This window comes from Actibacterium naphthalenivorans, from assembly GCF_014196965.1.
Taxonomy (GTDB): domain Bacteria; phylum Pseudomonadota; class Alphaproteobacteria; order Rhodobacterales; family Rhodobacteraceae; genus Actibacterium_A; species Actibacterium_A naphthalenivorans.
Genome location: NZ_JACIEQ010000005.1, coordinates 55,058 through 108,506, shown reverse-complemented (window position 1 = coordinate 108,506; position 53,449 = coordinate 55,058). Strand labels below are relative to the sequence as shown.

The 53,449-nt window shown below is 65.9% G+C and carries 58 protein-coding genes and 1 tRNA gene (2 of these 59 cut by a window edge); 34 read left to right on the top strand and 25 right to left on the bottom strand.

Annotated features, from left to right (window positions below):
• The 3 genes from GGR17_RS15940 to ribD all read left to right on the top strand — a co-directional run.
• Positions 1–229, top strand: partial view of a secondary thiamine-phosphate synthase enzyme YjbQ gene (locus tag GGR17_RS15940; protein WP_054539571.1) — the 3' portion only. The gene continues 185 nt to the left of window position 1, outside the view; 229 of the gene's 414 nt are visible here — the last part of the coding sequence; its start codon lies off the left edge, out of view; it ends in the stop codon at positions 227–229.
• A gap of 137 nt (positions 230–366) precedes the next feature.
• Complete coding sequence (gene nrdR / locus GGR17_RS15935; RefSeq protein ID WP_037207336.1) at positions 367–834, top strand: transcriptional regulator NrdR; 468 nt, start codon at positions 367–369, stop codon at positions 832–834.
• On the top strand, positions 831–1,934 hold the full coding sequence (gene ribD / locus GGR17_RS15930; RefSeq protein WP_328705651.1) for a bifunctional diaminohydroxyphosphoribosylaminopyrimidine deaminase/5-amino-6-(5-phosphoribosylamino)uracil reductase RibD: 1,104 nt from the start codon (positions 831–833) through the stop codon (positions 1,932–1,934). Before nrdR ends, ribD begins: the two co-directional genes overlap by 4 nt.
• A 6-nt stretch (positions 1,935–1,940) precedes the next feature.
• Here the strand turns inward: ribD and GGR17_RS15925 are convergent, their stop codons facing one another.
• The 3 genes from GGR17_RS15925 to GGR17_RS15915 form a co-directional block, all read right to left on the bottom strand.
• Positions 1,941–3,995, bottom strand: coding sequence for a capsular polysaccharide biosynthesis protein (locus tag GGR17_RS15925; RefSeq protein WP_054539569.1), 2,055 nt, complete (start codon positions 3,993–3,995; stop codon positions 1,941–1,943).
• A gap of 8 nt (positions 3,996–4,003) precedes the next feature.
• Positions 4,004–5,125, bottom strand: coding sequence for a polysaccharide biosynthesis/export family protein (locus tag GGR17_RS15920; protein ID WP_054539568.1), 1,122 nt, complete (start codon positions 5,123–5,125; stop codon positions 4,004–4,006).
• A gap of 217 nt (positions 5,126–5,342) precedes the next feature.
• Positions 5,343–6,635, bottom strand: a complete 1,293-nt coding sequence (locus GGR17_RS15915; protein ID WP_054540441.1) for a capsule biosynthesis protein — start codon at positions 6,633–6,635, stop codon at positions 5,343–5,345.
• Between the two features lie 200 nt (positions 6,636–6,835).
• Here GGR17_RS15915 and GGR17_RS15910 point away from each other — a divergent pair, with 200 nt between their 5' ends.
• The 7 genes from GGR17_RS15910 to GGR17_RS15880 all read left to right on the top strand — a co-directional run bounded on the left by GGR17_RS15910 (position 6,836) and on the right by GGR17_RS15880 (position 11,405).
• The gene (locus tag GGR17_RS15910) at positions 6,836–7,441 is read left to right on the top strand and encodes a riboflavin synthase (protein WP_054539567.1); all 606 of its coding nucleotides are present in this window, start codon (positions 6,836–6,838) and stop codon (positions 7,439–7,441) included.
• The gene (locus GGR17_RS15905; RefSeq protein WP_054539566.1) at positions 7,426–8,010 is read left to right on the top strand and encodes a hypothetical protein; all 585 of its coding nucleotides are present in this window, start codon (positions 7,426–7,428) and stop codon (positions 8,008–8,010) included. Before GGR17_RS15910 ends, GGR17_RS15905 begins: the two co-directional genes overlap by 16 nt.
• A gap of 69 nt (positions 8,011–8,079) precedes the next feature.
• A complete protein-coding gene (ribB, locus tag GGR17_RS15900; protein ID WP_054539565.1) occupies positions 8,080–9,186 on the top strand; it encodes a 3,4-dihydroxy-2-butanone-4-phosphate synthase in 1,107 nt (368 codons plus the stop codon).
• Positions 9,187–9,189: 3 nt separating this feature from the next.
• Positions 9,190–9,738 (top strand): 6,7-dimethyl-8-ribityllumazine synthase, encoded by a 549-nt coding sequence (locus GGR17_RS15895; RefSeq protein WP_037207314.1) that lies wholly within the window; start codon positions 9,190–9,192, stop codon positions 9,736–9,738.
• Positions 9,735–10,199: a transcription antitermination factor NusB gene (gene nusB / locus GGR17_RS15890; protein ID WP_054539564.1), complete on the top strand. Its 465-nt coding sequence runs from the start codon at positions 9,735–9,737 to the stop codon at positions 10,197–10,199. Before GGR17_RS15895 ends, nusB begins: the two co-directional genes overlap by 4 nt.
• 92 nt (positions 10,200–10,291) lie before the next feature.
• Positions 10,292–10,612: a hypothetical protein gene (locus tag GGR17_RS15885; protein ID WP_054539563.1), complete on the top strand. Its 321-nt coding sequence runs from the start codon at positions 10,292–10,294 to the stop codon at positions 10,610–10,612.
• A 343-nt stretch (positions 10,613–10,955) separates the two neighbouring features.
• Positions 10,956–11,405 carry an MmcB family DNA repair protein gene (locus GGR17_RS15880; protein ID WP_054539562.1) on the top strand — a complete coding sequence of 150 codons (450 nt, stop codon included), beginning with the start codon at positions 10,956–10,958 and terminating at the stop codon, positions 11,403–11,405.
• Here GGR17_RS15880 and GGR17_RS15875 read toward each other — a convergent pair.
• Positions 11,389–11,589: a DUF6324 family protein gene (locus GGR17_RS15875; RefSeq protein WP_037207307.1), complete on the bottom strand. Its 201-nt coding sequence runs from the start codon at positions 11,587–11,589 to the stop codon at positions 11,389–11,391. The two genes, GGR17_RS15880 and GGR17_RS15875, sit on opposite strands and share 17 nt — an antisense overlap.
• A gap of 207 nt (positions 11,590–11,796) precedes the next feature.
• Between GGR17_RS15875 and GGR17_RS15870 the strand changes: the two genes are divergently transcribed.
• Together GGR17_RS15870 and GGR17_RS15865 are read left to right on the top strand one after the other, a co-directional pair.
• Positions 11,797–11,873, top strand: a tRNA-His gene (locus GGR17_RS15870).
• Positions 11,874–11,958: 85 nt separating this feature from the next.
• A complete protein-coding gene (locus tag GGR17_RS15865; RefSeq protein WP_054539561.1) occupies positions 11,959–12,573 on the top strand; it encodes a CDP-alcohol phosphatidyltransferase family protein in 615 nt (204 codons plus the stop codon).
• A gap of 50 nt (positions 12,574–12,623) precedes the next feature.
• Here the strand turns inward: GGR17_RS15865 and GGR17_RS15860 are convergent, their stop codons facing one another.
• Complete coding sequence (locus tag GGR17_RS15860; protein ID WP_082386757.1) at positions 12,624–12,941, bottom strand: DUF6476 family protein; 318 nt, start codon at positions 12,939–12,941, stop codon at positions 12,624–12,626.
• Here GGR17_RS15860 and GGR17_RS15855 point away from each other — a divergent pair.
• From GGR17_RS15855 to GGR17_RS15835, 5 genes are all read left to right on the top strand, one after another.
• On the top strand, positions 12,934–13,962 hold the full coding sequence (locus GGR17_RS15855; protein ID WP_054539559.1) for an RluA family pseudouridine synthase: 1,029 nt from the start codon (positions 12,934–12,936) through the stop codon (positions 13,960–13,962). The genes GGR17_RS15860 and GGR17_RS15855 overlap by 8 nt on opposite strands.
• Positions 13,963–14,117: 155 nt before the next feature.
• A complete protein-coding gene (gene rpoH / locus GGR17_RS15850) occupies positions 14,118–15,014 on the top strand; it encodes an RNA polymerase sigma factor RpoH (protein ID WP_054539558.1) in 897 nt (298 codons plus the stop codon).
• A 152-nt stretch (positions 15,015–15,166) separates the two neighbouring features.
• Positions 15,167–16,135: an endonuclease/exonuclease/phosphatase family protein gene (locus GGR17_RS15845; protein WP_054539557.1), complete on the top strand. Its 969-nt coding sequence runs from the start codon at positions 15,167–15,169 to the stop codon at positions 16,133–16,135.
• Between the two features lie 81 nt (positions 16,136–16,216).
• Positions 16,217–16,651: a baeRF12 domain-containing protein gene (locus tag GGR17_RS15840; protein ID WP_054539556.1), complete on the top strand. Its 435-nt coding sequence runs from the start codon at positions 16,217–16,219 to the stop codon at positions 16,649–16,651.
• A gap of 10 nt (positions 16,652–16,661) precedes the next feature.
• Positions 16,662–16,937, top strand: a complete 276-nt coding sequence (locus GGR17_RS15835) for a DUF4389 domain-containing protein (RefSeq protein ID WP_054539555.1) — start codon at positions 16,662–16,664, stop codon at positions 16,935–16,937.
• Positions 16,938–16,962: 25 nt separating this feature from the next.
• Here GGR17_RS15835 and GGR17_RS15830 read toward each other — a convergent pair whose 3' ends face one another.
• Positions 16,963–18,786 carry a M3 family oligoendopeptidase gene (locus tag GGR17_RS15830; protein ID WP_054539554.1) on the bottom strand — a complete coding sequence of 608 codons (1,824 nt, stop codon included), beginning with the start codon at positions 18,784–18,786 and terminating at the stop codon, positions 16,963–16,965.
• Positions 18,787–18,904: 118 nt separating this feature from the next.
• On the opposite strand from GGR17_RS15830, the gene GGR17_RS15825 reads away from it, so the two are divergent.
• Positions 18,905–19,831, top strand: coding sequence for an NAD(P)-dependent oxidoreductase (locus tag GGR17_RS15825; protein ID WP_054539553.1), 927 nt, complete (start codon positions 18,905–18,907; stop codon positions 19,829–19,831).
• Between the two features lie 52 nt (positions 19,832–19,883).
• Positions 19,884–20,711 (top strand): fumarylacetoacetate hydrolase family protein, encoded by an 828-nt coding sequence (locus tag GGR17_RS15820; protein WP_054539552.1) that lies wholly within the window; start codon positions 19,884–19,886, stop codon positions 20,709–20,711.
• 11 nt (positions 20,712–20,722) lie between these two features.
• On the opposite strand, the gene GGR17_RS15815 is transcribed toward GGR17_RS15820, so the two are convergent.
• Together GGR17_RS15815 and GGR17_RS15810 are read right to left on the bottom strand one after the other, a co-directional pair.
• The gene (locus GGR17_RS15815) at positions 20,723–21,685 is read right to left on the bottom strand and encodes an alpha/beta hydrolase (protein ID WP_054539551.1); all 963 of its coding nucleotides are present in this window, start codon (positions 21,683–21,685) and stop codon (positions 20,723–20,725) included.
• Positions 21,686–21,688: 3 nt separating this feature from the next.
• Complete coding sequence (locus GGR17_RS15810; protein WP_054539550.1) at positions 21,689–21,976, bottom strand: SCP2 sterol-binding domain-containing protein; 288 nt, start codon at positions 21,974–21,976, stop codon at positions 21,689–21,691.
• A gap of 68 nt (positions 21,977–22,044) precedes the next feature.
• Here GGR17_RS15810 and GGR17_RS15805 point away from each other — a divergent pair, with 68 nt between their 5' ends.
• The 5 genes from GGR17_RS15805 (at position 22,045) to GGR17_RS15785 (ending at position 26,931) form a co-directional block, all read left to right on the top strand.
• Complete coding sequence (locus GGR17_RS15805) at positions 22,045–22,605, top strand: tetratricopeptide repeat protein (RefSeq protein ID WP_082386642.1); 561 nt, start codon at positions 22,045–22,047, stop codon at positions 22,603–22,605.
• Positions 22,606–22,618: 13 nt separating this feature from the next.
• Positions 22,619–25,363: a helicase-related protein gene (locus GGR17_RS15800; RefSeq protein ID WP_054539549.1), complete on the top strand. Its 2,745-nt coding sequence runs from the start codon at positions 22,619–22,621 to the stop codon at positions 25,361–25,363.
• 1 nt (position 25,364) lies between these two features.
• Positions 25,365–25,739, top strand: a complete 375-nt coding sequence (locus GGR17_RS15795) for an RNA-binding S4 domain-containing protein (RefSeq protein WP_037207274.1) — start codon at positions 25,365–25,367, stop codon at positions 25,737–25,739.
• Positions 25,740–25,790: 51 nt separating this feature from the next.
• Positions 25,791–26,129 (top strand): ferredoxin FdxA, encoded by a 339-nt coding sequence (fdxA, locus tag GGR17_RS15790; protein WP_054539548.1) that lies wholly within the window; start codon positions 25,791–25,793, stop codon positions 26,127–26,129.
• Between the two features lie 292 nt (positions 26,130–26,421).
• The gene (locus GGR17_RS15785; protein ID WP_037207268.1) at positions 26,422–26,931 is read left to right on the top strand and encodes a CarD family transcriptional regulator; all 510 of its coding nucleotides are present in this window, start codon (positions 26,422–26,424) and stop codon (positions 26,929–26,931) included.
• A gap of 54 nt (positions 26,932–26,985) precedes the next feature.
• Here GGR17_RS15785 and GGR17_RS15780 read toward each other — a convergent pair whose 3' ends face one another.
• The 3 genes from GGR17_RS15780 to GGR17_RS15770 all read right to left on the bottom strand — a co-directional run bounded on the left by GGR17_RS15780 (position 26,986) and on the right by GGR17_RS15770 (position 31,075).
• Complete coding sequence (locus GGR17_RS15780; protein ID WP_054539547.1) at positions 26,986–28,884, bottom strand: monovalent cation:proton antiporter-2 (CPA2) family protein; 1,899 nt, start codon at positions 28,882–28,884, stop codon at positions 26,986–26,988.
• 10 nt (positions 28,885–28,894) lie between these two features.
• Positions 28,895–29,071: a hypothetical protein gene (locus tag GGR17_RS15775; protein ID WP_157445588.1), complete on the bottom strand. Its 177-nt coding sequence runs from the start codon at positions 29,069–29,071 to the stop codon at positions 28,895–28,897.
• Positions 29,072–29,218: 147 nt separating this feature from the next.
• Positions 29,219–31,075 carry a hypothetical protein gene (locus GGR17_RS15770; protein WP_054539546.1) on the bottom strand — a complete coding sequence of 619 codons (1,857 nt, stop codon included), beginning with the start codon at positions 31,073–31,075 and terminating at the stop codon, positions 29,219–29,221.
• 158 nt (positions 31,076–31,233) lie between these two features.
• Between GGR17_RS15770 and GGR17_RS15765 the strand changes: the two genes are divergently transcribed.
• Positions 31,234–31,923, top strand: a complete 690-nt coding sequence (locus GGR17_RS15765; RefSeq protein ID WP_054539545.1) for an SIMPL domain-containing protein — start codon at positions 31,234–31,236, stop codon at positions 31,921–31,923.
• On the opposite strand, the gene GGR17_RS15760 is transcribed toward GGR17_RS15765, so the two are convergent.
• From GGR17_RS15760 to GGR17_RS15745, 4 genes are all read right to left on the bottom strand, one after another.
• Positions 31,920–33,212 (bottom strand): O-acetylhomoserine aminocarboxypropyltransferase/cysteine synthase family protein, encoded by a 1,293-nt coding sequence (locus tag GGR17_RS15760; RefSeq protein ID WP_054539544.1) that lies wholly within the window; start codon positions 33,210–33,212, stop codon positions 31,920–31,922. The genes GGR17_RS15765 and GGR17_RS15760 overlap by 4 nt on opposite strands.
• 101 nt (positions 33,213–33,313) lie before the next feature.
• Positions 33,314–33,619: a hypothetical protein gene (locus GGR17_RS15755; protein ID WP_054539543.1), complete on the bottom strand. Its 306-nt coding sequence runs from the start codon at positions 33,617–33,619 to the stop codon at positions 33,314–33,316.
• A 94-nt stretch (positions 33,620–33,713) separates the two neighbouring features.
• A complete protein-coding gene (locus GGR17_RS15750) occupies positions 33,714–34,718 on the bottom strand; it encodes a hypothetical protein (protein WP_054539542.1) in 1,005 nt (334 codons plus the stop codon).
• Positions 34,719–34,828: 110 nt separating this feature from the next.
• Positions 34,829–36,373, bottom strand: coding sequence for a bifunctional aminoglycoside phosphotransferase/ATP-binding protein (locus tag GGR17_RS15745; RefSeq protein WP_054539541.1), 1,545 nt, complete (start codon positions 36,371–36,373; stop codon positions 34,829–34,831).
• A 211-nt stretch (positions 36,374–36,584) separates the two neighbouring features.
• Between GGR17_RS15745 and GGR17_RS15740 the strand changes: the two genes are divergently transcribed.
• Both GGR17_RS15740 and GGR17_RS15735 read left to right on the top strand, forming a co-directional pair.
• Positions 36,585–39,512: a cation-translocating P-type ATPase gene (locus GGR17_RS15740; protein ID WP_054539540.1), complete on the top strand. Its 2,928-nt coding sequence runs from the start codon at positions 36,585–36,587 to the stop codon at positions 39,510–39,512.
• A complete protein-coding gene (locus GGR17_RS15735) occupies positions 39,497–40,636 on the top strand; it encodes a methionine adenosyltransferase domain-containing protein (RefSeq protein WP_054539539.1) in 1,140 nt (379 codons plus the stop codon). Before GGR17_RS15740 ends, GGR17_RS15735 begins: the two co-directional genes overlap by 16 nt.
• A gap of 20 nt (positions 40,637–40,656) precedes the next feature.
• Here GGR17_RS15735 and GGR17_RS15730 read toward each other — a convergent pair whose 3' ends face one another.
• A complete protein-coding gene (locus GGR17_RS15730) occupies positions 40,657–41,130 on the bottom strand; it encodes a hypothetical protein (RefSeq protein WP_054539538.1) in 474 nt (157 codons plus the stop codon).
• Positions 41,120–41,401 carry a DUF5132 domain-containing protein gene (locus GGR17_RS15725; protein WP_054539537.1) on the bottom strand — a complete coding sequence of 94 codons (282 nt, stop codon included), beginning with the start codon at positions 41,399–41,401 and terminating at the stop codon, positions 41,120–41,122. The genes GGR17_RS15730 and GGR17_RS15725 overlap by 11 nt, the downstream gene beginning before the upstream one ends.
• Before the next feature lie 216 nt (positions 41,402–41,617).
• Between GGR17_RS15725 and GGR17_RS15720 the strand changes: the two genes are divergently transcribed.
• On the top strand, positions 41,618–42,391 hold the full coding sequence (locus tag GGR17_RS15720) for a TIGR01458 family HAD-type hydrolase (protein WP_054540439.1): 774 nt from the start codon (positions 41,618–41,620) through the stop codon (positions 42,389–42,391).
• Here GGR17_RS15720 and GGR17_RS15715 read toward each other — a convergent pair.
• The gene (locus tag GGR17_RS15715; RefSeq protein WP_054539536.1) at positions 42,380–42,745 is read right to left on the bottom strand and encodes a hypothetical protein; all 366 of its coding nucleotides are present in this window, start codon (positions 42,743–42,745) and stop codon (positions 42,380–42,382) included. The genes GGR17_RS15720 and GGR17_RS15715 overlap by 12 nt on opposite strands.
• An 8-nt stretch (positions 42,746–42,753) precedes the next feature.
• Positions 42,754–43,083 carry a DUF883 family protein gene (locus tag GGR17_RS15710; protein WP_054539535.1) on the bottom strand — a complete coding sequence of 110 codons (330 nt, stop codon included), beginning with the start codon at positions 43,081–43,083 and terminating at the stop codon, positions 42,754–42,756.
• Positions 43,084–43,244: 161 nt separating this feature from the next.
• On the opposite strand from GGR17_RS15710, the gene GGR17_RS15705 reads away from it, so the two are divergent.
• Together GGR17_RS15705 and GGR17_RS15700 are read left to right on the top strand one after the other, a co-directional pair.
• Positions 43,245–43,418 (top strand): DUF1328 domain-containing protein, encoded by a 174-nt coding sequence (locus GGR17_RS15705; protein ID WP_037210650.1) that lies wholly within the window; start codon positions 43,245–43,247, stop codon positions 43,416–43,418.
• A gap of 137 nt (positions 43,419–43,555) precedes the next feature.
• A complete protein-coding gene (locus tag GGR17_RS15700; RefSeq protein WP_054539533.1) occupies positions 43,556–44,053 on the top strand; it encodes a Dps family protein in 498 nt (165 codons plus the stop codon).
• Positions 44,054–44,129: 76 nt separating this feature from the next.
• Here the strand turns inward: GGR17_RS15700 and GGR17_RS15695 are convergent, their stop codons facing one another.
• Entirely contained in the window at positions 44,130–44,942 is an 813-nt protein-coding gene (locus tag GGR17_RS15695; protein ID WP_054540438.1) for a response regulator, read from the bottom strand.
• Positions 44,943–45,052: 110 nt separating this feature from the next.
• Here GGR17_RS15695 and GGR17_RS15690 point away from each other — a divergent pair, with 110 nt between their 5' ends.
• Genes GGR17_RS15690 through GGR17_RS15680 form a run of 3 tightly spaced genes read left to right on the top strand, consistent with a single transcriptional unit; the run spans position 45,053 to position 47,521 of the window.
• Positions 45,053–45,208, top strand: coding sequence for a NepR family anti-sigma factor (locus GGR17_RS15690; RefSeq protein ID WP_054540437.1), 156 nt, complete (start codon positions 45,053–45,055; stop codon positions 45,206–45,208).
• A complete protein-coding gene (locus tag GGR17_RS15685) occupies positions 45,195–45,773 on the top strand; it encodes an RNA polymerase sigma factor (protein ID WP_054539532.1) in 579 nt (192 codons plus the stop codon). The genes GGR17_RS15690 and GGR17_RS15685 overlap by 14 nt, the downstream gene beginning before the upstream one ends.
• A 5-nt stretch (positions 45,774–45,778) precedes the next feature.
• Complete coding sequence (locus tag GGR17_RS15680; RefSeq protein WP_054539531.1) at positions 45,779–47,521, top strand: sensor histidine kinase; 1,743 nt, start codon at positions 45,779–45,781, stop codon at positions 47,519–47,521.
• 18 nt (positions 47,522–47,539) lie between these two features.
• Here the strand turns inward: GGR17_RS15680 and GGR17_RS15675 are convergent, their stop codons facing one another.
• Positions 47,540–48,592 carry an AI-2E family transporter gene (locus GGR17_RS15675; protein WP_082386640.1) on the bottom strand — a complete coding sequence of 351 codons (1,053 nt, stop codon included), beginning with the start codon at positions 48,590–48,592 and terminating at the stop codon, positions 47,540–47,542.
• A gap of 135 nt (positions 48,593–48,727) precedes the next feature.
• Positions 48,728–49,594, bottom strand: coding sequence for a PRC-barrel domain-containing protein (locus tag GGR17_RS15670; RefSeq protein WP_054539529.1), 867 nt, complete (start codon positions 49,592–49,594; stop codon positions 48,728–48,730).
• A 336-nt stretch (positions 49,595–49,930) separates the two neighbouring features.
• On the opposite strand from GGR17_RS15670, the gene GGR17_RS15665 reads away from it, so the two are divergent.
• Positions 49,931–50,374, top strand: coding sequence for an ion channel (locus GGR17_RS15665; protein WP_054539528.1), 444 nt, complete (start codon positions 49,931–49,933; stop codon positions 50,372–50,374).
• Between the two features lie 15 nt (positions 50,375–50,389).
• On the opposite strand, the gene GGR17_RS15660 is transcribed toward GGR17_RS15665, so the two are convergent.
• The 3 genes in view from GGR17_RS15660 to GGR17_RS15650 are tightly spaced (at most 3 nt apart) and all read right to left on the bottom strand, a layout consistent with a single transcriptional unit that may run on beyond the window.
• Positions 50,390–51,034: an ATP-binding cassette domain-containing protein gene (locus tag GGR17_RS15660; protein WP_054539527.1), complete on the bottom strand. Its 645-nt coding sequence runs from the start codon at positions 51,032–51,034 to the stop codon at positions 50,390–50,392.
• Complete coding sequence (locus GGR17_RS15655; protein ID WP_054539526.1) at positions 51,031–52,710, bottom strand: ABC transporter permease; 1,680 nt, start codon at positions 52,708–52,710, stop codon at positions 51,031–51,033. Before GGR17_RS15655 ends, GGR17_RS15660 begins: the two co-directional genes overlap by 4 nt.
• 3 nt (positions 52,711–52,713) lie before the next feature.
• Positions 52,714–53,449, bottom strand: the 3' portion of a protein-coding gene (locus GGR17_RS15650; protein ID WP_054539525.1) for an ABC transporter substrate-binding protein. 470 nt of this gene lie beyond the right edge of the window; 736 of the gene's 1,206 nt are visible here — the last part of the coding sequence; the start codon falls outside the window, past its right edge — the gene reads right to left on this strand; the stop codon is at positions 52,714–52,716.

Below are 53,449 nucleotides of genomic sequence, written 5' to 3'. Positions count from 1 at the left end.
CGGCCGGCTCGTGCCGCCGTCGGACGATCCGTCGATGTCTTATCTGGTGCATACGCTGGAAGGGCCCGATGACATGCCGGCCCATATCAAGGCGGCGATGATGCCGGTTTCGCTGTCGATTCCGGTGTCGGGTGGCAGGCCGGTGCTGGGCACCTGGCAGGGCATCTACCTGTTCGAACATCGCCGCGCGCCGCATCAAAGGCAGGTGGCGGCGCATTTTTCGCGCTGAGCGGCATCCCCCTGATTTCACGCCGAAACGCCGCTCCGGCCACATATACTGGTGGCAGCATTTCCCCCCTACCCAAACTCTTGAGGCTCACCTATAGTGCCTGTGGATAACAAGCGACCAGCACCGAGGGAGAGGCGATGCGCTGCCCGTTTTGCGGAAATATCGACACCCAGGTGAAGGATTCACGCCCCGCCGAAGATCATGTGGCCATTCGCCGGCGGCGTTTCTGCCCGGCCTGCGGCGGGCGCTTTACCACCTATGAGCGCGTGCAGCTGCGCGACTTGATCGTGATAAAATCAAACGGCCGGCGCGAGGATTTTGACCGCGACAAGCTGGAACGCTCGGTGCGGATTTCTCTGCAGAAACGCCCGGTGGAACCCGAGCGGATGGATCAGATGATTTCCGGCATCGTGCGGCGGCTGGAAAGCATGGGCGAGACGGACATTCCCTCCAAGACCATCGGCGAGATCGTGATGGAATCGCTGGCCCGGATCGACACCGTGGCCTATGTGCGCTTTGCCAGCGTCTACAAGAATTTCCAGGAAGCGGGCGACTTTGACAGGTTCGTAAGCGAACTGCGCCCGCCAACCCCGAAAGAAGAGTGACCCAGCCCCCTGACGACCGGCGCTTCATGGCGCTGGCCCTTTCGCTGGGCGCGCGGGGGCAGGGCCGCTGCTGGCCCAATCCCGCCGTCGGCTGCGTGATCGTCAACAACGGGCGCATCGTCGGCCGTGGCTGGACCCAGCCGGGCGGCCGCCCCCATGCCGAGGTTGTGGCGCTGGCCCAGGCGGGCGCGCAGGCGCGGGGGGCAAGCGCCTATGTCTCGCTCGAACCCTGCGCGCATATCGGCCAGACGCCGCCCTGCGCCACCGCACTCGTACAGGCCGGGGTGGCGCGGGTTGTTACCGCGCTGGAAGATCCCGATCCGCGTGTCGCGGGCGGTGGCCATGCCATGCTGCGGCAGGCCGGGATCGCGGTGCAGACCGGCGTGATGGCGGCGGAGGCCCGGCGCGCCCATCGCGGTTTCCTGCTGAACCGGACAGAGGGGCGCCCGGCCCTGACCCTGAAGCTTGCGTCGTCCTTTGACGGGCGGATCGCGACCGCAACCGGCGAAAGCCAGTGGATCACCGGCCCCGGCGCACGGCGCATGGTGCACGCACAGCGTGCCCGGCATGACGCGGTGATGGTGGGCGGTGGCACGGCGCGGGCCGATGACCCGATGCTGACGGTGCGCGGCATGGGCGTTGCGGCGCAGCCTTTGCGCATTGTCTGTTCCCGCAGGCTGGATCTTCCGTTGGGTGGCAAGTTGGCGCAAAGCGCGGGCGATGTGCCGCTCTGGCTGTGCCATGGCGACAGCGCGCCCGAACCGGCCCGCGCCGCGTGGGAAAAGCTGGGCGCGCGGCTGATCGAGGTGCCTATCGGCGCCGGCGGGCAGCTTGACCCGCTGGCCCTGTTGCAGGCGCTGGGGCAGGCCGGGCTGACGCGGGTGTTTTGCGAAGGCGGCGGGGCGCTGGCGGCCTCGCTTCTGATGGCGGGGATGGTGGATGAGCTGGTGGGCTTTACCGCCGGTCTGGCGATCGGGGCCGAAGGCTTTCCGGCACTCGGGGCGATGGGGCTGGATGCACTGGCCGAGGCGCCGCGCTTTTCGCTGGTCGAAACACGGGCCGTGGGCGGCGACGTCATGCATTGCTGGGAAAGGGCCTGACGCCTCTCAGCGCCACAGATGCGCAGAGCTTGCCAGCAACCCCTGCAGTTTTGACAGGCTCCGGTTGATTGGCCCCGGTTGGGGCAGATCGCTGGTTTGCAGCCGTTCCACCACCACCTCTGCGGGGCAGGGGCGCCCGGTTTTCGGATCGAAATAGCGCGGATAGCCGATCAGTGCCGCATGGGCCAGACCGGTCAGGCCGGGGCGCGCGCGGCGCCGGGCGGGCACCGGGCCAAGATCGGTGGTCAGGCCCCAGCCCGCATAGAAAGGCGCGCCAAGGCAGGTGACCGGCACTCCCCGGATCAAAGCCTCGAACCCCAGCAGCGATGTCAGGGTCCAGACCGCATCGACCGCGCCGATCAGCGCGACGGGATCGGTCCGTTCCAGCACCAGATCCGCGAGCGCCCGCACATCGCCCGGCGCCACGGCACCGGGGCGCAGCCCGGCCTCTACATCCGGGTGCGGTTTGTACAGGATCACCGCGTCGGGGTTTTCGGCCCGCACCCGGCGCAGCAGGTCGAGATTGCTCCGCTCCGCGCCGCAGCCTTTCACGACAGAGGCGTCATCCTCGACCTGACCGGGCACCAGAATGCGATGGCCTTCGGGCAGGTCGGGCAGGGGCGCGCCGCCGAGGCCGAGGTTGTATTTCGAAACCCCGGCCTTGCGCAGCAGCGCGATCAGCCGCTCGGCGCGGTCCAGCTCTCCCTGCGGCAGGGTGGCGGAGGCGGTGATCAGACGTTCCAGCCGGCTTTCGCGGGACGGGTCGTAATGGATGCCAAGGTCATCGGTCACCAGCGATAGCGGCGGCACAAGCCGCGCGCCCAACCCGCGCGAGCGCAAGAACCCGTCCTCGACTCTGTGGGTTCCGGGCGGGGCGGTTTCGCCCTTGCCCGCCCAGACCATCACCGGCTGGTCGCGGGCCGCGCCGATCCGTGTGGCCCTCTGCAGATCGTCCACGAAGCGAACCGGGCCATGGGCGCCGAAGAACCGCTTCAGCGGTTGCCGTTTCCACAGCCGCATCCCCGAGGCCACCCAGCCGCGCCGATCCGCGCGCCAGGCACGGGCCTCGGACTCCAGCGTGGCGATGGCGTCTTCCAGCGGGCACAGACGGTCGCGACAGGGATCGTACCATGTTGGCGCCAGGATCATCGCGGCGGCGAAAAGTTGGGGCCGGGTCAGGCGGCGTTCGCGCCGGGGCACCGGGTTTTCATCCTGCGTCAGCCCCCAGCCGCCATAGAAGGGCTGGCCGAAGACACGCGGTTTGTGCCCGGCGAGGATCGCCTCGAACCCGAGCTGCGACGAGACGGTGTAAACCGCGATGGCCCCCTCCAGCAGATGCCAGGGCGATACGGGGTCGGTCAGGATGGAAATCCGCCCCTGCGCCTGATCGGGGGTGAAATGGCCCGCGCGGTGCCCGGCGGCGGTCTCGGGGTGGGATTTGATCACGATGCGTGCGCCGGGATGTTCGATCTGGGCAAAGGCCAGCATCTCGCGGAACCGGTCCTTGCCGGCGCCCGAGGCGGTGACCGAAGCATCGCCCGCGGTCTGATCAACGACCAGCACATAGCCCGGATCGGGCACGGGCGCGTCGGGATCGAAGGCGTTGTACTTCGAAAGATGCAGCGCGCGCAGCCGCTCGGCCGCCGCGCGGGCACGGTTCAGCAGGGCGGTGTCGTCCAGCGGGTGGGTGGCCAGAAGCCGCTCCAGATCGCTGGGGCGGGACGGGTCGAAATGCACGCCGGCGCTGTCGAGCAGCAGGCCCAGCGGCGGTTCCCCGTCGCGCCCCGGCAGAACCGAGCGCAGGAAGGCATCCTCGACCCGCAGCACCGGCGCGTTCAGCGCGCGGGCCACCGCCTCGCCGCGCGGCGCGGTGGGCGATTGCCCCCAAACCCCCACCATATCGCCCGGCCCCGGCGCGCCCAGGCGGATGTCATAGCCGGCCAGTTCCAGAATGCGCCGCACCCGGCCCTGGGTCAGAAACCCGCCGTTATAGACGTAAAGCCGCCGGGGGGGATCATCCCGCCCGGCGGCCTGTTCAAAGGAAGGGGCATGTCCCGCCATGGCGGGGCTTACTGGGTCAGGGTCGTGACCGCGCCCGCGGTGCCAAGCGTTCCGGTGATCGCGCCCAGGGTTTTCGACCACTGAACAAACGGCGCTTCGGTCACATAGACGGTATCACCGTCGCGGATTGCGAAATCGCGCGCCAGGAACATGCCATTGGGCTCGGTCAGGTCCAGCACGTAGACGAAACGCTGATCGCCCTGCAGATCGTCGCGGCCGAGAACGGCATTGGAAATTTCGGGCGTTTCGTTGCGGAAGACGAACACGCCGGTCGGATCGGCGAGGCCGGAGCTGAGCCCGCCGACCTGGGCGATCGCCTCGATCGCCGAAAGGGTCTGGCTTTCGAAGGCCACGCGGCGCTGCGATCCGGTGGCGCCCAGGGCGGTGAAATCACGCGTGTCCTGTTCAACCAGAATGCGGTCGCCGCCGCGCAGGGCGATGTCCATTTGCGGATTTTTGTAGAGATCCTGAAACCAGATCTGCCCGCGTTTGCCGCCACGGATCACGGTCACCTGCGCGATCTCGGGCTCGATCACGATACCGCCCGCCGCCGCCAGCATCGCGCTCAGGGTACGCGTCGGCCGTTCGATCGGGTAAACCCCCTGCGCGCCGATGCTGCCCGCGATCGACACGGTCGATCCGTCGCCGGCAAGGCGGCGCACCACGACCTGCGGGTCGGGCGTCTGGGCATCCAGCTTTTCGGTGATGATCTGGCGCAGCCGTTCGGGCGTGTTGCCAGAGGCGCGGACGCGGCCCGCATAGGGAATGAAGATAAAGCCCGAGCCGTCAACCTGAACCTCGTCCAGCACACTGGCGTTGGTGCCTTCGCCGGCCAGCAGCCCGTCGTCGACGTTTTCATAGATCGTCAGGCCAAGCGTGTCGCCGGGCTGGATCGTGTCCGAGCCGACGATCCCGGCATTGCGGAAATCGCTGGAAAACCCGAGCGAGGGCACCACCGATGTGGCCCGCGTAACCCTGTCGTTGACTGTCACCACGAAGGCGTCGCCGCTTTTCTGGATGGATCCTTCGAAGATCTCGCGCTTGTTGGGGCCGGAACGGGGAAGGGCGCAGCCGGCCACTGTGGCCACAAGCGTCAACAGGGTCAGCGCCCTGGCCGCACGGGTTGCCATGAATGTCACTGCCTGTGCTCCTCGGGGTTAAACAAGTGGAACCAGAGGAACGCCGCAGGCGGAAGCAAGCGTGGCAAATGCCAAAAGGCTGGCTGCCCCGGCTCTGCGCAAGGTCTTGAATTTCACTGCTCGGGCCCTCTTTTTCGAATTGCCTCGGTCTTTTTTTCCAAACCTACAGAATTCGGGCCGAAAAAACCAGCACGGGTTTGCGCGGGGTTCAACGGACCAGATGCAACTGTTGCCAAGCTGCCGCGTTTCCCATGCGCAGCGCGTCATAGGGATCTTGCTCGGCCAGCATCATGTCGACGACCTGGCGCAGCAGCTGGCGGCGGCCGTTGACCGCATAATAGCCGCCGGGCACCTGCGAGGTTGCCAGCAGAAAGCTGCGGTAGGCACGATAGGCGCGGCTGTCGGGCCGGTCGGGGCGGGCAAAGAATTCGGCCAGCGGCAGGGCCGAGACGAACTCCGGCTTGGCATAGACCGCGTCGCCGAACACCTTCAGCGGCAGCCCCCGCCACAGCGCCTGCTGCGCGGCGGTGGAATTCACGGTCACCGCGCTGCGGGCGTGATCAAGCAGCCGCGCCAGCTTGCCACCGCGCACATAGTGCACCCGTTTTTCCACCCCGTGCATCCGCGCCAGCCGCCGGATGTCACGCCGCAGTGGCGCCCGCCCGTCTTCCAGCGGGTGGGCCTTGAACACCAGATGATGATGCCCCGGCGCGCCCTGCGCGAAGCCCCGGATGCACAGCTCTATGAACTCCGTCATCCGGGTGAAGGGGCTGTGCGCCTGAAAGCTGGCGTCATGTTCCAGTTGCAGCAGCGCGAGGTGATAGGGGAACCCGCCCCGCCGGATGCGGCGCGTGGCGATGGCCCGCTCTGCCGCATGGGCCGGCAGCAGCAAGAGCCGGCGCAGGTAGAGCTGAAATTCGCGGCCCACGGTCAGGCTGCGGTGCGGGCGGAACTGGCGGTAGTGCCGGCTGCGAAGCATCAGGAAGGCGTGATAGACCGCGCCGTAGAAGATGTGTTGGCGCATGTCGCCCCAATGGGCCGGCGCCTCGGGGTGGTCGGCATCGGCGGTGTCCATGGCGGCGGCCATTTCTTCGACCGACAGATCCATCAGGCGCGAATGGCCGTTGGAGCCATTTCGCTCATAGGTCACCCAATAGGGGCGCAGATAGCCTTCTTCGAAGACGTGGATGCGCAGCCCGGCCGCGCGGGCGATGGCCACGGCATCGGCATGTATCGGGCGGGTATCGCCGTAGAGCACGAGATCGGTGATATGCTTTTCGTCCAGCAGGCCACGCAGCACCTGAGGCCAGGCGGCGGGGGCGGCGGCATAGGGGATATAGCTTTCGGCATCGAACCAGAACGCCCGGTCGCCGCCATTGAACCCGACGCGCCAGACCTCGGCCCCCGTGGTGCGCAGCATGCGCGCCAGACGGTCGAAAAATGGCCCGTGCGGCCCCTGAAGGAACAAAAAGCGCCGGTTCTCGCCCAGTTGGCTTTGCATCATGCCTGCCCGAAATGCCAGTTTGCGTTACAGGTTATCCGCAGGGTCTGCCCGCAACCGCCCCCCCTGTCATCCTGTTTCGCCGGTTTGCGGAGAATTCAGTGCATTTTTCCACGCTTTGCGGCAGCGAGGCTTCATCTCACCGCCTTGCCCTTGGCCGTGGCGGCGGCTAATCCATTGGGAGACAGAAAGGCACGGACATGTTCACAGGCATTATCACCGACATCGGCACGCTGCGTTCGCTGGAGCAGAAGGGCGATCTGGTGGCGCGGATCGGCACCGGCTACGCGCCCGACACCATCGCCATCGGCGCCTCGATCGCTTGCGACGGGGTCTGTCTGACGGTGACGGATCGCGGGACGGATGATCAGGGCGGCTGGTTCGATGTCAGCATCTCGGCGGAATCGGTTTCCAAGACGAACATCAGCGGCTGGGCGCCCGGCAAACGGGTCAATCTCGAGCGCGCGCTGAAGCTGGGCGACGAACTGGGCGGCCATATCGTGTCAGGCCATGTGGATGGCGTCGCCGAGGTTGTCGCGATGCAGCAGGAGGGCGACAGCACCCGCGTCACCTTCCGCGCGCCGGGCGCGCTGGCGAAATTCATTGCGCCCAAGGGCTCGGTCGCGCTGAACGGCACCTCGTTGACAGTGAACGAGGTTGATGGCGCCGATTTCGGCGTCAATTTCATCCCCCACACCAAAGAGGCGACAACCTGGGGTGCCGTGGCCGTGGGCGACCGGATCAATCTGGAGATCGACACCCTGGCCCGCTACGTGGCCCGGCTGGCCGAATGGGGCGCGGTATAGGCGGGATCGGCCATAACAAGGGCCCGACGATGGAGCCCGGAACCGGCTGGCGCACCCATTGCTGGAAGAAGGCCCGCGCCGATCTGTTGCCGACCCTGCCCCTGGAGATCGTGCGCCTGCGGGTGCGGCGCGCGCAGGAGATCGGGCTCGATTATCGCACCTATGCCACCGTGCGCGCCACCACCGGGCGCGATATCGTGGCCTTCCTGTTTTCGTCGAACGCGCTTTTGATGCACCGGTCCGTTTCGGGCCTGCCGCGGGCCCGCGCCGACAAGCTGCGCGCGATCCGCGCGTGCGACAGGTCGCTGGCCGCGCACCGGCCGCTGGACCCTGCGACCGTTCTGCAGCAGCTCGAGGCGGCACATGATCTTCGCTTCGATCACGCCTTCGCGGCGCCGGCCTTTACCGAAAGCTGGGCGCAGCTTCGCGACCGGTTGCAGGCCGCGCTGAGCGGGCGCAAGATTCCGCGGGACGCCGTGCTGATGATCGGTGACACCGCGTGGGAGCGGGAGTGGTCTGTCGCCGGGCGCATGGCGGGCTATCTTCCGGCAGACCGCTACTTCGGGTGAAACCGCAATCCGGCGCTTTCCATTTCGCGCGCGCCGGGCTAACAGTCGAGCGCTGAAAAGGTGGACGACATGGCCGAACAGAACGACACCGACTATACCGATGCGATCTCCTCGATCGAAGAGATCATCGAAGACGCGCGCAACGGGCGCATGTTCATCCTCGTGGATCACGAGGACCGCGAGAATGAGGGCGATCTGGTGATCCCCGCGCAGATGGCCACGCCCGAGGCGATCAACTTCATGGCCACGCACGGGCGCGGCCTGATCTGCCTGTCGCTGCCGGGCGAGCGGATCGACGCGCTTGGCCTGCCGCTGATGGCCTCCTACAATTCCTCGCGGCACGAAACCGCCTTTACGATTTCGATCGAGGCGCGCGAAGGCGTGACCACCGGCATCTCCGCCCATGACCGCGCCCGCACGGTGGCGGTGGCCATCGACAGTGGCAAGGGCGCCGCCGATATCGCCACGCCGGGCCATGTGTTTCCGCTGCGCGCCCGCGACGGCGGCGTGCTGGTGCGGGCCGGCCATACCGAAGCGGCGGTGGATGTCAGCCGTCTGGCCGGGCTGAACCCGTCGGGCGTGATCTGCGAGATCATGAATGAAGACGGCACCATGGCGCGCCTGCCCGATCTGGTGGCCTTCGCACAGCGCCACAACCTGAAGATCGGCACCATTTCCGATCTGATCGCCTATCGCCGGCGGCATGACAATCTGGTCAATGAAAGCGCCGTGAAATCCGTGTCTTCGCAGTTTGGCGGCGACTGGATGATGCGCATCTTCACCGATGAAACCCAGGGCGCCGAACATGTCGTGCTGACCAAGGGGGATCTGACCACCGACGAACCGGTGCTGGTGCGGATGCACGCGCTCGATCCGCTGCAGGATGTTCTGGGCGTCGGCGGCGCAACCGGCGAGCTGGGGCGCGCGATGCAGATCATCGCCGAAGAAGGGCGTGGCGCGGTCGTGCTGTTGCGCGATACGACGATGAAGCTTGTCACCGACAGCGCGGCCTCGCCGCAGACGTTGCGCCAGTACGGGCTCGGCGCGCAGATCCTGGCGGCGCTGGGGCTGCACCGGCTGATCCTGCTGACCAACTCGCCCGCGCGCAAGGTGGTCGGGCTGGAGGGATATGGCCTGTCGATCGAGGGCATCCGTAAAATCGTGCAGGAGGGCTGAGACATGGCCGGAACCGAAACCCACTACACCTTGCCGCTGCCGCGCTTCGACAAGCCCGCGAAAGTGCTGATCGTCGTGGCGCCCTATTACAAGGACATCGCCGATGACCTGATCGCCGGGGCCCGCGCGGTGCTGGACGAGGCGGGCGTCGCCCATGACCTGATCGAGGTGCCCGGCGCGCTGGAAGTGCCCACGGCCATCGCCCTGGCGCATCGGCAATCGAACTTCGACGGCTATGTCGGGCTGGGCTGCGTGATTCGCGGCGAGACGACCCATTACGACACGGTCTGCAACGACAGCTCGCGCGGGCTGACGCTGCTGGGCCTGCAGGGCGCCTGCATCGGCAATGGAATCCTGACGGTGGAAGATCGGGATCAGGCCGTGGTGCGGGCCGATCCCGCGCAGCAGAACAAGGGCGGCGGCGCGGCGGCGGCGGCGCTGCATCTGATCGCCCTGTCCCGCAAATGGGGCAGCGAGACAAAAGGCATCGGCTTCAAGCCCGTGGGCAGCTTTCAGATCGCGGCCGACAGCGAAGGGCCGGCCAGCGCATGAGCACCGCCGCCAACCCACGCCAGATGAAATCCGCGGCCCGGCTCTATGCGGTGCAGGCGCTGTTCCAGATGGAGCATTCGAACCAGACGGTCGATGACGTCCGCGACGAGTTCGAGACCCATCGCATCGGCGCCGTCTACGAGGGCGAGGAGATGGCCGAGGCCGACACCGGCCTGTTCCGCCAGACGCTCGACGCCGCTGTCACGTTTCAGGCCAAGGTCGATCAGATGACCGACCGTGCGCTTGTCGCCAAATGGCCCATCGCCCGGATCGATCCGACCCTGCGCGCGCTGTTCCGCGCCGCCGGGGCCGAGCTTGTCGAGGGTAAGACGCCGCCCAAGGTGGTGATCAGCGAATACGTGGATGTGGCGAAGGCCTTCTTTCCCGAAGGGCGCGAGCCGAAATTCGTCAACGCTGTTCTGGATCACATGGCGCGCGAGGCGAGGCCCGAGGCGTTCTGAACACCCGGCGACGCTCTGCCTGCGGCGCGATGGCCGATTGGAATTTCCCAAATCCGCGTTATCTTGTGATTGTGGTCCAGCGGAGTTCTGTCATGCCCAAACTTGTCCGCCTTTACATCCGGCAAACTGTCGTCGGCTTCGCCCTGTCGGCGGGGTTCGTTTCGATGCTGCTTTGGTTCAACGTGGCCAACCTGTGGCATCTGGTGTCGGGTTCGACAGCGGGCCACATGGCGGGGTTCCTGTTGTTCATGTTCAACGGCATTGTCTTCTCCGGGGTGCAGTTCGGCATTTCGGTGATGCGGATGGCCGATCATGGTGATGACACGTCCGGCGGCAAACCCCGGCGCATGCCGGTGCTGAACGAGGTGCCGATCCCGGTGCCGGTGCAGGATGAGGCCGCGCCGCGCCGCTGAACGCGGCAGGAGCATGCGCGAAAGGCGGCCCCGGGGGCCGCTTTTTTCATGTTCGGGGCAGGAGAATGCGGCGGGACCACCAAACAACCGTTGAGGCAGCTAATTCCCGAGGACCTGTATATACAGGTGGGCGCCGGGTAACGTGGCCACGACCACGCCAGAGCCAGCTCCCTCGGATTTGCTTAAGGCCACCGGAATTTGACCTCGTCACGAGAAGGGCAGAACCCGCCACCCCGATAGGTATGTCGCGCGGGGGCGAAGAACAAGTGCCCCGCAGCGTGGCCATGCAGATTGTGATGAGCGGCCGCTTGAAATCTGTTCCCCTATTGTTCACATTGCGCCCATGAATGAGGATCTGCAACCCGGCCAGCTTCTGGCGCGCGGCGTGTGCCGCCACCTGCGCAGCCATGATTTTGTCAGCGTGGAAGAGCTGGTGCCCGTGCCCGGCCTGCGGGTGGATGTCATGGCCCTGGGTCCGAAGGGCGAAATCTGGGTGGTCGAATGCAAATCGTCGCGGGCTGATTTCCAGTCGGACAACAAATGGCATGGCTATCTGGATTGGTGCGACAGGTTCTTCTGGGCTGTTGGCGCGGATTTCCCGACCGAGCTTTTGCCCGCCGATACCGGCCTGATCATCGCCGATCCCTATGATGCCGAAATCATCCGGACCGGGCCGGAAACGAAACTGGCCCCGGCGCGGCGCAAGGTGATGGTGCAGAAATTCGCGCGCCACGCGGCACTGCGGCTGCAGGCGCTGCGCGATCCGCGCGTGACCCCTAGCGGGATCCCTTAGGCGCCATGGCGCGGGCGCGGGCGGCGGCGGCGCGGATTTCCTCGGCGATCTCTTCGGCCTCTTCGGGGTCGAAATCCAGCGGCAACTCCACGCCCTCGGCCTCGATGAAAATGCGCACCATGCCCAACGTGGTCGGGCCGATCTGAAGATTGGCGGCGATGTCGCTTTCCTTGTCGATACCCATGGCGCGGTCTCCTGTCTGGCGTGCGCCGGACCTAGCGCTTTGCGCGATCTTAGGCAAGAGCACGGACGGGCCGGGGCGGCGGTTGCCGCTTGGCTGTGGCCGTGGCGGGTCTGCCGCGTTCGGGGAAGTCGCAATTGGCGCTGCCCGGCATTTCACGCCGGCCACCCCTTGCAATTGCAATTGTGTGGCGCTAAATCCTCCGCCAGTGCCGCCTTAGCTCAGTTGGTTAGAGCGCTTGATTGTGGATCAAGAGGTCCCCCGTTCGAGCCGGGGAGGTGGTACCATTCTCACATCGCTTCACATTTCGCGCGAACCGGCTTGTGCCGGGGGGTCGTTTCGGCCGAAACCGGCGTGAAACGGGAGAGCCTGATGCTTGACGCCAGACTGCGTAACCTGATCGACCCGGCGCTTGACCGGATGGGCGCGGGCCTGGCGCGCGCCGGATTCAGCGCGGATGCGGTGACGCTGGCCGGTCTGAGCTTCGGCCTGATTGCGGCGGCGCTGATCGCGATGGGGCAGCCCGGCTGGGCCTTGCTGCCGATCGGGGCGAGCCGGCTGGCCGACGGGCTGGATGGCGCCGTAGCGCGGGCGACACGCAAGACCGATTTCGGCGGCTTTCTGGATATCTTCAGCGATTTCGTCTTTTACGGCGCCGTGCCGATGGGGTTCGTCTGGGCCGATCCCGGTGCGAACGGGGCGGCGGGCGCGTTTCTGCTGGCCAGTTTCTATACCAACGGGGCCTCGTTCCTCGGGTTCGCCATTCTGGCGGAAAAGCGCCGGATGCAGACCAGCGCGCGGGGAGTTAAATCGCTGTACTTCACCGGCGGACTGCTGGAAGGCACCGAGACCATCGCCTTTTTCGTTGCGCTTTGCCTTTGGCCCGGCGGGTTTGCACCGCTGGCCTGGGGCTTTGGCGCGCTGTGCTTTGTCACGGCGGTGTCACGGGTTCTTCTGGCGCGCAAAGTGTTCCCCCCCGAAACGTGAAAATTCTTCACGAAGAATTTTCGGGCCCAAAAGTTTTCCCGAAAACTTTTCTACTCGGCCGCCGTGACCGCGATCTCCTGGCGCAGCGCGCCGCTTTCGGCATCGAAGATCAGGATGCGCTGATCGGTCGTGACCACGGCATACCAGCCCGCCCCGCGGGTAAAGGCTGTGGCGGTGCTTCCGTCCGGCAGAGCGATCTCATCGGGCAGGGCGACCACGTGCCCCTCGCCCGAGAAGCGGATGACAAGCAGCGCGATGATCACTAAAAGGCCCGCAATCATCGTCCCCGTCAGCACTGTGACGAGGATGCGCAGAAACCGCAGGTTGGGGGGCTCTTCCCCCTGTATCGGAGCCTCGTCCATGTCCATCTCCCGCCGCCTTTCGGTGGTCATCGGGCCCAATCCGCCCGCCCGCCTTGATAAGGCGCTTTCGCGCGACGTGCCAGAGGCCGAGGGGTTGTCCCGCTCGCGCCTGGCCAAGCTGATCGCAGATGGCAGCGTCTCCCGCGCCGGACAGGTGCTGATCGACCCGCGTGCGAAGGTGGCCGAGGGTGACGTGCTGGACATCACCTTTGCCGAGGCCGAAGAGGTGGAGACGCGCCCCGAGGCGATTCCGCTGGAGGTGGTATATGAAGACGCGAGCCTGATCGTCGTCAACAAACCGGTCGGCATGGTGGTGCATCCGGCGCCGGGCACCCCGTCGGGCACTCTGGTCAACGCGCTGCTGGCCCATTGCGGCGACACGCTGTCGGGGATCGGCGGCGAAAAGCGGCCCGGTATCGTGCACCGGATCGACAAGGACACTTCCGGCCTGATCGTCGCCGCCAAGTCGGACAAGGCGCATACCGGCCTGGCCGCCCAGTTCGAAGCGCATAGCGTCAACCGGCACTACAAGGCCGTGGTCTATGGCGTGCCCGATGCGGGTGATCCGCGCCTGCGCGGCGTGCGCGGGGTGAGTTTCGAGGCCGGGAATATCCTGAAGATCACCACACAGCTCGCCCGGCACAAGACCGACCGGCAGAAACAGGCGGTGCTGTTCTCGGGCGGCCGCCATGCCGTGACCCGCGCGCGTGTCGAAGAGGCGTTCGGCACGCCGGGCGTGGCGGCGCTTGTCGATTGCTGGCTGGAGACCGGGCGGACCCATCAGATCAGGGTGCATATGGCGCATGCGGGATTCGGCCTGATCGGTGATCAGACCTATGGCGGGCGGCGCAAGCTGGCGGAAAAGGCGGTGGGTGCTGCCGGTGCCGCCGCCGCGGCGGCCTTTTCGCGCCAGGCGCTGCATGCGGCCACCCTGGGCTTTGTGCATCCCGAAACCGGGCAGGAACTGGCCTTCGAGGCGCCTTTGCCGGCGGATATGGCAGCCCTGATCGCGGCGCTGCGGGGCTGAAACACCGCGCAAATTGCTGTGAAAAACCGTCATATTCATAATTTTTCGACGGAATCCTGCACAAGAGGTGTTTAATTCTGTGACAGGGGTGGAACTTGAACTGATTGGTTCAGTTGATATATTGAATTCAAACCGACAGGAGTTGAGGGGCACATATGAGCAATTACGGAAACCTTCCCGCGCCGAGCCCTGAACAGGGGCTTAACCGGTATATGCAGGAAATTCGCAAATTTCCCCTGCTGGAGCCGGAAGAGGAATACATGCTGGCCAAGCGCTGGGTGGACCATCAGGACACCGAAGCGGCGCACAAGATGGTCACGTCGCACCTGCGTCTGGCGGCGAAAATCGCCATGGGCTATCGCGGCTACGGCCTGCCGCAGGCCGAGGTCGTGTCGGAGGCGAATGTCGGCCTGATGCAGGCGGTCAAGCGGTTCGACCCCGAAAAGGGCTTTCGCCTTGCCACCTATGCGATGTGGTGGATCCGCGCCTCGATCCAGGAATATATCCTGCGCTCGTGGTCGCTGGTGAAGCTTGGCACCACCTCGGCCCAGAAAAAGCTGTTTTTCAACCTGCGCAAGGCCAAGGCCCGGATCGGCGCGCTGGAAGAAGGCGATCTGCTGCCCGAACATGTAGAGAAGATCGCGCATGATCTGAACGTGACCGAGGCAGAGGTGGTCTCGATGAACCGTCGCCTGTCGGGCGGCGACGCATCGCTGAACGCCACGGTGGGTTCGGACGGCGACACCACCACCCAGTGGCAGGACTGGCTGGAGGATGAGGAGGCCGATCAGGCCGAGGCCTATGCCGAACGCGACGAACTGGAAAACCGCCGCGCGCTTCTGACCCAGTCGATGGATGTCCTGAACGACCGCGAAAAGGACATCCTGCTGCAGCGGCGGCTGAGGGATCAGCCGGTGACGCTGGAAGAGCTGTCGGGCCAGTATAACGTCAGCCGCGAACGTATTCGCCAGATCGAGGTGCGTGCCTTCGAGAAGCTGCAGAAACGGATGAAAGAGCTGGCGCGGGAAAAAGGCATTCTGGTGCCGGCCTGATCATCAGACCCCAAAGGCCCGCCCCCCCCGGCGGGCCTTTTTCATTTCACCGCCGCGCGCCGAGAATTCTCGCTGCATCGCAGAAATTGGTTTGACCTTCTCCCGGCGTTCCGCGAGGTTTCGGCTGACATCGCAGTGAGAAAAGGCTGATCATGCAGCATGTTTCGGGCGCCGCCCGGCTGAACCAGCGCGTTATCGGCGCAATCGCCTGCCTTGCATTCCTGGCCATCGGGATCGGGATTGCCTCGCCCTTGCTGCCCGACAGCAGCACCATTGGCGTTCTGGCGCGGATCTTCGGCAGCCTCGCCCCGTTTTTCCTTGTGGCGGGGGCCTGTCTGGGCCTTGTTCTGATCCTACTGCGCGCGGGCCGGATGGGGCTTTTCTTCATCGCCGCTTCGGCGCTTTCGCTGGGGCTGTTTGCGGCGCGGCATCTGATGGTGTCGCAACCGCTCGATCCGGCGGCGGCGCCGGATCTGCGGGTGATATTCTTCAATGTGCTGTTCGAGAATACCACCAATGGCGACCGCATCCTGCAGGCGGTGCGCGAGGCCGACCCGGACGTCGTGGTTTTTTCCGAGGCTATCGCGCTGCGCAAAGAGGCCGAGGTGCTGAAGGCCGAATTTCCCTATCACGTCGGCTGCGAAAGGGCCTGCGAGATTTTCGCGCTCTCGCGTGTCGAACCGGCAAACATCCAGCTGTTCTCGCTCAGCAACCGGTGGCAGCAGCGGATGGCGGCGCTGCATTTCGAGTTTCCCGATGGCCGTGGTCTGAACGTGGTGGCGGCGCATATGCTAAAGCCCTGGTTCCACGATCTTGCGGGGAAAGAGCGCGCAGAGTTGTTCGTCGCGATCAACCGGATGGATGGCCCCACCGTTCTGATGGGGGATTTCAACTCTGCCCCCTGGAGCTTTCCGATGTTCGATGTCTATCGCAACGCCGGCTTCGCCCCGCCGCGCCGGCCGGTCGGAACCTGGCCTGCCAGCGCGGGCGATCTGGGCCTGCCGATCGACCACATGCTGGTGCGCGATGGCGCGGTCCTGGTGAACCTGCAGCCTTTCGGCGGCGATCTGGGCTCGAACCACCGGGGGCTTTTGGCCGATATCGCCGTCCGGCGCGATTGACCGGCTGATTTGCGTTGGGTCAAGGCGCCGTGCCACGTTACATGTACAGTATGATGGCAATGCAAATCTCGGGAGAACGCGATGAAAGCCGCACGTACATTCGTTTTGCTGGCCAACGAACATGAGGCCAGGTTTCTGGTGAATGAAGGCCCGGGCAAGGGGCTTTTGCAGGTCGGCGGCCTGACGCAGACGCATGAAACGCAGTATTCCGATATGCCCGGCCGGTCACAGGCCGGCCCCGGCGCCGCCCGCCACGGGCTCGACAGGAGCGCGACAGAGCGAGAGCAGAACCGGGCGAGGTTTTCCGTCGAAGTCGCCGAGGCCGCCGAGGCGCAATGGGCCAAGGGGGATTACGATCGGATGGTGATGGCCGCGCCGCCCAAGATGCTGGGCGCGCTGCGCGAGGATATCGGCGGGGCGATGAAGGCGGCGATGGCCGGAGACATGGATAAGGATCTGCTGAAGGTTGCGCTGCACGATCTGCCGCCCCATCTCGAGGACATGATTGTGTTCTGAGGAGGCAATGATGGACGACGACACCCCTGCGCCCGAGTTTGCGCGGCGCGATGGCATCTGGCTGCGCGGGCTCTGGATGGTGATCCTGGCGATCCTGTTCGCGGTCGCCGAGACGGTGCTGCTGGTCTGCGCGGTGCTGCAGTTCGGCTGGATGCTGTTCACGAAGGAGCGCAACCGCTTCATCGCCGATTTCGGCGCGAATCTGGGCAACTGGCTGTCGGTCACGGCGCGGTTCCAGACCGGCGCGAGCGAGGAAAAGCCGTTTCCCTGGACAGCGTGGAAGTAGGGGCCCCTGACGCGGGGCCCCGCGATCAGTCTTCCATCGCTTCCAGCTCGTCGATCAGGCCAGAGATCATGCTCAGGCCCTTGTCCCAGAATTTCGGGTCGGTGGCGTCCAACCCGAAGGGTGCCAGAAGTTCTTTGTGATGCTTCGAGCCGCCCGCGCGCAGCATCGCGAAGTATTTGTCCTGAAAATCCGCTCCGCCCTCTTCATAGACCGCGTAGAGCGCGTTCACCAACCCGTCGCCGAAAGCATAGGCATAGACGTAGAAGGGCGAGTGCACGAAATGCGGGATATAGGCCCAGAAGGTTTCGTAGCCCTCCATGAAGTTGAACACCGGGCCCAGGCTTTCGGCCTGCACCGACATCCACAGCGCGTTGATGTCTTCGGGCGTCAACTCTCCGCCGCGCCGGGCCTCGTGCAGCTTGCATTCGAAGTCGTAGAAGGCGATCTGGCGCACGACCGTGTTGATCATGTCCTCGACCTTGCCGGCCAGCAGGGTTTTGCGCTCGGCGTCGGTTTTGGCGCCCTCCAGCAGTTTGCGGAAGGTCAGCATCTCGCCGAACACAGAGGCGGTTTCGGCCAGGGTCAGCGGGGTGGAGGCCAGCAGCTCGCCTTGCCCGGCGGCCAGCACCTGATGCACGCCGTGGCCCAGCTCATGCGCCAGGGTCATCACGTCGCGCGGTTTGCCCAGGTAGTTCAGCATCACATAGGGATGCACATCCACGACCGTGGGGTGGGCGAAGGCGCCGGGCGCCTTGCCCGGTTTCACGCCGGCGTCGATCCAGCCCTTGCTGAAGAACGGCGCGGCGATCTCGGCCATTTCCGGTGCGAAATCGGCATAAGCCTCCATCACGGTCTTCTGCGCGGCCTCCCAATCCACCGTCTTCGGCTCTTCGATCGGCAGCGGCGCGTTGCGATCCCAGACCTCGAGCGTGTCGAGACCCATCCATTTGGCTTTCAGCGCGTAGTAGCGGTGTGACAGCTTCGGATAGGCGGCGACAACCGCGTTGCGCAATGCCTCGACCACCTCGGGTTCCACATGGTTCGAAAGATGGCGCCCGGTCTGCGGCGTGGGCATCTTGCGCCAGCGGTCCTCGACCTCTTTTTCCTTGGTCAGCGTGTTGTGGACACGGGCGAAGAGCTTGACGTTCTCGCCAAAGACCTTGGCCAGTTCCCGCGCCGCCAGTTCGCGCTTTTCACGGTCGGGATCGGTGAGGAAGTTGAGCGTGCCCTCGATATTGTACTCTTCGCCGTCCACGTTGAAGGTCAGCCCGGCGATGGTCTCGTCAAAGAGCTTGTTCCACGCGGCGGCGCCGACCACGGACTGGTCGTGCAGGAACTTCTCCAGCTCGTCCGAAAGCTGGTAGGGGCGCATCGCGCGCAGCCGCTCGAAGATCGGGCGATAGCGGGCAAGCTCTGCGTTTGCGGCGAACAGAGCATCCAGCTTTGCATCCTCGATGCGGTTGATCTCCAGCGTGAAGAAGACCAGCGGCGTGGTGAATGTGGTGATCTTGTCCTGGCAATCGGAAAAGAACTTGGCGCGGCCGGAATCCATGGTGTTCTGGTAATAGCGCAGCCCGGCGAAAGACATGATGCGCCCGCCGATCACGTCGATCTTTTCATAGCGCAGCACGCATTCGAGCATGCCTTTCGCATCCAGCGCCGCCAGCCGACCCTCGTAATCGGCCGCGAAATCGGCGCAGGCCTTTTCCAGCCACGCCATGTCGCGCGTCAGCTCGGGTGCGTCCTCGCCGGTGTAAAGATCGCTCAGATCCCACTCCGGCAGGTTGCCAAGGCTGCCGCCGGCTGTGGCATTGGCGTCAAAGACGGGGACGGGCGATGTGATGCGCATGGCGGAACCTCTGAAACTGTTTGATCAAGACATAGGCAGGGCAGGGGGGCGGGTTCAAGCGAAAGGGCGCAATCGGCTCTCGCTTTACCGATTGCATCGCGCGACGGGTGCGGTAACCATGCGCGCGATGCCACAGGTCTTTATCACCGAACCCATCCACGAAGATGCCATCGCCCTGCTGCGCAGCGGCGGGATGGATGTTGTTCTGGGCTGGCAGGGCGGGGATCTGGCCGGGGCCGATGCGTGGCTGGTGCGGACGCACCGGGTGGATGCGCCGGGCCTGGCGCTGGCGCCCAACCTTCGCATCGTGTCCAAGCATGGCGTGGGCGTCGACAACATCGATCTCGGGGCCGCGGCAGCGCGCGGGGTGGTGGTGGCGAACACGCCCGGCGCGAACGCGGGCGCGGTGGCGGAACACACGCTGATGCTGATGCTGGCGCTGGCCCGCCACACATTGCCGCTCGATCGTGCGGCACGGCAGGATTTCTCGCGCCGCGAAAGCCTTTCGCCGATGGATCTGGAGGGCAAGCGCGCGCTGATCGTGGGCTTCGGCGCCATCGGCCAGCGCGTGGCGCGGCTGTGCGCGGCGCTTGGCATGGAGGTGACGGTCTGGCACCGCCGGTTCACCTCGGCAGAGGCGGGATACCCCGTTCTGAGCGATCTTCACGCGGCCCTGCCGCAGGCGGATGTGCTGACCCTTCAGCTTCCGCTCAACGATGGCACGCGCGGGCTGATCGGGGCGGCTGAGCTGGCGCTGTTGCCGAAAGGCGCGCTGGTGGTCAATTGCGGCCGGGGCGGGGTGCTGGACGAGGCGGCGCTGATGGAGGCGGCCCCCCGCCTGGGCGGCATCGGCCTGGACGTGTTCGAGCATGAACCACTGCCCCACGACAGCCCGCTTCTGGCGCTTCCCAACACGGTGTTCTCGCCCCATTCGGGCGGGATGAGCGATGGCGCGATGCGCCGGATGGGAATGGGCGCGGCGCAGAACGTGCTGGATCATTTCGCCGGGCGGCTTGACCCGGCCTGCCGCGTCACCCCGGCTTGACGCCTTCGCCGCGCGCGCCTTTAGTGGCGCGGCGACCATCAGGAGGGGCATCATGAAATTCGTGCGTTTCGGGCCGGCGGGTGCCGAGAAACCCGGCATCATTGATGCCGAAGGCCGCCTGCGCGACCTGTCGGAGGAAATGGACGATCTGTCCGGCATCGTTCTGACCCATCTCGACGATTTCTCGCCCGAAGGGATGCCGGTGGTCGGGGGAAATCCGCGTCTGGGCGTGCCGGTGGCGGGGGTGGGGAAATTCATCGGGATCGGCCTGAACTATTCCGACCACGCGGCCGAGGCGCGCATGGATATTCCGGCCGAACCCATCGTGTTCATGAAGGCGACCTCGTCCCTCTCCGGCCCGCATGATCCCATCCGCCTGCCGCGCGGGTCCGTGAAAACGGATTGGGAGGTGGAGCTGGGCGTCGTCATCGGCAAGCCTGCGAAATACGTCAGCGCCGAAGAGGCGCTGGACCATGTGGCGGGCTATATGGTGGTCAACGATGTTTCCGAGCGCGCCTTCCAGATCGAACGGGGCGGGCAATGGACCAAGGGCAAGAGCTGTGACAGCTTCGGCCCCTGCGGCCCCTGGCTGGTGACCCCGGACGAGGCCGGCGAGATCACCGCGCTGGACCTTTCGCTTTCGGTCAACGGGTCGCGGATGCAGCAGGGCAGCGCCGCGAACATGATCTTTTCGGTGGCGCGGATCATCAGCTACCTCAGCCAGATGATGACCCTGCATCCCGGCGATATCATCGCCACCGGCACCCCGGCGGGCGTCGGCATGGGCATGGTGCCGCCGCGGTTTCTGAAGCCGGGTGACGTGGTCGAACTGTCGATCAGCGGTTTGGGCACACAGCGCCAGGAGGTGGTGTCGGACTGAGCCGCCGCCGGTCAGGCGGCTTCGGGGCCCGGCTGCGCCGCATCCTGTGCCGCCGTGAAAAAGGCAGAGGTTTCATCAAAGAATCGCGCCCGCGTATCGAGGGTTTCCATCATCACCTCGTGTCGGGCGCCGGGCACCTCCACAAGGCGGCCGCCGGGCCAGCGGGCCATGCGCCGGGCGATGGCGGTGCTGCAGACGATACGCTCCTCGCTGCCCAGAAAGGTGATCACCGGCAGCGCCGGAGAGGGGTGGCGCGACAGGGCGGCAACCTCGCGCAGGGCGGCGCCCACCCAGCCGATGCTGGGCCCGCCCAGCGCAAGCTCTACCCGCGCGGCGACCTGGGCGCGCATATAGGCATACATATCGGCATCGGTGGTCAGCTCGTTCCCCGCGAAATCGGCGGCGTCCACATAGGTTTTCTGCAGTGACGTGCCGGGAACGAAGCGCTTGGAAAACCCGAACGGGTGGCTGGCGGCGCCCACGATCCGGGCCACCGGGCGCATCCGGCGCGGCAGGTTGATATCCCACATCGGCGCCGAAAACGCCGCGCTGCGAACCGGCATTCCGTTGATCAGCGCGCGCAGGGCGATGCAGCCGCCCATGGAATGGGCCAGCACATGCAGCGGCCGGGGCAGGTTCAACGCGGGCAGGGCGGCCATCAGCGCCGCGACGTCATGCTGATACTCGGTGAAGCGGCGCACGTAACCGACCAGGGGATTGGGCACCAACCTGTCGGCCAGCCCCTGGCCGCGCCAGTCGATCGCGACAGTGCTGTAGCCCCGCTTCAGGAAATCCGATGCGGCGCGGCCGTATTTTTCGACATATTCGGTGCGGCCGGGAAACAGCAGCACCGTCCCCCTGTCGCCGCCGCGCCAGGCGGCGACGCGCAAGCGCACCCCGTCGGCGGCGGTCAGCCAATAGGCGGCGCCGTCTGGGCCGTCGGCCAGATCACCGAAATACGGCGCGTCCCGCATGGCTCAGCCGAAGGCCGCGCCCAGTTTCATCGCCTTGCCCATGTCGCCGTCGATGGTCAGCTTGCCGGTCATGAAGGCGGCGGTGGGGTGGACGTCGCCGGCCAGCATGGCCTGAAACGTTTCCAGATCGGCGCTCAGGGTCACGTCGGCGTCATCGTCGCCGGCGCGCACGCCGTCTTCGTCCAGATAGACGGCGCCTTCGCCTTCGATCACGAATTTGACAGACCCGTCGATCCCGCCTTCGATCTTCTCGCTCAGGGCCTTGACGGCCGCGTCAATCACATCGCTCATGGCGTTCCTCCGATTGTGCGCGGCGGGGCCTTGGTTTTCCCCGCCAATGCGTTACATTTTCCTTTGTTATGATCGCACAGCTCAGGTTTCTCAATCGTATCTTCGCGGCGGGTCTGTTTTTCGGCCTGATCGCGCTGCCGGCCGGGGCCGGGCCCGATTCTCTGGATGGGCTCTTCGAGCTGTTGCAGGAGCCCGAGTTGCCGAACTGGAAATCGGTCGAGGATGAAATATGGGCCGAATGGTCCAGATCGGGGTCGCCTTCGATGGATCTGTTGCTGCAGCGCGGGCGCGATGCCATGGCGGCAGAGGATTATGCCACCGCCATTGGCCATTTCACGGCGCTCACCGATCACGCCCCGGATTTCGCCGAAGGCTACAATGCGCGGGCAACCGCCTATTTCCGTCAGGGCCTGTACGGCCCGGCGCTGGCCGATATCAACCGGGTGCTGGCGCTGAATCCGCGCCATTTCGGGGCGATGGCCGGGCTTGGCACGATCATGGATGAACTGGGCCATCCCGAGGCGGCGCTGCGCGCGTTTCATGCCGCCGCCGCCGTACATCCGCACGAGCCAGACCTGTTAGAGGCCGTGGAGCGGTTGGAGATGACAGTCTCCGGCACCGCACTCTGAAAGGGCCAGTACAATGCGGCAGCAGGGGAGGATCCTGGCGGTCCTCGGGCCGACCAATACCGGCAAGACGCATTATGCGATCGAACGGATGCTGGCGCATCGCACCGGGGTGATCGGCCTGCCGCTGCGCCTTTTGGCGCGCGAGGTCTATGATCGGATCGTCGCGCTGCGCGGGCCGTCGGTGGTGGCGCTTGTCACGGGCGAGGAACGGATCGTGCCCGAGCGCACCCGATACTGGGTCTGCACCGTCGAGGCGATGCCGCAGGAGATCGGCGCCGATTTCCTGGCCATTGACGAGATCCAGCTTTGCGCCGATCCCGAGCGCGGACATGTGTTCACCGACCGTCTTCTGCATGCGCGCGGCCTGCACGAAACCCTTTTTCTGGGCGCCGAAACGATGCGAAGCGCTATCGCGGCGCAGGTGCCGAGGGCCCAGTTCACCCGGCGCGAGCGGTTTTCGGAACTGACCTACACAGGTTCGAAAAAGATAAGCCGGATGCCGCCACGATCGGCGATCGTCGGGTTTTCTGTTGAAAACGTCTATGCGATCGCCGAGCTGATCCGGCGCCAAAAGGGCGGCTGCGCGGTGGTGATGGGGGCGCTCAGCCCGCGCACGCGCAACGCGCAGGTGGATCTGTATCAAAACGGCGAGGTCGATTATCTGGTGGCGACCGATGCGATCGGCATGGGGCTGAACCTGGATATCAACCATGTCGCCTTTTCGGGGCTGAAGAAATTCGATGGCCGCCGGATGCGCCTGTTGCAGCCCAACGAGCTGGCCCAGATCGCGGGCCGGGCCGGGCGGTATATGCGCAACGGCACCTTCGGAGTGACGGGCGAGGCCCCGCCGCTCGACGATGACATGGCCGCGGCGATCACCAGCCACCGGTTCACCCCGGTCAAGAAGTTGCAATGGCGCAACGCCCGCCTGGATTTCGGCACGGCCGACCGGCTGATCGCCTCGCTCGAGCAGCGCACAGATGACGAATGGCTGACCCGCGCGCGCGAAGCGGATGACCTGCACGCCCTGCGCGCACTGGCCGAGATGCCCGATGTCCGGGCGCGGATCAGCGCCGCGCCGGATGTGCGCCTGTTGTGGGATGTGTGCCGCATCCCCGATTTCCGGGGGATTTCCGCCGCCGAGCATGTCAGCCTGCTGGGCCGAATCTATGATTTTCTGCATGATGGCGGCGTGGTGCCCGACGATTGGCTTGCGCGTCAGATCCGGCGAATCGACCGGAACGATGGCGACATTGACACATTATCGAAACGTCTGGCCTATATCCGCACTTGGACCTACGTGGCACAAAGGCGGGGTTGGGTCGGTGACGAATCCCATTGGCGCGGCGCAACCCGCGCGGTAGAAGACCGTCTGTCGGACGCGCTGCATGGCGCATTGACGAAAAGATTTGTTGACCGGCGGACAAGTGTGCTGCTTCGCCGGTTGAAGCAGAAGGAGGGCCTTGTGGCCGAGGTGAACGAAAAAGGTGAAGTGACGGTCGAAGGACAATTCGTCGGCCGTCTGGAGGGGTTCCGTTTTCGTCAGGATGCAAGCGGCAGCCCGGATGAGGCGAAGACGCTGCGCCAGGCCAGTTTTGCCGCGCTGAAGCCCGAGTTTCATCTGCGCGCGGACCGCTTCTATAACGCGCCCGATACCGAGATCGACTTTACCGAGCAGGGCGGCCTGATGTGGGGCGAGCATGCGGTCGGCAAGCTGGTGGCGGGCGGCGAGGTTCTCAAGCCGCAGGTCGAGGCCTTTGTCGATGAAGAGGCCGGGCACGACGTCGCCGAAAAGGTGCGCCGCCGTCTGCAGCACTTCATCGACCGCAAGGTGGCGACGCTGTTTGAGCCGCTGCTGACCCTGCAGCGCGACGAGGCGCTGACCGGCCTGGCTCGCGGTTTCGGCTTCCGCATGATCGAGGCGCTGGGGGTTCTTCCGCGCGATCAGGTGGCGGGCGAGGTGAAAGAGCTGGACCAGGAGGCGCGCGGCGCGCTGCGCAAACACGGGATCCGCTTTGGCCAGTTCACGATTTTCCTGCCGCTTTTGCTGAAACCCGCGCCGACGCGGCTGCGGCTGGTGCTGTGGTCGCTTTCGCAGGGGCTCAACGAATTTCCCGAAAGCCCGCCGCCGGGTCTGGTGACGATCCCGGTGGTGCCCGAGGTGCCGCAGGGTTGTTATACGCTGTCGGGCTATCGCCCGGCGGGGGCGCGGGCCATCCGCATCGACATGCTGGAAAGGCTGGCCGATCTGCTGCGCGCGCAAGACAGCCGGGGCGGGTTCGAGGCCAACCCCGACATGCTGTCGATCACCGGCATGACGCTGGAGCAGTTCGCCGATCTGATGCAGGGGCTGGGATATAACGCCGAGAAGGGCGAACGCGAAAAGGTAAAGGCCCCGCCGGCGGCGGATGCCTCTGCCGATCCGGTAGTCGACGCCGGCGCCACGCCCGAGCCTGCGGCCGAACCGGTGTCCGGGGAACCCGCCGCGCCGGAGGCGGAGGCCGAGCCGGAGAAAGAGCTGTTCTACACCTTCACATGGGCGCCCAAGCGCAAGGGCGGTGGACGGCCGCGCGGCGAAGAGCGGCAGGGCAACAACCGACCGCAGGGCAAGGGCAAGCCGAAGGGCAAGCCTGCCGGGAAACGGCCGCCGCGCGATGGCGCGCAGACCTATCAGGCCCGCCCGCCGAAGAAGGAAAAGCCGATCGACCCCGACAACCCATTCGCCGCCGCGCTGATGGGGCTGAAGAGCAAGCAATAGCGTGTCGGAGCCGCGCCCGCTGATCCGGCTGGACAAGTGGCTTTGGCAGGCGCGGTTCTTCAAGACGCGCACGCTGGCGGGCAAGGTGGTGGCGGGCGGCCATGTGCGGGTGAACAGCCTGCGGGCCGCCAAGCCGGCACAGCGGGTCGGCGCGGGCGACACGCTGACCTTTCCGCAGGGCGACCGGATTCGGGTGATCCGCGTGCTTGCCCCGGGCGAGCGGCGCGGTCCCGCCGCCGAGGCGCAAACGCTGTACGAAGACCTGACGCCCGCGCGGGAAGACGTTCCGCAATCGCCGCGATTTGACGGAAAAGGTCGGCCGACCAAGAAAGATCGCCGCAGTCTCGATCTTAACAGGCTTCCGCCGCTTGAATGATCTTTCGGGCTGGTCTAGCTAATCCCTGATCAGAGAAGTGAGGCCCTCCGCATGACCTATGTCGTCGTCGACAATTGCATCGCCTGCAAATACACCGACTGTGTCGAGGTTTGCCCGGTGGATTGCTTCTATGAGGGCGAGAACATGCTGGTCATCCACCCCGACGAATGCATCGATTGCGGTGTGTGCGAACCGGAATGCCCCGCCGATGCGATCCGCCCCGATACCGAGCCGGACATGGAGAAATGGGTGGAATTCAACCGGAAATATTCCGAGGCCTGGCCGGTCATCATCTCGAAGAAAGATCCGCTGCCCGAGGCGGAAGAGCGTGACGGCGAGACCGACAAGCTGAACAAGTACTTCTCCGAGGCGCCGGGCGAGGGCGGATAACCGCTGATTCGCGGTATTTGTCGCGGGTTTGGGGGTTGTCGGGTGGATTTTCTGCCTGTATTTGTTAAATTATATCAGTTGTTTAATGCGCATTTCACAATGCCGCACTTTAAACTGTCGGGCTTTTTTGCTACATTCTCATGACATAAAGCTGTCTGTAACAGATGACCTTAACGCAGAGAATGGTTCCTGCGTTGTGGTTTTCTAGCGCCATACATCCCCCGTTGACCGAAAATATCAGTTTTCGGGCGGGTTGTTGTCGCCGCATGGGGGCCTGCAAGGAAGCGACTGCATGAGCAAACTGAAGAAATCTGAATTTCGCCCGAACGATTACGTGGTCTATCCCGCACATGGCGTGGGTCAGATCGTCTCCATCGAAGAGCAGGAGATTGCGGGCATTGCGCTGGAGCTTTTTGTCATTTCCTTCGAGAAGGACAAGATGACACTCCGCGTGCCGACGAACAAGGCGACGGAAGTGGGCATGCGCTCTCTGTCCTCTCCTGACGTCGTATCCAAAGCCATGGCCACGCTGAAGGGCAAGGCCAAGGTGAAGCGCGCCATGTGGTCGCGCCGCGCGCAGGAATATGAACAAAAGATCAATTCCGGTGATCTGATCTCGATCGCCGAAGTGGTGCGCGATCTGCACCGCACCGACGACCAGCGCGAGCAGAGCTATTCCGAGCGTCAGCTTTACGAAGCCGCGCTCGAGCGTCTGACCCGCGAAGTGGCCGCCGTCAGCGGCATGGACGAAGGCGGGGCGCAGCGCCAGGTCGACGAGGTTCTGATCTCGCGCGCGGCCTGATCCCGCGACAATACGGAATATGAACCGCGGCTTCCGGGCCGCGGTTTTTTCATGTCAGGCGGCGCCTTCGGTGATCTCTTCGGTGCTGGCGACCTCTTGCCGGACCAGCGCGGTTTCCAGCTCTTTGTTCAGCTCGCTGGCGCGGGCGAGATAGGCTTGGTTCTGGTCCAGCGGCACGCCGGGCTTCCACAGTTCGGCCAGTTCGCGCAGCGCTTCGCGGTCATGCTTGTAAAAGGCCGTTTCCATCTCGTTGGCTTCGAAATCGGTCAGGCCGAGATCCTCCAGCACGTAGCGGCCGGCGCGCAGCGAGCTGTCGAACATCTCGCGCACGATGTGATCGGCCCCGGCCCGGTACAGTTCGTAGACGTGAACCCGATCCTTGGCGCGGGCGACGATGCTCAGATCCGGCCGCTCGCGCCGCGCGTATCTCACCAGCCGGGTATTTGCCTCGCTGTCGTCAAGCGCGGCCACGAGCACCTTGGCATTGTCGAGACCCGCCGCATGCAGCAGTTCAGGGCGCGTGGGATCGCCGAAAAAGCTCTTGAACCCGAATTTGCGCATCAGCTCGATCGTCGGCAGATCGTGATCCAGCACCGTGGCCCGAAAGCCCGACATCTGCAGCATCCGGTTGACCACCTGCCCGAAGCGGCCGATGCCGGCGATGATGATCGGGTGCTGTTCGTCGATCTTGTCGAAATCACGCGGGCTGTCGGATGTGTCGGAAACCCGGCGCGACAGGAAATCATGCAGAATGAAGAACAGCGGCGTCAGAAGCATCGACATGGCGATGATCAACAGCAGCGTCTGGCCGAGCGATTGGGTCAGCACGTTGGTCTGCAGCGCGAAGCTGACCAGCACGAACCCGAATTCCCCCGCCTGCGCCAGCGCCAGTGTGAACAGCCACTTGTTGCCCGCCCGCAGCTTGAACAGCACCGCCAGCCCGTAGAGGATCAGCCCCTTGGCGATCATCAGCGCCAGGGTAAGCCCGATGATCTGGCCGAGATCGGCAAACAGCACGGCCATATTGATACCGGCCCCGACGGTCATGAAGAACAGGCCCAGCAGCAGGCCCTTGAACGGCTCGATACTGCTTTCCAGATCGTGCCGGAATTCCGAGTTCGCCAGAACCACGCCCGCCAGAAACGTGCCAAGCGCCGGCGACAGGCCCACCATGATCATCAGCAGGGCGATGGCCACGACGATCAGCAGGGCGACGACCGTGAACATCTCCCGCAGGCGAGAGGCGTGGATGAACCGGAACAGCGGACGGGTCAGGTAATGCCCGACCAGAATGATCGCCACCACGGCCCCCAGCGTGACCAGCGCCAGCCCCCAGCCCGGCAGCTCTGCCAGAACCGAGATCGCGCTGCCGTGGCCTTCAGTGGCCTGCTGGGTCGCGTGGCGCGTCAACGAGCCGTCCGGCGCGATGCTGAGCTTTTCTTTCACGGCCAGCAGAGGCAGCAGCGCCAGCATCGGGATGACGGCGATATCCTGGGTCAGAAGCACGGCAAAGGTGGCCCGCCCGCCCGGCGTCCGGGTCAGGCGCTTTTCCGTCAGCGTCTGCAGCACGATCGCGGTGGATGACAGCGCCAGGATCATGCCCACGGCCAGCGCGGTCTGCCAGACCAGCCCGAGTTGCATCGCCCCGGCCATGACCACGGCGGTGCTCAGCACGATCTGCATCCCGCCCATGCCCAGCAGCCGGTCGCGCATGTCCCACAGGGCACGGGGATCAAGCTCCAGCCCGATCAGGAACAGCATCATCACCACGCCGAACTCGGCGAAATGCTGCAGATCCTGCGTTTCCGAGCCGACCAGCCCCAGCACCGGCCCGATCACGATGCCCGCCAGCAGATAGCCCAGCACCGACCCGAGCCCCAGCCGCGCCGCGATCGGCACGGCGATCACCGCGGCGGTCAGGTAGATCGTGGCAAGCAGAAGGAAGCCTTCCATGGGTCCGTCCTTACATTGGCAAAGCCGCGTCGTCGGCCTTGAACTGGTTCATAGCGGTCCGGCTTTGCCCCCGCACAACAGCCGAATACGACAGTAGCACCTCATGGAACACCCGGTTCAGCGCCGCCAGACAGGCATTGTTCTGCAGGGCCGACGGCAGCCGACAATCAGTGTCGTCCATGGTCATGCGAATTTCACGCTGTTTTCGCCACTCTAGCGTGCGATCGACGCGGCGACCAAGGTGCAAGCGTGGTTTTTGCGCAATTTCAGGATGTTTTTCGCAGAAAAACCCTACCCGGGCGTGCAGCCGGAAATGGCGCAGGCCGTTGGCGGCTCAGCCGTCGCCGGCCAGTTGCAGCAGGATATTCGCGCCGTTCTTGATATAGCGCAGCTGGTCTTCGCCAATGGCGGCGACCCGCCCGCCGTCTATGCTGTCACCCGGTTTCACCTTCACGAATTGCCCGTCGGGCAAGCGCACCAGCGCACGCCTGTCGGATTCGCTGCCATAGACGCCGATCAGGCTTATCTTGCGCAGATTGATCGCGTTTTCCTGCGTTGCCTGCCGCGTCACCAGCCCGGGGCTGGGCGCCAGCGGCTTGATCGCGGCGGCAACGGCAACCGGCAGGGCAACGGGGGCGGCTGGCGCGACGTAGTCGGGGCGCGCGCGTGGGCGAAGCTGTGACAGCGCGTCCAGCCCGTAGCCGCCGGTCTGCGCTTGCTCGAGCCGCTGGGCGAGATCGGCCGGACGTGACCGGGGAATGAACTTGGCCAGATATTTGTTTTCGCTGCGGGTGATCGCGGCGGCGGGCGGTTCGGGGCGCTGCGGCGGCACCCTTGGCGGCGGCCCTGCGTGGATCATGACGCCCGAGGGATCCAGCGCGCCGCCCTCGCGCGGCGTGACCCGCCCGTGCTCATCAAGCGCGAAGGCCTGGCCGGGGCCGGCGGGGCGCTGCAGGGCCGGGGGAGTATCCGCATGCAGCCCGGCGGCGGGAGGCAGGGCCACGGCATCTTCCGAAAGGATCACCGGGTCGATTGCCGCGATATAGAGATCGTCCGCCGGCTCGGGGGGGGGCGCCGAGAGCGCGAGGGGCGCATCGGGCCGGAGGCCGGCCGGATCTGGCGGCAACAGCATAGGGGCGGCGGCGGTTTCGATTTCGGGCACGGCCTCTGGCGCCAGCGCGGCAAGGGGGGGCGCGGGCATGGCAGGCTCGGGCAGAGCGATCGCGCCCCCCGGCTGCGGGGGCGAGGGCCGGTGCGGCAGGGGTTCAAGGCCAGGCTGCGCCATCAGCGCGGCCGTGGCTTGTGTACTCTCGGGCAGAGCGTCTTCGAGCCGGGGCGCATCGATCTGCGGGATCGCCACGGTGAAGGCGCCGTCGGCCCGTTCGGGGGCGGTGGCCAGGGGCGCGTCATCGCGGGCAAAGACGCCGGACCAGAGCGCGGCCAGCGCAATCGCGAACAGCGCGACCGCCCCGAGCACAAGGGCCGTGGTGCGAGCCCGGCCGCCCGCTGGCGTGTCATCCGGCGCGGGCGACTCGCCCACACTGGCCGGCGGCGCGGCGATCGGGGTGGCGGTGGCGTGGCTCTGGGGCCGGGGGGCCGGGGCGGGCGTTGCCGCTGGTGGCACCGCCGCAACCGGAGGCGCGGGCCGAACGGTCGGCGCCCCCAGCTCCAGCCGGCCATCGAGGCGCTCGAGCTGCGCGCCATCGGGCAGCAGGGTCGCGGCGGCCTGTGTGGCCCCGAACCAGGGCATGCGCGGAAAGCTTTCCGGCGCCGGTGCCGCGACATGGGCGACGGGGTTGAAACGGTGCTGCGCGGCGAACCGCTCTGCCTCTGCCAGGGTTTCCTGCGCGACGACGGCCACACGCGCGCCCGTGCCATCCATTTCCCAATCGAAGACCAGATCTTTCACGTTGTAGGGGGTCAGCCCGTCCAGCGCCTTGCGGATCTCCGCCGCGCCGGGGGCGGGGCCGGTCTCCAGCGTGGTGTAAAGGATCATCTCGTCGGGGATGACGACGAAGGACAACACGCCGCCGCCCTCAAGCTCGCTGGCCGTGGCGCGCATCATTTTCAGCGTCTCGGCAAGGTCGGGCGCGTCAAGCATGGCCTCGCCCACCAGGCTCCATGCGCCGGAGGTCCGGTGGAAAAGTCCGATCTTGTCTTGCGACAGACTCAGGGCAAAACGCGGTTTCATCTTGTTGGTCTATACCAGCCGGAGGAAGAGCGGCAGGCCGGGTGCGCCACCATGGCCTGACTATAGCAGGAATTCGCCGAGAGCGAGAAGCAATCTGAACGAAGCGCTTGCCTGTCGGCGCATTCATGCGAGACCTTCGCGGCAAAGAGGAGGACGACATGCGGTTTTTTACGGTTCTGATGCTGGCGCTGGCGCTGGCGACCACAGGTCGGGCGCAAGACGCCGCCGCCACCCTGACCGTGACCGGCGAGGCGGAGGTGGCGGCGGCGCCCGATATGGCGGTGATCACCGTGGGGGTGACCAGCCTGGCCCGCTCGGCCGCCGATGCGATGGATGACACTTCTGTGAAAACGGCGGAGATTCTGGCCGCGCTGGCGGCGGCCGGCATCGCCGAGCGCGATCTGCAGACCCGCGCGCTGCGGCTGAATCCGAACTGGGCCAACCGGTCCTCGACACCCGGTGCGGGGCCCAAGATCGACGGGTTCGTCGCCTCGAACACCGTCATGGTGCGGGTGCGCGATCTCGATCGGCTGGGCGGGGTGCTGGATACGGTTCTGGGGCTGGGCGCGAACGAGTTCGGCGGCCTGTCCTTCGGGCTGCAGAACCCCGGCCCGGCACAGGACGAAGCCCGCCGCGCCGCCGTGGCCGAGGCGATGCGCAAGGCGCGGCTCTATGCCGAAGCGGCCGGGCTGACGCTTGGCCCTGTCCTTTCGCTGAGCGAGGCCGGCGGCGCCCGCCCCGCACCGATGATGATGGAGGCGGCGCGCATGGCCGATGCCGTTCCCGTGGCCGCGGGCGAGGTTTCGGTCTCGGCCGCGGTCACGATGGTGTTCGATATCGGCGGCTAGGCGGTGGCCCTGGCCAGCGCCTGATCCAGATCGGCGATCAGGTCATGCGCATCCTCGATCCCGATCGACAGGCGCACCAGGTTGGGCGCGGCGCCGGCCGCCGTCTGCTGTTCGGGGGTCAGTTGCCGGTGCGTTGTCGAGGCCGAGTGGATGATCAGTGACCGGGTGTCGCCCAGATTGGCCACATGGCTGAACAGCTCTACCGCGTCCACCAGTTTGACACAGGCGTCATAGCCGCCTTTCACGGCAAAGGTGAACAGCCCGCCGGCGCCCTTGGGGCAGATGCTTTTGACGCGGTCGTGGTAGGGGCTGGAGGGCAGGCCGGCATAGGTCACGAATTCGACCCGCGGGTCGGCCTCCAGCCAGCTCGCGACCTTCACCGCGTTTTCCACATGGCGCTGCATCCGCAGGCTGAGCGTTTCGATCCCCATCAGCGTGTAATGCGCGCCCTGCGGGTTCATCGTCATCCCCAGATCGCGCAGCCCGATGGCGATGGAATGAAAGGTGAAGGCCATGGGGCCGAGCGCCTCATGGAACTTCAGCCCGTGATAGGCGGGCTCCGGGGCCGAGAGCGACGGGAACCTGTCCGAGGCCGACCAGTCGAATTTCCCCGAATCCACCACGCAGCCGCCGGTGACCGTGCCGTTGCCCGTCAGGTATTTCGTGGCCGAATGCACCACCAGCGTCGCGCCATGATCGAACGGGCGGCACAGATAGGGCGTGGCCAGGGTGTTGTCGACGATCAGCGGCAGGCCCGCCGCATCCGTGACGGCCGAGATCGCATCCAGATCGGTGATATAGCCGCCGGGGTTGGCGATGGATTCGCAGAACACCGCGCGGGTGTCTTCGTCGATGGCGGCCTTTACCGCCTCGGGATCGTCGAAATCCACGAATTTCGCCGACCAGCCAAAGCGTTTGATGGTCTGGCTGAACTGGGTGATCGTGCCGCCGTAGAGCCGGGTCGAGGCGACAACATTGCGGCCCGGCCCCATCAGCGGGAACAGCGCCATGATCTGTGCCGCATGGCCCGACGAACAGCAGACCGCGCCGGCGCCGCCTTCCAGCGTGGCGATACGCTCCTGCAGCACGGCGACGGTCGGGTTTGTCAGGCGGGAATAGATGTATCCCACCTCCTCGAGGTTGAACAGCGCGGCGGCGTGATCGGCATCGCGGAACGCATAAGCCGTTGTCTGATAGATCGGCGTCTGCCGCGCACCTGTCGCCGGGTCCGGCTGGGCACCCGCGTGGATTTGCAGCGTGTCAAAGCCGAGGCTGGGGCTGTCTGACATGTCATCCTCCCTGAAACTACATCGGCGCGGAGCCTAGGCGATCGTCCGGGGCGAAACAACACGCCTCGATGGCTGCGCCCCTGTGGTTCCGGGGCGTTTGTTCAGGCGGGGCCGGGCCCCGGCCCGCGGCTTTGCCGGTATCGCAGCGTTTCGCGGCAGCCCGCCGGTGTGGGCGCGGCGCAGGTGCAGGGCCGTCCGCCGATGACAATCGCCCAGACCTCGCCCGGGTCGCCATCGACATAGGTGACATGGCTGCGCCGGACAACATAGCTCTGGTTGTCGATCATGACCGTGGCCGGCTTCAGCGCCACGACGGTCCGGTGGCGCGGTCGATTGTCGTCCACGTCGCAGCCGGGCAGAAATGACGCCAGCGAAAGCCCGAGGATGAGTTTCGTGAGAGTATTCATCTGGGTTTCCAACTTCGGCAGGCGAGATTCAGGCATCGCGTGAAGGGCTGAACCAACACCTAAGCCGGGCGGCGTGGTTTGCCCTCAAGGCAAATCAGCGCATCCACAGGTTGGCCTTCTTGATCTGGTTGCGCAACATCTGTTCGCGTGGCGGCAGATCCGCGCGGTCGAACATGGCGCGCACCTTGCGCCCCTTGCCCTGATAGATCATCCGCTTGAAGGGCTCGTATTCCTTGATCACCTTCTTGATCTTGTTGGGCGCGGTGACGGCCTCCAGCACGTCAACCACATGATCATCCTCGCGCGCATAAAGCAGCGACAGGACGCGCCAGTGGCAGCTTACCTTGCCGTCCAGCCCGGCCAGTTCCGGCCCCGGACGCCCGCCGTCAAGGGAATGAATGGCCAGCGGCAGCGCCACCTGATCCAGCCAGGGGTCGAGCGACTGGCACACCAGCGGGCCTGGCGGATCGTCGCGAATCCCGGTGGCGTAGGAAAGGAACCGTTCGCCGAACGCGCGGGGACAGCGGTAGAAGAACCAGCCCGCGTTGAAATAGAGATAGCGCTGCCAGTACTCATCAGGCTGCGACAGGTCCAGCGTCGCCTGATACGCCAGCCCGAACCTGTCATAGAGCGATTTCCAGATCTCGCCGTAGCCGGGGCCGTAAAGCTCGATCTCGGGCCAGCTTCCCTCGCGCCGCATCGACGCGGCGGGGCGATCGAAATCGAACGGCACCTCGGAGAGCTTGCCGGTGATCAGCGTGTCGGTGTCAAAAAACACGAAGGGCTCGCCTTCGGGCAGGGCGGACAGCCCCTCGATCTTGTTGCCATGGGGATAGGCGCTGCCGAAGGCCCGGCTTTCGAAGGGTACGATCTCGGCGCCGAACTGTTTCAGCAACGCGCGCACCTCGGGGTTGCCGATGCGCGGATCGCGGGCCCATTTTTCGCCGGGTTGCGGTTCGGCCACGATCAACCGCCCGTCAAAGCCCGGGTCGGACTGGCGCAGCGAGGCGGCAAACAGCACCGCTTCATATTGCAGGCGCCCGTTCTGGCCCACGATCAGAATGTTGAATTTCTGGCGGTCTTTGCCTTTTGCGGCCATGCCCGAACCTGCCTGTCGCCTTTTCAAGGCAGTATAGGCGGGATCGGGGGGCGGAAAAACCCTGCTCCGACGCGCCGTTGCAGAAAGTTCCGCGCGGGACGCGCGCGGTGTTATCCGGGGGCGGGCGCGGCGGTTTCACGCCGCAGCGCAAGGATCGCCGCAACCGTAGCCGCGACCGGCCGGCTGGCGTCGATCCGGGCCCAGGTCACGGCCCCGATGTCGCGCTTGAGCTGCGCCTCCAGCACCTCGGGCGTGGCGTCGGACACGCCGGCGAGGCGGGCGGCGACACGGCTGCGCAGGGTCGCGGCATCCGAATGCAGCCAGATGCCGGTCAGCGGCACACCTGCGGCGCAGGCCGCGGCGTCGAGCGCGCCACGCCTGTCGGGCCGGTCAAACACCGCATCCACGATCACCGCGCCGCCCGCGCCTGTCAGGGCCAGGGCGCGGGCCGTAATCCGGTGATAGACCCTGTCCGACACCGCCGGTTCATAGGCCTCGCATGGTAGCCGCTCTTCCGGCCGGGCGCCGAACAGGGCCTTGCGGGTGCGGTCGCTTTCCACGATGCGCGCGCCGGGCGGGCGGCCCAGCCGCGGGGCGAGCGCCTCGGCCACGGTGGATTTGCCGCTGCCGCTGAGCCCGCCGATGGCGACCAGCCCCGGCGCGCAGGGGGCGAGCAGTGACAGGGCAAGATCGAAATACCGCCGCGCCGAGGCCGCCGCCTCTTCGGCGCCTTCGGCCAGATCCTCCGACAGGGTCGCGGTAACATGCGCCCGCACCGCCGCGCGCACCGCCATGAAGAACGGCAACAGCTCGAACCCGTCATCCTGACCGATCTCGTCGAAATAGCGATTGGCGACGAGGCTGGCGAGTTCCGGGTGCCCCCGGTGCCACAGGTCCATCAGCAGGAACGCAAGGTCGTAAAGAACGTCGATGGTGGCGATCTGATCGTTGAAGTCGATACAGTCGAACAGGCGCGGCTGGCCCTGGAACATGCAGATGTTGCGCAGGTGCAGATCGCCGTGGCAGCGACGGATCATCCCCGCACGCTCGCGCCGGTCGAGCGTTTCGGCGTGGCGGGCCAGCGCATCCCGGAAGGTGGCATCGAAGCGTTTCACGGCGTCTTCGGAAAACACATGGCTGGTGGCGAAACCGGCGGCGTTGATGTTCAGCACACCTTCCATATTGGCGGCTCCGCCGCCAGTGTGGACGGGCGGCAACCCCCGGTGGAACGCCGCGATCGTGTGCGACAGGCCGGTCATCAGGGCGGGCGTCAGCGTGCCGGCCATGGCCATCTGATCGAACAGATCCGATTGTTCGAACCGGACCATCGCCACCACCGCATCGGCCAGCGGGCCGTCGCCATCAAAACTCAGGCACCCGTCATCGCCGCGCGTGATGCGCCGGGTGCCAAGGTAGAGGCCCGGCGCGGTCGGCGCGTTCAGCGCGACCTCTGACTCGCAGGTGGCGGCGCGGATCGTGGGGGTGGAGAAATCGGCATAGGGCAGACGGACCGCGCGTTTGAGTTTGTAGGCCCGGTCGTCCGCAAGAAAGACCATGGAGATATGGGTTTCGATCACCTCGACCGGCCCGGCGCAGCCATGTGTGGCCGGGTCTTTCAGAAATTCGATGGTCGCGGTCTGGTCTTCGACAATCATCGGCGGGCCTCGGTATCGCTTCGCGTCGCGGGTGGTGTCTGCCGAGTGTGGGCGGAAACGCGGCGGCAACCAACCCCCGACAGCGCCCGTGCTGCAAATCATCTCAGCCACGCGGCGAAAATTTCCCGCGCCCGCGCATTTGAGGATGATCAAAGACCGGCGGCGATGATCATGCTATTGAAAAGAGGAACATAGCCATGATCCTGACTCGGTGAACGTGACCACAACCATGATTTCCCTGGCCCACCGATCCGCGTCGGGGCGGCTGCGCCTGAGATGCCCGGCCCTGCGGCTTGATCCCGACCGCGCCCGGCGGGTGCAGGCATCGCTCCGGGCAAAGCACTGGGTGGCCTCTGCCGAGGTGCGCCACAATTCTGGCAGCATCATTCTGCAGGTGCGCCCGGATCTGCCCATCGACGAGGTGTTCGCCGCCGTGCGCGACGCGCTGTCCCGCAAGGCCGAGGATGCGCCGCTCGCCGCCGCCCCGCGCCCCGCGGCAGAGCTGGCGGATACCGCGCATTGGCACAGCCTGACGCCGGGCGACATCGCGCGGCAGCTTGAAACGGATGCGGCGCGGGGCCTGAGCGCCACCGCCGCCGCGCAGCGGTTGAAGCGCGACGGGCCGAACCTGCTGCCCGAGGGCGAGACCAGGTCGCAGGTTTCGCTGTTCGCCGAACAGTTCGAAAGCCTGCCGGTGGCGATGCTGGCCGGGTCGGCTGTGGTTTCGCTGGCGACCGGGGGCATCGCCGATGCGCTGGCCACGCTGTCGGTCGTGCTGGTGAACGCGGTGTTCGGCTATGTGACCGAGGGGCAGGCCGAGGCGGCGATCCACAGCCTGATGGACAATTCGGGCGAAAGCGTCGTGGTGCTGCGCGACGGGGCCGAGGTGACGGTGCGCGCGGCAGAGGTGGTGCGGGGCGATATCTATGTCGCGCGCGCGGGCACGCAGATCGCGGCGGATGCTCGGATCATCGCCGCGGACCGGCTGAAGGTCGATGAATCGGCCCTGACGGGCGAGACGCTGCCGGTGGGCAAACATGCCGATACGACGGTCGAGCGCAATGCGCCCGTCGGCGCGCGCCCGACCATGATTCATGCCGGCACGCTGGTGGCCGAGGGGCACGGGCGGGCGATCGTGGTGGCCACCGGGCGCGAAACCTCGGCGGCGCGGATTGCCTTGCTCAGCCAGACGGCGTCGCGCCCGCAGGCCCCGGTGGAGGCGGAGCTGGACCGGCTGGGCACCATGCTGGTCAAGGTGTCGCTGGCGGCCTGCGGCGTGTTTTTCGGCATCGGCTGGATGCGCGGCACGGCACTGTCGGTGATCCTGAAAGACGCGTTGGCGCTGGCGGTGGCGGCGGTGCCCGAAGGACTGCCCGTCGTGGCAACGACGACGATGTCGCGCGGCCTGCGGCGGATGGAGCGTAACGGCATTCTGGTGCGCCGGATCGACGCGGTGGAAAGCCTGGGCGCGCTGCAGACGATCTGTCTGGACAAGACCGGCACGCTGACGCGCAACCGGTTGCAGGTGGTGGATGTGGTGCCCGGGCTCGGGGCGGCAGAGCCAGCGCCGGCACAGGCGATGGCGCAATTGCTGGAGGTTGCCGCGCTGAACAGCGACTGCGAGCCCGGCGAGGAGGGGGCGACGGGCTCTTCGGCGACCGAGCGGGCGGTGATGAATTTCGTGCTGGCCAATGACATGGACGCCGCCTCGTTGCGCGCCGCCCGCCCGCGCGAGGCGGTGATCGAACGCACGCCGAGCCGCCCCTGGATGGCGACGGTGCATGCCGGAGACGGACCCCGGACCATGGTCAAGGGCGCCCCCGAAGCGGTGCTGGAGCGGTGCAGCCATATCTGGGCCGAGGGTGGCAAGCGGGAATTGACCGAGGAAGATCGCGCCCGGCTTCTGGTCGAGAATGACACGCTGGCCGCGCGCCCCGCCCGGGTGCTGGGGTTCGCCGCCGGCGACGGGCCACCCGACGGCGACGAGGTTGCCGGGCTGACGTGGCTGGGGCTGATGGCGATGGTCGATCCGCTGCGCCCCGGCGCGAAGGAGTTCATCGCCGCGATGCACCGGGCGGGGATCGGCACGGTGATGATCACCGGCGATCAGGCCGCCACCGCGGGTGCCATCGCCAAAGAGCTGAACCTGGCGAACGGCGGGCCGCTGCGGATCATCGACGCGCCCGAGATACTGGAGCTCGACCCGGCGCTGCTGGGCGGGGTGGCGCGGCAGACCCATGTGTTTTCGCGGGTCAGCGCGCATCAGAAACTGGCCATCGTTCAGGCCCTGCAGGCCGAGGGCGCCGTGGTGGCCATGACCGGCGACGGGGTGAACGACGGCCCGGCGCTCAAAGCCGCCGATGTGGGCATCGCCATGGGTGCCAGCGGCACCGACCTGGCGCGCGACGTGGCCAATGTGGTGATCCGCGACGACGAGCTGGCGACGCTGGTCGACGCGATCTCGCAGGGGCGGGGGGTTTACCGCAACATCCGCCGGGCGCTGGAGTTCCTGATCACCAGCAACATGTCGGAGATCGCCGTCGGTATCGTCGAGGCCGCGCATGGCCCCGGCGAACTGGAAACCCCGATGGAACTGCTGTGGATCAATCTGGTCAGCGATGTGCTGCCGGGGCTCGGGCTGGCCTATGCCGACCCGGATCCGGATGCGATGGAACGGCCGCCGCGCAATGTGGGCGAGCCGATCGTGCCGCCGCATGATTTCCGCCGCATGACGCTTGACAGCGGTACTATCGCCGGGGCGGCGCTGGTGTCGCATTTCGCGGGGCTGGCGCGCTTTGGGCCGGGGCCGCAGACCCGCAGCATGACCTACCTGTCACTGTCGCTGGGCCAGTTGCTCTATACGCTGACCTGCCAGCGCAGCGATATCCGCAAGCTGCAGCCGGGCCGGCTCTTGGAAAACCGGGTGCTTGACGGGGCGCTGCTGGCATCGGCGGGCATGGCGGTGCTGCCGTTCTTCGTGCCGGCGCTGCGCCGGCTACTGGGGATTGCGCCGCTGGGCCCGGGCAGCGCCGGGATCGCGCTGGCCGCCGCCGCCGCGCCGGCGGGCATCGTGCTGGCGCGGCGCGGGGTACGGCTGGAACTTGATACCGTGGAGGGTGAACCATGCGAAATTTCGTGATCACGTCGGAATCCGTGACCGTCGGCCACCCGGACAAGCTGTGCGACCAGATCAGCGACGCGGTGGTCGATGCCTATCTCGCCGCCGGGGTGCGGGCGGGGGTGATCGCCGAATGCGCCATCGCCTCGGGCGTGATCTTCCTGTCGGTCCGGGCCGGGGCCGATGCGCCGGTGGATCTGGCCGCGCTGACCCGCCGGATCATTCTGGATGCCGGCTATGCCGACAAGGACCATGGCCGCACGCCCACTGTGATGCTGGATCTGGCGCATGGTCGCGAGCTGACGGAGGCGGCGCTGGCCGGGGCGCGGGCGCGGCATATGGTCAGCGCCTTCGGCTATGCCTGCGGGCACACCGAAACCGACATGCCCTATCCGATCTTCGCCGCCCATCGCCTGACCGCGACGCTCGACAGGGCGCGGAAGGAGGGGCGGCTGCCCTGGCTTTCGCCCGACGCGCAGGCGCAGGTGGCGGTGGAATTCGCCGACCGGGTGCCTGTCGCCCTCACGGCCATCGCGCTGACCTTCGGCACGCGCGACAGGCTCGACGCCGAGACGATGCAGGCGGCGCTGATGGAGCAGGCAGTGGGCCCGGCGCTGTCGGGGCACGGGCCGCAGCCGGATGACCGGACCCGGTTCGTCGTGTTCCCGGCCGACGGGATCGCGGGGCCGAGCACCCATTCGGGCCTGACCGGGCGCAAATCGGCCGATGACGCCTATGGCAGCTTCGTGCGGCGCAGCGGCCCGGCGCTCAGCGGCAAGGATCCTTCGCGCATCGACCGGATCGCCAGCTACGCCGCGCGGCAGGCGGCGCGGGCGGTGGTTCGGGCCGGGCTGGCCGGGGAATGCGAGCTGCAGCTTTCCTATATCGTCGGCGATGAGGCGCCGGCCAGCGTCGAGGTTGAAAGCTATGGCAGCGGCAACCGGAGCGACGCGCAGATCGCGCAGCGCGTCAAGGAGGTGTTCGATTTCCGTGTCGGCGCGATCGCAGAGCGGATGGGGCTGTGGGAGCTTCCGGGCGCACGCGGCGGGCGGTTCTACCGAGATCTGGCGGCCTATGGGCACATGGGGCGGGACGATCTGTCGCCGCCTTGGGAAGACATGGAGATCGCCGGGAAACTGGCCTGAGCCCGCCTCCCGGCGCCGCGCTATTTCTTGTCGAGCAGGGAAATCGCGCTGAGCGCGAGCGTGGTTGCGGGCCCGGCGATCTGGCCGCGCGCCAGTTGCACGATGGCCCCGCCCAACAGGGCAAGCCCCACCGTCGTACGCAAATCCAGCGCGTCGCCCGTGCGTTTCTTGACGCCCATATCCATGCGCATCACGCCAAGCTGCATCACCTGATGCACCGGCGGTGTCTTGGGCGGCCGGGTGATTTTGGCGATGCCCTCTTCGGCCACATGCGCCAGCACGGTTTCGACCGGGCCGAAGGTTTCGAGGATGACGCTGCCGGTGCTGGGCCGCACCAGCGCCCGGCGCACATTGGGAACCGAGGCGAAACGGTTCGCCAGTGACAGCAGCGCTTCGCGGTCCAGCTTTGGATCGGCCCGCAGGCGCGCGCGTTTTTCCAGAATGTGAACGCGCTGCAGCCGGACCGGTTTGGCGCTGTCGGTGTCAGCCGGCATTTGTCTCGGGCTCTGCCGTAGGCTCTGCGGTGAATTCGCCGGCCTCGGCCCGCTCGGCGGCCATTTCCTCGCGGATTTCGGCGGCGATGTCTTCCATATGCTCATAGGCTTCGGCGCCGGCCTTGCGGAATTCGTCATAGGCGACGGCGCCGGTACGCAGCGCGGCCCGCACCAGCGGCCGCCCCGCCCGGCCAACGGCGGCGGCGACACCGGGAACCAGAAGGACCGCGCCGACGGCGACTGTTGCACCCAAAAAAAAGCTCTTGTTCATTCTGACGCCTCGGTGGACTTCGATTTCATGCGTGACCTGTGCGCAGGGTATTGGCCGCACCCCGCCCGCACAATGCCTTTCTTGGCCTTTCTGGCCGTGGACGGGTTTCAGGGCAATGCGCCTTGTTGTCCTGTGTCGCGGGGGCAAGAGGGCCGCAGGCGTGGACCGGCGGCGGGAATGCGTTATTCTGTGTCCAGGCAACATCGGTGCGGCGGCATGGGCGGATTCAGGGGTGTTCTGATCGATCTGGGCGGGGTGGTCTATCAGGGCGGCGCGGCCCTGCCGGGCGCGGTTGCGGCGGTGGGCCGGTTGCGGGCGGCGGATCTCCCGTTCCGTTTCCTGACAAATACCACCAGCCAGCCTGTTTCGGGCATTCTCGAAAAATTGGCGCAGATCGGCCTGCGCGCGGAACGGGGCGATATCTTTACCCCGGTCACCGCCGCGCGGGCCTATATCGAAGCGCAGGGGCTGCGGCCGCGTTTCCTGATCGCGCCCGCGCTGGAGGATGATTTCCGGGGCGTGGCCTGTGGCGACCGGCCCGCCGTGGTGATCGGCGATGCGCGTGACGGGTTCACCTATGCGCGTCTCAACGAAGCGTTTCGGCACCTGCGGGCGGGGGCGGATCTCATCGCATTGGCGCGCAACCGCTATTTCTCGGATGCCCAGGGCGCGCCCTGCCTGGATGTCGGGGCCTTTGTCGCCGCGCTGGAATACGCCAGCCAGCGCGAGGCGGTCGTGCTGGGCAAGCCGGATCCGGCATTCTTTCACCTTGCCGTCGAGGATATGGGGCTGTCGCCGCAAGAGGTGGTGATGATCGGCGATGATGCGGAATTCGACGTGGCGGCGGCGATCCGGGCCGGGCTGTCGGGCTATCTGGTACAGACGGGGAAATGGCGGGCCGAAGATACCCTGACGGTGACCCCCGCGCCCAGCGGGGAGTTTCCCGATCTGGGCGCGGCGGTCGCCCAGATACTGGGCTCAGCGGGCTGACGCCCCGGTGCGGCGGCGTTTTCCGGCGGCGGCGCCGGCGCTCAGACCTTCGGCAAAGGCGGCCGCCAGCGCCGCGGCCGGGGAATTTCCGCCAAAGGCGGAAGGTGCTTCATCGATGCGGCGTGTGGGCACGGGACGCCGGGCCGCGGCAAAGCCGAGCAGTATGGCGCCGAAGCCAAGATAGCCGAGCCCGATCACCAGAGCCGCGAATTGCGCATCGCGCAGCGCGGACAGAGCCATCCATGCCGCGCTCGTCAGAAAGGCCAGCCCGGTGAGGGCACAGACAATCCCCGCGGTGCCGATGGCCGTTCGGCGGGCAGTTTCGCCCGCCGCCCGTTTGAGATTGCCAATCATCGCGCGGCCTACTTGCGGGCCGAAACGAGACCGACGAGAAAGCCGAAGGCGGCGGCGATGCCGATCGACGCGGCGGGGTGGTTGCGCACACTGTCTTCGGCGCCCGCATAGGCGGATTCGACCTGCTTGCGCAGGGCGTCGGCGTTTTCGGCGCCTTTCGCCTTCAGCGTTTCGATGCGGTCTGCCGCGGTGGATTTGAGGATGGCCTGCTGTTTCTGGCCATAATCCGAAAGCGTCGCGCCGAGATCGGCGATGTCGGCTTTCAGAAGTGCGATCTGCTTTTCGATATCGGCGACAGAGGTGTCTGGGTTGCTTCCGTTGGGTTCGACGCGTGCCATGAAAGTGCTCCTTTCGGGTTGCTTTGGCGGACAAACGCGGGGCCGGGCGGGCGGGTTCCGCGCGGCCCGGCATTTCTTTTCTCGGAACAAAGCGAAAAGGCAGACGTTTTTCCTGCATACGCGTCATCGAACGCATTCATATCCAGATGATGGAGGATCACATGCTCGGTTGGGCTCTTACATTTCTTGTCGTGGCGGTCATCGCCGGTCTTTTCGGTTTTGGCGGTGTTGCCAGTGCCTCTGCGGGGATCGCACAGATCCTGTTCTTCGTGTTCATCGTGCTGTTCATCGTGGCGATGATCGCACGGGCGGCACGGGGCAAACCGCCGGTTTGACGCCTTTGCACCTGACAAAAGGGGGCGGTCCTTCGCGGCCGCCCTTTTTCTGTTCCGGCGCGGCGACGTGGGGAACCAAAACCGCCCCGCCGCCGTTGGGTCGTCGATGATGATGAACATCAACAAAGGAGAATATCATGGCCGAGGCGCTGAAGACGATCGCAGAACCCACCACCGTTGAAACCGGCGTGGAAGACCCCAAAGCCGTGGCCGACAGCCTGGCCGGTGTGCTGTCAGACACGTATAACCTGTTGCTGAAGACCCATGCCTATCACTGGAACGTCGAGGGGCCGCTGTTCTACGGCATCCATCACCTGACCGAAGAGCAGTATACCGATCTGTTCGAGGCGACGGATGTGCTGGCCGAACGGATGCGCGCGCTGGGTCAGCTGGCGCCAATGTCGATCAAGGCGATCGTCGAGGGTTCGGTGATCAGTGATGCGCCTAAAAACCCGACCGCGCTTGACATGGTCGAGGATCTGGCCGGAGATCACGAACAGGTCGCCACACGCCTGCACGAGTTGATTGAAGTGGCCGAGAAGCACAGCGATGACGTGACCGCCGATCTGGCGACGGCGCGCTCGGCCTTTCACGAAAAAGCGGCCTGGATGCTGCGCGCGATTGCAAAATCGTAACGCGGGCATGCGCTCGCACGTGAAAGACCCCGCTGTGATGCAGCGGGGTCTTTTTCGTCGTGTCAGGCGATATGGGTCAGACGGTCAGCGTTTCGGTGCTGGAAAAGAACATCGCCTGGCTGACGGCCGACCGCACCTGTTCCTCGGAATAAGGCTTGGTGATGACGAAGGCCGGCTCCGGGCGCTCACCGGTCAGAAGCCGTTCGGGGAAGGCGGTGATGAAGATCACCGGAATATCGGCCGCAGCCTGCAGGATCTCGTTCACCGCGTCGATGCCCGAAGAACCATCGGCAAGCTGGATGTCCGACAGGATCAGGTCGGGCCGTTCCCGTTTGGCCAGTTCCACCGCCAGCCGCTGGGTCTGAGCCACGCCGGTGAGTTGATGGCCCATGTCGGCGACGATGCTCTGCAGATCCAGCGCAATGATCGCCTCATCCTCGATGACGAGCACCCGGCCGCTGATGCTGTCTTCCATCTCGCGGTGCGCGACGTCCAGAAGATGCGCGACCTCGGCAGAGTCGGTTCCCATGATGGTTGCGATATCCTCTCGGCTGAATTCCTCGATCGTGTTCAGCAGCAACGCCTCGCGGGTATTCGCGGTCAGGCGCCGCAGATGGGCCTGGGCCTGACGTGCCAGCCCGGATTCGCTTTCCCCGACGGGGGCGCCGGCGCTGGTCCAGATCAGGTGGAAGGCATGAAACAAGGCGGTTTTCGGGTCCGGTATCTGCTCGAACACCGACCGGTCGCTCAGCAGTGCCTCGAGGGTGGTGGCGGCGTATCTGTCGCCGGTCTTCTGGTTGCCGGTCAGCGCCCGCGCATACCGCCGCAAAGAGGGCAGGATTTCGGCCACGATCAGCGATAGGTGATTTCCAGACTGTCCTGTAGACATTCGATCGTCCCTTTTTTTGATCAGATCGGGAACCAAACGCATTTGGCCTACGTTGGGTTCCCGATTAATATACGGTTCTCAGGCAAACCGTGGAAATTGTGGATGGCAGCATGGCGCATGAAAACAACAAGTCCAGACTTGAAGAGCAGATCGACGAAAATTTACGTCGGGTCTATCAGCAGAAACTCGAAGAAGACGTCCCGGATCGCTTCAAAGAATTGCTTGAGCAGCTCAAGGAGCAGGACTCGCATCATGGAAAAAGCTGAACCCCAGCGTGATGCCAACCCCCGCGAGGAAATCGTGGAGCATTTGCCGGCCCTGCGCGCCTTTGCGCTGAGCCTTACCAGAAACGGCTCTGCGGCCGATGATCTGGTGCAGGATGCCATCGTCAAGGCCTGGAGGAACATCGACTCCTATCAGGTGGGCACCAACATGCGGGCCTGGCTGTTCACGATTTTGCGCAACACTTTCTATTCGGACCGGCGCAAGGCCAAGCGCGAGGTGCAGGACAGCGACGGCGCTTTCGCCGCCACCCTGTCGGAAAAGCCGTCGCATGACGGGCGGCTGGCGATGGCGGATTTCGAGCGGGCGTTTGTTCAGTTGAACGACGAACAGCGCGAGGCGCTGATCCTGGTCGGCGCGTCGGGGTTTTCCTATGAGGAAGCGGCCGAAACCTGCGGTGTGGCGGTCGGAACCATCAAGAGCCGCGTGAACCGCGGACGTCAGAGGCTGAGCGAGATTCTGGAACTTGACGGCGACGGCACGATGGAGTTGACCGATCAGGAAACACTGGCGGTGGTGAACGCGGGCATGACGGTGCAGCGCTTTTGACATCCATGCAAAAGATACGGCAATTCACCGATGGGCTGGCCTTTCGGGTCGCCGCACTTCTGGCATTCGCACTGTTCCCGATCGGGCTGATTGCGATCTCGTTGACCGGCAAATTCGCGGAGGAAGCCGACCGTCGTGCCGAGACCGCGCTGATGGCCGTTACCGCAGAGGCGGCGGCCAGCGAAGAAGGAATGATCCGCGGCGGATTCGGGGCAACGGCGGCCTTTGTCGCCGCCTTGCCCTCCGTCCGACTGTCCAGCGCGGATTGCCACGCGGTCTTTGCCGATTTCGTGCGGGAAAATCCGCAGTTTTCCTTTGCCGGTTTCGTCAATCGCGCCGGCATTCTGGAATGTGGATCGGCGGATCAGGGCCGCGACATGGGCAACAGCATGATCCTGAAGGCGCAGCGCGCCAACCCCGAGGCGCGCGCCGATCTGCTCAGGGAGGCGCCGATCAGCAAGACGGCTGTCATCGTCATGTCTGAACCGGTGCTCTCGGGCGGACGGTTCGAAGGGTACGTTGCCGTATCGCTGCCGCACAAGCGGATCTTCCAGACGCTGGAGCTGTTGCCGACGGAACGCCCGATCGATCTGATCACCTTTAACCGTGACGGCCAGGTTCTCAGCTCGGAATCGGGGCTCGAGAATGTCGCCGACAGCCTTCCCGGCGAGCGGAGCCTGTTCAGCTTTGTCGGGCACGCACGCACCGCCTTTACCGGCCAGACCGCAGGGGGCGAGGAGAGGGTGTTTGCCATTGTGCCGATTCTGGCCAATACGGTCTACGCCATCGGAAGCTGGCCGCGCGAGCGGTTGGCCGTGGCGCCCGGATTCGCCCTTTCATCGCCGCTGATCTTTCCCGTTGTCATGTGGCTCGCCAGCCTGGGTGTGGCCTATTTCGCGGTGCACCGGCTGGTGATCAAGCATATCCACAAGCTGCGCAGTGAGATGCAGGTGTTCACCAAAACGCGGTTTCTGCCGGACGACGGCGATGACGGGTTCAAGCCGCTGGAAATTCGCGAGATTGACAGGACATGGCATGACCTGGCGGAAACAGTCGTGCGCGACGAGGCAGAGCTGGAAGGCACCATCCGCGACAAGACGGTGCTGTTGAAAGAGGTTCATCACCGGGTCAAGAACAACCTGCAGTTGATTTCCTCGATTGTGAACATGAAAATCAGAAAGGCGACGGTGCCCGAGGCGCGGGCCGCCCTGAAGGAAGTACAGATGCGCGTCATGAGCATCGCGACCGCGCACCGGAGCCTGTATGAAACCTCCTCGGAGAGCCGCGTTCGTGCCGACGAGCTGTTGAAGGGGATCATCACGAGTCTCGTTGAAGGGGGGGCGCCCAAAGGGGTGCAACTGCGTTTCGAGCAATCGTATGATCCGGTCACGCTCTACCCCGATCAGGCGGTTCCGCTGTCGCTTCTGGGATCGGAGGCGGTGACGAACGCGCTCAAATACCTTGGTCGTCCCGCCGTTGGCTGCCCCTGGATCGAGGTGCGCCTGAGCGCGCATGACGGCAGCCGCGCGGTTCTGGAGGTCAGCAATTCCAAGGGCGTGCCGATCACCCCGCCCGAACAGGTGCGCGGCTCGGGGCTGGGCACAAGCCTTATTTCGGCCTTCGCGCATCAGCTGCGGGGCACTGTGGACACGCGTGACGACGACGAAACCTATCGCATCTACGCCGAATTCCCGATCGTGGATTTCGAGAGGGAAGCACGGGAAAACGCCTTGGCCGGGCTGGTTTGAGCGTGCCGTCCACGGGGCCTACGCGGCCTCGCGGAGCTCTTCTGCAGGCTGCACCAGCCCCTGTGTCACGGCGATCCCCCAGACCAGCACAGGAATGGCGACAAAACCGCCGATCGGCCCCCAAAGCCAGAGCCACAGGCACAGCGACAAAAACACAAGCAGCGGGTTGACCTGCATCTGACGCCCCACAAGCGTGGGTGTCACGAACTGACCTTCGATGAAATTCAGCGTCACGAAGGCCGCGGCGGGCAGGGCCGAGGCGAGGCCGTCGAAGACGATGACCCCGGCGGCCAACAGCGAAACCGCAACGAGCGCGGGGCCGAGGTAGACGATGAAATTCATCAGCATGGCAACCGCCCCCCACAGGATCGCACTGGGCATGCCCAACGCGGCCAGCGCCGCCGCGACCGACACGCCAAAGGCGGTGTTGATCATCGCGACGGTCAGGAAGTAGCGCGACACCTGTCGATCGGCGCGGCGGAAACACTCGGCGGTAACGGCGCGCCCGGTTCCGTTTTCCGAGGCCAGCCGGGCCAGCCAGTGGTAGATGTCGGCCCGGCACAGAAGGATGAAAAACAGGCCGCCGCCGAAAATCAGCATCTGCCCCGCGATGGCGGGGGCCAGAAACAGTGCATCGGTCAGTGAGGGAATGCTCACGCCGTTTTGCGGCGATGGCTCCGCGGCCTCGGCAGCGCCGGCGGGGGCGAGCGCCTTCTGAACCTCTTCGGTTACATCATCAAGGCCGCGCAGCATATGCCGCAGATCGGCCAGCGTTTCGCGCAGTTCATAGCGGATGCGGGGGCCCTGTTCATAGATATCGGTGACGAAGGGTTCGGCCGCGAGGATCAGCGCGATCAGAAGCGCGAGGCCGAAGATGAAGCTCAGAACCGCGCTGGCGGTATTGGGTACGCCGGCTTTTGCCAGAAAGTCGGCCAGAGGCGACAGGACGACAGCGATCACGAAGGCAAGCGCCAGCGGCGCGAACACGGCATCGGCGAGTTTCAGGGCCGCCGTCGCCGCTACAATGGCGATGATAATGAGCGCCCAGCGGCTTTGCATCTCTCTTGTCATGTGTCCCCGTTCCTCTTCGGCAGGTAACGCACGGCCGGTGGGATTGTTCCCTGCCGCCGCCACCCACGCTGCGTGGCGGAACGAAAAGAGGGCCGCGAAATGCGGCCCTCCGATCCTGTCAGCGGTGTTGTGCGTTCAGTAGTTGTAGCTCGGACGCTCTTTGAGCTGTTCTTCGCTGGCGGAAACATAGACACGCAGGTCATCGCCATCATCCTCGCGGATGATCTGCATCTCGTCGAACGCGATCGCGACGCTGTGCTCGCCCATGCCCAGGAAGCCCCCGACATCAACGATCGCCTGTTCGATCTTGCCATCGTCGGTGATCACCAGGTCTGAGACCTCGCCGATGGAATCGTCGTTCACGTCATAGACGGTCGCGCCCGTCAGATCATCGGCGGTCAGCTCGTTGGCCTCGACGCGCTTGTAGCCTTCACGCTCGACCAGCGGGGTATCCCACAGCGGGCCGTTATCTTCTGCCATGGCCTTGTCGCCGGTCACCGGCGTGGCGGCGTCCTGATCCGTCATCGCGGTGGTTTCGCGGGTCTCATAGGGTTCGAATTCCGGCGCGCTTTCGATCATCTCGGTATTGCCCTGGAAGGCGACGAAATAGTCATCCGCGTCTTCGCCGTCCGGGATGAACCGCAGTTTGCTCATGTCAACGGCAACCGTCTTTTCGCCGACACCCAGAAAACCGCCGATGTCCAGCAGAACGGCTTTGACCGTGCCGTCTTCGGAAATCACCAGGTCGTTGATTTCACCGATATCATCCCATTCGTCCCGCATGTCGGACGTGAGGGTGGTGGACTCGTCGGTTTCGGTTTCGGCCACGTAAAGGCGCTTGCCGATCAGGTCGGAGCCGTAGTGGTCGGTCGCGGCCGCGGTCTCGACGAACAGGCCGGCACCGGTCTGCGTCTGGGCGGTGACCGTGCCGGTCTGTGCCTGCGCGGCGACGGGGCCGGCAACGAGCAATGCGATCGCGGTGGATGCAAAGAATTTATTCATGGTTTTGCTCCTTCATCAGGTTTGCGTCCGGCGCGGAGGTCGTGCATGCGCCGGTTGAGAAAAGAACGCGGAAACCGGGGCACGGTTCCGTCAATTTCGCAGAAACCGGACGCTTGGGCGCCGCAGCGGGGCGCAGTGGCGGCTGCGAGAGCGCTGCTTTCAAGGCGAATGGGCCGCCAGGCCGGGGCCGCGCGGCGCATCGCGCTGCGGCCCAAAATGTCGCATCCCGGGGGTGCGCCGGTTTTACAAGGTTCTCCTTGGGCACATTCTGAAGTAGGTTTCCGAACTTGTCCGCAGCCTGCCGCCCGGCGGCCGCGTCAGACCGGGAGGAAGGAATTGCTGCATCAGCTTGCGATCGGAACCGTGCTGATCCTCGTGACCATCGTGATCGCCGGCGCCGGCTTCTGGCTGGCGGAGGCGCTGGTGAGCCTGGCCAGCCCATGGCTGGTGCGGCGGCCGCATGCGCCCAAGCTGGCGGTGGTTTTGATGGTGACGGTGCTGATGGTCCTGGCGGTGCTGACGCTGTCGGTATGGGTCTGGGCGCTGGCCTTCCTGTTCCTGGGGATTTTCACGGCGCTCGAGGCCGCCACCTATTTCTCCATCGTCGCCTTCACCACGCTGGGATTCGGCGACATCCTGCTGCCGCATCAGTGGCGCATCCTCGGCGGGCTGGCGGCGGCGAACGGGCTGCTGAACATGGGGCTTTTCACCGCGATGCTGGTGGAAACGCTGCGCCGGGTCAGGTCCGAGCAGGTCAAGGGCGAGGCGGACGAGCGATAGCGGCCCCGCGCCCGCTCAGCGCGGCTCCAGCACGATCAGGCGGCCCCCTGCCGCCTGCGCATCCGCCGCGTCATGGGTAACCATCAGCACCGGCAGGGCGCGGGCCCGGGCGCGGTCGAAGACCAGTTGCCGCACCTGTGCGCGCAGGGCGGCGTCGAGCCCGGCGAAGGCTTCATCGAGAAGCAGGGCCTTGGGTTCCGACAGCAGCATCCGCATCAGCGCCACGCGCGCCTTCTGCCCGCCCGAAAGCGTGGCGGGGTCGCGCGCGGCGAAGCCCGCAAGCCCGACATCGTCCAGCGCCTCTTTGATCTTCGTGCGGCGGGCGGCGCGGCCGCGGATGCGGGGCGGCAGGCCGAAGGCGAGGTTGCCGCCGACCGAAAGGTGCGGAAACAACAGCTCCTCCTGAAACAGGATGCCGACATGGCGGTGCTCGGGGGCTTTGCGGGAGATATCCTCGCCATTCAGGATGATCCGGCCCTCGGCACGAAACCCGGTGGGCAGGGTGCCGGTGATCGCCGCGAGCAGGGTGGATTTGCCCACGCCCGAGGCGCCCATCACCGTCAGCACCGCCCCCGGCGCCACGTGGGTATCCAGCGCCACAAGCTGCCGGCCGCGCCGCAGGATGCGAAGGTTTTCAAGGCGAAGCCCGGTTTGCGTCATGCCGCCGCCCTTAGCGCATGGCGGTTCGCCCAGGCAAGCCGGGGCAGCAGCAGCGCGGCGGCGAAACCCAGGATCACCACCCCGGTCTGCGCCAGCGCGTAGATGCCGATCACCCGCCGGTCGCCGCCCGAGGCGAGCGCCACGGCCTCGGTCGTCAGGGTCTGCACCCTGCCGCCGCCGATCAGCAGGGTGGGCAGGTATTGCCCCACCGACACGCCAAAGCCGACGGCGGCCGCGGTCAGCACCGGGGCCAAAAGCATCGGCAGGCGGATCGCCCAGAAGGTGCGGCGGGGCGCGGCGCCGAGAGCGGCGGCGATGGTGGCATGGCGCGTATCCCACTTGCGGAACGGATCGCCGAGCGACAGGAAGACATAGGGCAGCACGAACACCACATGGCCCAGGATCACCACGCCGCGCCCCATATCCGCCCCCGCGATCAGCGCGAGGGTCTGCAGGCCGGGCAGAAAGGCGATCTGCGGGATCAGCAGCGGCAGGTACAAAAGCCACAGGCTGCGCGCGCCGGGGCTGAGGCCGAAGCGATGCTCGGCCTGCAGGCAGGCCAGTGTCAGGGCAAGCGCGATCAGCGTGGCCGCCAGCGCGATGATCACGGTCTCAAGCACAGGGTCGCGCAGGCCGGGGGCGTGGCGCATCCAGGCGCGCAGGGTCAGGCTGTCGGGCCAGGCGTCGGGGAAGGTCCAGAAGCCGGCCACGGACCAGAGCGCTAGGCCCGCCAGCCCCAGCAGCACCGCGCCTGCGGTCAGCGTGGCGGCGGCCATGCCGGCCAGGCCCAGCGCGTGGTCGAACCGGCCGCGCCCGCCGCGCGCGATCCAGCTTTTGCCCAACCGCCCCGCAACGCCTTCGCCCAGGCGCCAGAGCGTCAGCACGACGACCACGAGGGCCAGTTGCAGTACCGCCCCGGCGGCGGCCTGAAACCGCATCGTCAGATCGGGGTCGCCCATCCAGCGCACCACCTGCACGGCCAGCGGCGGCGGCGTGTTGGGGCCAAGGATGATGGCGACATCGACCACCGACATGGAATAGGCCAGCACGGCGTAGACCGGTAGCCGGATCTGGGCATAGATGCGGGGAAACACCGCCTTCAGCCAGCCGGTGACGCGGCAATAGCCGAGCGATTGCGCGATGGTCAGGCTGCGGCGCGGCATCGCCTGCGGCAGGGCGGCCAGCGTCATCAACAGCAAAAACGGCACCTCCTTGGCGACAAGCCCCAGCACCATGGCGATGCCCCACGGATCCTGCACGATCAGCAGGTCGGGCGGGTGGTGCCAGTCAGTGGCCCAGGGCGACAGGGCGCGGGAGATCCAGCCCGACGGGGCGATCAGAAAGGCGATGCCGAAGGCCGCCGCCGCATGCGGTACCGACAGCAGCGGCGACAGCGCACGCTCCATCCAGCGAAAGGCGCGGGTGCCCGACCAGCCTGCCATGATCAGCGCGGTGATGGCCAGCGAAAGCGCGGTGGCGGCAAGCCCGGTGGTCACGCTGAGCCGCGCCGCCGGCACAAGGCCGGGCCAGTCGAGCAACGCCATGGCCGGCGCCAGGCTGAGGCTTCTTCCCCCCAGCGCCGGGAACAGGCCCAAGGCCGGGGCCAGCGTACCCGCCAGCCCGGCCAGAACCGGGCCGAGCAGCAGTACGAGTGTCAGCGCCGGGGCCAGGCGCATGGCCTATTGCGCCACGCCGAAGCGGGCGGACCAGTCTTTTTCCAGCGCCACGGCCCAGCTCGGGTGCGGTTCGGGCAGGGCGGGGCCAAGTTCGACCGGCGTCAGCGTGGCGATGCCAAGCTCGAGCGCGTCGAACAAGGCGCGGTCGGCGGGATCAAGGCGGTTGGTCGCCAGCACGGTGCCATAGCCGAGCACGGCGGGATCCTGCGCGCGAGCCTGCGCCTCGGGCGAGAGCAGGAAATCGGCCAGCACCATCGCGCCCGCCTTGGCCGTGGCGTTGTAGGGGATGGCGACAAAGCTGGCATTGCCGATGGTGCCGCCGTCGATCACGAAGGTCCGCACGGTGTCGGGCAATTCGCCATTGGCGATCGCGGTCGATGCCTCGCCGGGGCTGAAGGAGAGGGCCAGATCAATCTCGCCATCCGCCATGAGCTGCAACTGGCGCGGGCCGGTCTGCGGATAGGCGCGGCCCCTGCGCCACAGGTTTGGCGTCAAATCATCCAGAAAGGCCCAGAGCGGGGCGGTGACGGCGGCGTAATCCGTTTCCTCGACCGGGGTTTGCAGCAGCGCTGGATCTTCGGCCAGCCCGTACAGCGCCTGTTTGAGAAAGGTGGTGCCCAGAAAATCGGGCGGCTGCGGAAAGGTGAAGCGGCCGGGATGGGCGGCGGCCCATTCCAGCAGCGCGGGGATGGATCTGGGCGGTTCGGGCAGGCGCGCGCTATCGTGATAGAACACCACC

Coding starts and splice junctions, on each gene's coding strand:
- GGR17_RS15815 (WP_054539551.1), bottom strand. CDS start 21,685: ATGCGGGACGCGCCGTATTTCGGTGATCTGGCCGACGGCCCAGACGGC.
- GGR17_RS15770 (WP_054539546.1), bottom strand. CDS start 31,075: ATGAAACCGCGTTTTGCCCTGAGTCTGTCGCAAGACAAGATCGGACTT.
- GGR17_RS15855 (WP_054539559.1), top strand. CDS start 12,934: ATGTCCATCTCCCGCCGCCTTTCGGTGGTCATCGGGCCCAATCCGCCC.
- nrdR (WP_037207336.1), top strand. CDS start 367: ATGCGCTGCCCGTTTTGCGGAAATATCGACACCCAGGTGAAGGATTCA.
- GGR17_RS15670 (WP_054539529.1), bottom strand. CDS start 49,594: ATGAATAAATTCTTTGCATCCACCGCGATCGCATTGCTCGTTGCCGGC.
- GGR17_RS15725 (WP_054539537.1), bottom strand. CDS start 41,401: ATGAACAAGAGCTTTTTTTTGGGTGCAACAGTCGCCGTCGGCGCGGTC.
- GGR17_RS15915 (WP_054540441.1), bottom strand. CDS start 6,635: ATGCAAAGCCAACTGGGCGAGAACCGGCGCTTTTTGTTCCTTCAGGGG.
- GGR17_RS15805 (WP_082386642.1), top strand. CDS start 22,045: ATGATCGCACAGCTCAGGTTTCTCAATCGTATCTTCGCGGCGGGTCTG.
- GGR17_RS15835 (WP_054539555.1), top strand. CDS start 16,662: ATGGACGACGACACCCCTGCGCCCGAGTTTGCGCGGCGCGATGGCATC.
- GGR17_RS15745 (WP_054539541.1), bottom strand. CDS start 36,373: ATGATTGTCGAAGACCAGACCGCGACCATCGAATTTCTGAAAGACCCG.
- GGR17_RS15710 (WP_054539535.1), bottom strand. CDS start 43,083: ATGGCACGCGTCGAACCCAACGGAAGCAACCCAGACACCTCTGTCGCC.
- GGR17_RS15690 (WP_054540437.1), top strand. CDS start 45,053: ATGGCGCATGAAAACAACAAGTCCAGACTTGAAGAGCAGATCGACGAA.
- GGR17_RS15810 (WP_054539550.1), bottom strand. CDS start 21,976: ATGAGCGATGTGATTGACGCGGCCGTCAAGGCCCTGAGCGAGAAGATC.
- GGR17_RS15800 (WP_054539549.1), top strand. CDS start 22,619: ATGCGGCAGCAGGGGAGGATCCTGGCGGTCCTCGGGCCGACCAATACC.
- GGR17_RS15780 (WP_054539547.1), bottom strand. CDS start 28,884: ATGGAAGGCTTCCTTCTGCTTGCCACGATCTACCTGACCGCCGCGGTG.
- GGR17_RS15880 (WP_054539562.1), top strand. CDS start 10,956: ATGAATGAGGATCTGCAACCCGGCCAGCTTCTGGCGCGCGGCGTGTGC.
- ribB (WP_054539565.1), top strand. CDS start 8,080: ATGGCCGAACAGAACGACACCGACTATACCGATGCGATCTCCTCGATC.
- GGR17_RS15660 (WP_054539527.1), bottom strand. CDS start 51,034: ATGACGCAAACCGGGCTTCGCCTTGAAAACCTTCGCATCCTGCGGCGC.
- GGR17_RS15695 (WP_054540438.1), bottom strand. CDS start 44,942: ATGTCTACAGGACAGTCTGGAAATCACCTATCGCTGATCGTGGCCGAA.
- GGR17_RS15775 (WP_157445588.1), bottom strand. CDS start 29,071: ATGACCATGGACGACACTGATTGTCGGCTGCCGTCGGCCCTGCAGAAC.
- GGR17_RS15730 (WP_054539538.1), bottom strand. CDS start 41,130: ATGCCGGCTGACACCGACAGCGCCAAACCGGTCCGGCTGCAGCGCGTT.
- GGR17_RS15860 (WP_082386757.1), bottom strand. CDS start 12,941: ATGGACATGGACGAGGCTCCGATACAGGGGGAAGAGCCCCCCAACCTG.
- fdxA (WP_054539548.1), top strand. CDS start 25,791: ATGACCTATGTCGTCGTCGACAATTGCATCGCCTGCAAATACACCGAC.
- GGR17_RS15820 (WP_054539552.1), top strand. CDS start 19,884: ATGAAATTCGTGCGTTTCGGGCCGGCGGGTGCCGAGAAACCCGGCATC.
- GGR17_RS15845 (WP_054539557.1), top strand. CDS start 15,167: ATGCAGCATGTTTCGGGCGCCGCCCGGCTGAACCAGCGCGTTATCGGC.
- GGR17_RS15840 (WP_054539556.1), top strand. CDS start 16,217: ATGAAAGCCGCACGTACATTCGTTTTGCTGGCCAACGAACATGAGGCC.
- rpoH (WP_054539558.1), top strand. CDS start 14,118: ATGAGCAATTACGGAAACCTTCCCGCGCCGAGCCCTGAACAGGGGCTT.
- nusB (WP_054539564.1), top strand. CDS start 9,735: ATGAGCACCGCCGCCAACCCACGCCAGATGAAATCCGCGGCCCGGCTC.
- GGR17_RS15705 (WP_037210650.1), top strand. CDS start 43,245: ATGCTCGGTTGGGCTCTTACATTTCTTGTCGTGGCGGTCATCGCCGGT.
- GGR17_RS15765 (WP_054539545.1), top strand. CDS start 31,234: ATGCGGTTTTTTACGGTTCTGATGCTGGCGCTGGCGCTGGCGACCACA.
- GGR17_RS15685 (WP_054539532.1), top strand. CDS start 45,195: ATGGAAAAAGCTGAACCCCAGCGTGATGCCAACCCCCGCGAGGAAATC.
- GGR17_RS15655 (WP_054539526.1), bottom strand. CDS start 52,710: ATGCGCCTGGCCCCGGCGCTGACACTCGTACTGCTGCTCGGCCCGGTT.
- GGR17_RS15720 (WP_054540439.1), top strand. CDS start 41,618: ATGGGCGGATTCAGGGGTGTTCTGATCGATCTGGGCGGGGTGGTCTAT.
- GGR17_RS15755 (WP_054539543.1), bottom strand. CDS start 33,619: ATGAATACTCTCACGAAACTCATCCTCGGGCTTTCGCTGGCGTCATTT.
- GGR17_RS15925 (WP_054539569.1), bottom strand. CDS start 3,995: ATGGCGGGACATGCCCCTTCCTTTGAACAGGCCGCCGGGCGGGATGAT.
- GGR17_RS15735 (WP_054539539.1), top strand. CDS start 39,497: ATGCGAAATTTCGTGATCACGTCGGAATCCGTGACCGTCGGCCACCCG.
- GGR17_RS15875 (WP_037207307.1), bottom strand. CDS start 11,589: ATGGGTATCGACAAGGAAAGCGACATCGCCGCCAATCTTCAGATCGGC.
- GGR17_RS15715 (WP_054539536.1), bottom strand. CDS start 42,745: ATGATTGGCAATCTCAAACGGGCGGCGGGCGAAACTGCCCGCCGAACG.
- GGR17_RS15885 (WP_054539563.1), top strand. CDS start 10,292: ATGCCCAAACTTGTCCGCCTTTACATCCGGCAAACTGTCGTCGGCTTC.
- GGR17_RS15830 (WP_054539554.1), bottom strand. CDS start 18,786: ATGCGCATCACATCGCCCGTCCCCGTCTTTGACGCCAATGCCACAGCC.
- GGR17_RS15750 (WP_054539542.1), bottom strand. CDS start 34,718: ATGGCCGCAAAAGGCAAAGACCGCCAGAAATTCAACATTCTGATCGTG.
- GGR17_RS15895 (WP_037207314.1), top strand. CDS start 9,190: ATGGCCGGAACCGAAACCCACTACACCTTGCCGCTGCCGCGCTTCGAC.
- GGR17_RS15700 (WP_054539533.1), top strand. CDS start 43,556: ATGGCCGAGGCGCTGAAGACGATCGCAGAACCCACCACCGTTGAAACC.
- GGR17_RS15825 (WP_054539553.1), top strand. CDS start 18,905: ATGCGCGCGATGCCACAGGTCTTTATCACCGAACCCATCCACGAAGAT.
- GGR17_RS15680 (WP_054539531.1), top strand. CDS start 45,779: ATGCAAAAGATACGGCAATTCACCGATGGGCTGGCCTTTCGGGTCGCC.
- GGR17_RS15905 (WP_054539566.1), top strand. CDS start 7,426: ATGGGGCGCGGTATAGGCGGGATCGGCCATAACAAGGGCCCGACGATG.
- GGR17_RS15760 (WP_054539544.1), bottom strand. CDS start 33,212: ATGTCAGACAGCCCCAGCCTCGGCTTTGACACGCTGCAAATCCACGCG.
- GGR17_RS15865 (WP_054539561.1), top strand. CDS start 11,959: ATGCTTGACGCCAGACTGCGTAACCTGATCGACCCGGCGCTTGACCGG.
- GGR17_RS15675 (WP_082386640.1), bottom strand. CDS start 48,592: ATGACAAGAGAGATGCAAAGCCGCTGGGCGCTCATTATCATCGCCATT.
- GGR17_RS15920 (WP_054539568.1), bottom strand. CDS start 5,125: ATGGCAACCCGTGCGGCCAGGGCGCTGACCCTGTTGACGCTTGTGGCC.
- GGR17_RS15910 (WP_054539567.1), top strand. CDS start 6,836: ATGTTCACAGGCATTATCACCGACATCGGCACGCTGCGTTCGCTGGAG.
- GGR17_RS15785 (WP_037207268.1), top strand. CDS start 26,422: ATGAGCAAACTGAAGAAATCTGAATTTCGCCCGAACGATTACGTGGTC.